Below are 57,671 nucleotides of genomic sequence, written 5' to 3'. Positions count from 1 at the left end.
ATCGTCACCATCACCCACAGCGGCTACATCAAGCGCACCAGCTCCGCCGAATACCGCGTGCAGGCGCGCGGCGGCAAGGGCGTGAAGGCCGCCACCACGAAGGGGGCGAAAAAGGATGCCGAAGCCGACTTCATCGAGCATCTCTTCGCCGCCCAGAACCACGACTACCTCATGTTCTTCACGAACACCGGGCGCGTGTATGTGGACCGCGTGTATGAAATCGACGAAGCGGCGCGCAGCGCACAGGGCCGCAGCATCAAGAACCTGCTCGACCTCCAGCCCGAAGAAGCCATCGCCGCCATTCTGCGCCTCGAACGCAAGGTGGACGACAACGGCAACGACATCACCTTCGCCGAAGGCAGCGGCAACGTCGTCTTCGCCACGAAGGACGGCACCGTCAAGAAGACCAGCCTCAACGACTTCGTCAATTACCGCAAGGCGGGCATCATCGCCATCAACCTCGAAGAAGGCAACAGCCTCGTCAACGCCGCGCTGACCACGGGCGGAAACGAAGTTGTCCTCGTCACGCACGACGGCATGAGCATCCGCTTCCCGGAAGACGATCTCCGCACGCAAGGCCGCAACACCATCGGCGTGCGCGGCATCCGTCCTCGCACGGGCGACTACGTCGTGGCTCTCGCCATTGTTGATCCGACGAAGACGCTCCTCGTGGCCTCCGAAAACGGCCTCGGCAAGCGTACTCCCTTCGACGAATACCGCGTCCAGAGCCGCGGGGGCACCGGCGTCAAGACCATGAATTGCACGGAGAAAACGGGCAAGGTCGTCTCGGCCACCGTCGTGTCGGATGAAGACGAACTCATGCTCATGACCACCGCCGGGCAATCCGTCCGCATCAAGGTGGCCACCATCCGCGAAACGGGCCGCGCTACGCAGGGTGTCAAACTCATGACTCTCGCCTCCAACGAACGCATTCAGGACATCTCCATCGTCATCCCCGACGATGAAGACGAACTGCCGGAAACCGATGCAGCAGGAGAACCTGCCGAAGGAGGCGAAAGCGCTCCGGCACAGGAACCCGCTGCGGAATAAACGGCTCGCTGTTCATCCGGATTTTCACAGGCCGCCTCCCGCATGGTGAGGCGGCCTTTTTTTGCCTTGTCGGGGCATGCTGAGTCGTGCATCATAGACCGCGTGCGGTGCATGCACGGCATGTTGCATGCGCCGCTTCCTCCTGATAGAAACACCTATGAAAATCAAGAATGCCCTGATAGTCACCGCCGGATTGCTATCGCTGGCCGGACTGGTGCAATGCACCCATTATGCGTGGAAAGAAGTTCGTTTGTCTCCCGAGGAGAAGCAGGATTACGAATTCTGGCTGTCCACGCATCAACGGTCGTACCATATCCGGTTGCAGGATGGAGTGCAGACGGTCGAGATGGAAACATGGGAGGATGGGAAAATGCATGATACGAATGAGGCTGCCGGGGTTAAAATGGTGAAAAAAACGCGCCGCCTTCCTGTGCCGGACAAGAGGCTGAATCAGCTGATCGAGAAGTTCGTCCAGACGGGGCAATTCTGTTACGATAGCGAAAACGATTTTCTCAGGATCGAGGGTGTGTGCCTCGGCGCCGGCTGGAAAAGCGGGAACAAGAGCCATTCATGGAACCTGCTGTGGGAAAAAGTGCAGGAAAAGCTGCGGGAGCCTTACAATGAACTGAATCTTTATCTGTACCTGAGCAACCCGCAATGGAATCAATACCCGGAAGCATTTCCGCTGCTGACGACGGAACCTCCGCCCCATGTATCCCCTCAGTCGCCCGGAAATATGCGGAGGTGAGGGCAGCAAAAACGGCAGACCTTGCATGGCCTGCCGTTTCGGATAAAGGGTATGTAGCCGCGTCAGGGTTTGACGGCGGGCTCGTTGTCCATGGTGCGTTCGAGCGTGTAGCCGAAGCGTTTTTCAAAGGGCTTTTTGTGGGCTTCCATCTTTTGCTGGAATCGCTCCCAGCTCCATGCGGATTTCGGGCTCCATCCCTTTTCCGCTACTGCCATGGCGCGCGGGTAGGCCCGGTACAGCGTGTGTTCCAGCGTGGGAAGCTGTTCTGCCCACAGCGTGCAGTGCACGCCGACGATGTGATCCACCTGGTCGGCGGGTTTGCCCTGCGTGGGGTCGAGCTGGTAGCATTTTTCAAGAGTGACCATGGGCATCCATCCGCGGTTGCTGTGGCCGGGAAGCTGCGGGTAGTCCAGATAGCAGTGTTCGCCCGGGGTCAGTACCAACTTGAGGCCGGCCTTTTTCGTGGCATTCACCGTGGCGGGCGTTTTGCCCAGGCGCCATGTGTAGACGGTCTGCCCTTTCTGGTAGAAATCGTCTTCCAGCTCGAACCAGAACTGGGCTTCCTTGCCGTATTTGGCGAGGAGGGAGGTCATATCCTTGAAGAACCCGCGCATTTCTTCGTTCGTATTTTTCTGTCCCTTGGCCTTGCGTGCTTCGGTGCAGGCTGCGCAGAGTTCCCAGCGTTCTGCCGGGGCTTCGTCGCCGCCGAGATGGATGATCTTGCCGGGGAAAATGTCGGCCAGCTGTTTGACTGCGGCTTCGTAGAACTTCCACATTTCCTTGCTTTGCGGGCACAGCAGATGGTAGCTGACGCCGCCGGAACGCCGGGTTTTGACATCCTGGGGAGCGGTCAGCAGTTCCTGTTTCTGGGCGTCGTTTTTGCTTGTGTAGGCTTGCGTCTGCTTGAATGCTTCCACCTTGTCCGCGGAGGGATTCTGGCAGAATAATTCGGGGTAGGCTTCGCAAAGAGCCTGGTTGTGGCCCGGTACGTCGATCTCGGGCACGACGTCGATGCCCCTTGCCTTGCAGTACGCGACGAGGTCTTTCAGCTCCTGTGCCGTGTACATGCCGCTGGAGGCGGGCATCCAGCCGGGGCCGCCGCCATCGCCGGGGCCGCGCGTGGATGCCACTGTCTTCAGGCGGTCGTATCCCGGCACAGGGAAGCGCCAGCCCTGATCGTCCGTGAGGTGGAGGTGAAGGACATTGAATTTGTAGAAGTGCATGACATCCACGAACTTTTTGAGATCCTCCAGAGGCATGAAGGAGCGGGCGACGTCGCACATCATGCCGCGCCATGCGTAGGCGGGCTTGTCCGTGATGGTGCCGCAGGGGATGCCGGCCGGCGATGCGCCGAGCTGGTCTTCGAGTTGCAGAATGGTGATTTTGGCGTTTTCAAGGCCGCGTTTGTCGGCGTAGCGGATGCTGATGCCTTGCGGCGTGATGTCGAGGGCATAGCCTTCTGCGCCGAGGGATGGATCGAGCTTGGCATTTTTGATGTCGAAGCGGAGATTCTGGGTCATCCCCTGTTTCTGCTCGATGCGGACGGGTTCGGGAATGATGTTGTATGAAGGTCCGCCGTTTTCGTTTGCATGGAGCGAGCCGGACAAACAGGCGAGAGATGCGAGAAGGAATGTGGATTTCTTGAACATGGCGGCAAGGATGGCTGTACTGCTGCATGCAGATACGGTATCAATTATACGCAGTCTGCAGGGAATTCTTTCAAACAGGATGCTTGATCGGTATTCCGGTGATGATGATGGGGCAAGTTTCCGGCATCTGTGCTATGGTTGGAGTTGTTCTCTGGCATCCAAATACCGTTGTTTCATTTTTTTCCGGCCGCTGGAGATATCGCCTCCGTATGCCTTGGCTTCTTTTTCGCTCATCAGGCGATTGTATGTGTGGAGTTCCTGCAAGGTGGAGATGCCCATTTCCCTGATGCGGCGGTCGAGGGTAGGGAGGGAGTCGCCGGGTGTGGTGTAGATTCTTTCTCCGGCTTCCGTCGGCATGACGAAGTGCGTGCCGGGGCATTGCTGCGCCAGCTTCTTCATGGAGTGGAGGAGAGGAAGGGCGGCTTCGTTGCAGTCGATGACAAGGGCGACGATTTCTTTCTCGGCAAGGAAGAGTTGGCGAAAGGCGGACATTTCCTTGGCGTCGGCAACCCGGAAGATATGAGGGATGAAGGAGATGTCTCTCAAGGCATAAGTGCCGCTGTTGCTCGGATATTCGATTTTGTGGAAGAGTATTTCGATGATTCCTTGTTTGAGGAAGATTTGGATATGGTGCCCCGAGTCTTGCAGGCTGCTGTCGCCGTCGCGGGGTTCTTCAAACCGCTGGTAGGTGAAGAAGGGTTGACCATCCAGCCGCAATTCGGTTGGCTTGAAAGGGTGCATCGGCAGGATGGTGAAGGCGGCGTAGAAGGCAGGGAAGAGGTCCAGCCCTGTTTTGTTCGCCATTTCTTTGCTGGAGATGTCGATGATGTTGATGTGGCTCTGCGGGAGTTCCCTGGCTTTGAATTCGATGCCGTCAAGACGCGCTAAAGAGAGTTCCGGTTGTTTGGCATGGGCGAAGCAGGCGAGTGCGAGAAGAAGAGGAAGGAATTTCATGGGTGTGCAGCAGGTGCGGTGGGATGCCCGTTTTTTTGTTTGAGGGCTTCGACGAAGGGTTCATCGACGGTTTCCATGCGTTCCGCAATTTGCCGGAGTCTGTTCGATCCGTAGAAGCCTTTTTTCCGGAGCTCGTCGATGACTGCTTTTTTCTGTTGCTGCATGGCCTCCCAACGTTTTTGCAGGTAGGGAAGAAAACCGTGTCCATCGTATTCATCCTCTTGAAGATCAGTTCGGAAAGATTTGATTTTATCCTGCATGTCTTCGTTTTCCAACCATATTTCCATACTGCGGGCGCAGCGGTCGGCCGATTCCTTGTCCGTTGCCAGTAGCAGAAGGTTGACCGGCGCGAGAAACAGGAAATTCTCCGTATCTTTCGTGTTGTAGCCGCCCATGTTGGATGTTTCTTTCTTCCATGTTTCTACGGGAAGCGGGTCGAGGAAAATGCCGGGCGGGCAGGGCAAAGGGCGACGGTATTCCGGCGGGAGAGGGATCGGTAGAGAGTTTTGAAGCGGCAGGATGATCTTGCCCGATGGGAGCGCGATGCGGTGAATCGTTTCCGTCAGAAAGGCGGCAGCCGGGTAGATTTCCCCCTGGTTCACAAAATCACCATACAGAGGCCACCATGCCGAGACCTGGCCTTGTCCGTTTGTTTTGGCTTCGGTCGTGATTTCGTGGACTTCATCATCGGAGTAATGGCCTTTCCTCAGTTTGCGGATGACGATCGTGTCGGTATGCGCTGGCAGCTTCATGGTGGGCAGATCTTCGTCGAGGGAATATCTGGTTCCATCTTTCCAAAAGGAGTCGTTGCCGAAGTCGGAAGAGAAAAGTACGTTGGGACCCACCCCTCCATTGGGGCGCGCCAAGGCTTCTTTCCATTCCTGTGCAGCGAGCCGCTCCAGATCTTCGCCTCCAAGTATGGTGAGGTCATAGCGGGAGTGGTTGGTGTATCTGCAAGTGAGGACGGGAGTGTCGCCATTCGGCTGGAAGGAGATGATTTCAGCCGATAACCAATGGCGGATGTCGGGAATTCCGGGTTTCCTGCCATAGAATAAATCCCAGTCTTTCGGCTCCATGTCAGAGGCGTTGGCTTCTACCGGAGTTCGGTTTTCCGGGGCGGGCGTGTTTTGGCTGGCGGCGGGCTGTGCCGTGGCGGAGAGCAGGCCGCAGAGGAGGAGCAGGCGTATGATGGTCGGTTGCATATCGGGTGATGGGTTGATTGATGATGAAACGAAGCGGCGCACCGGGTGTTTGGATATGGTCGGCGAGTGTTGTTTTTGTCTGGTGCCGCAGTTAAAGGACGATGCTGTAATGTGTTTTGCCTTTTTCCAGACGAATCGCCTTTTGGGTGCGGATCAGTTCGATCTGACGATTTCCGACGGGGATTCTTTCATAGATCGTCAGAATGTAGTCATTCGGCTGCAGGTATTCAGTCACGGCCGTGTAGGTGTTGTTCTTTTCCGGGTGCTTCATGGCGATGCACGGACTGGTTGACTGAGGGATGACCGTGGGGGTATTCAAATTTTCGTCGGATAAGAATATGTTGTCTGGCGGCGCTGGGATGCTTTCCAGTTTGCCGACAATGACATTGCTGTTTCCGGGAAAGAAATAGGGGAAAGCTTCATCCTGATTCCAGACGAGTTCGACGGTTGCCTGCATCAGGTAGGCTTCCACACGATTGGCTTCCGGTTTGATTTCGACCTTTTGATAATAGTTGGCACCCGCAATGGCGATCGGCAGGGAGGCCTCGCAAAGCTGGGAAATCGAGAGTATGTGCGTTCCTGTCGATTTCAGACGGAAGGAGCAGGTGTATGGTGATGCGAGTTCCTTGTTTTTAGCCTGTTTTTGTTGTCTGGCTGTTCCTGTTTTGTCGCATTGTACATAGAAGACCGGGCTTTCCGTAGATGGTTCCAATGTCAGCGCAACGGTTAGTGACGGCGGGTTGTTTGTGGCTTTTTGCCGGGCGTGGACGGGAGATAAAATACCCAGCATCAGGCAGCTGGCAGCGAGTTTTTTCATCTTGGCGTGTTTCGGCGGAGTGGGGGGAGATAGAGATAACGGGCAGTTTTATTTTTACTTTGTCCTGTGGAGGGTCGCAAGATTTTTATGAGTTCTCATGCATATGTGGTTGTTTCCGGATATGGTTTGGAGCGGTTGGTGTGAGGTATTCCATGAAATGGTCGTGATAGCGGGTGGCAAAATAATCCGGCAGGGGCGGCAGGGGGCCTTGCCGGAGGATTGTCCGGATCAGGGCGGGGATTTGATCCGGCGTTTCGGCGAGGTGGATGTGTTGGCGGAAGGGGGCAGGGAACCATTGGAGGCCCGAGGTCAGTTTGTGGTCGCGGGAGGGAAGGACGATGACGGGGGTGTTGGCGATCAGGGAGAAGATGATGCCGTGGTATCGATCGGTGACGACGGTTTGGTAATGCGAGAATCGGCTGATGGTTTCATGAAGGAGTTCCGTTCTGTGGGCGATGGTGTAGCTGCCCGTATGGTTGATGGTGGTGTCGGTGGCGGACGTGGTGGATATACGATCGATTTCCCTCCGTATGGAGAGGATGCGGTCGGCTGGATGCTTGGTTTCCTTGTCGTTTCTCATGCAGAAGAGTACGCCTTTTCTGGCGTGGGGAGGAAGTTCCGTTCTGCCGATCATGGCGGTGACGAGGTCGGGATAGAGGAGGAGCCTGCAGCGGTGGAAGAGGTGTTGTGCGGTGCGGAAGGAGTGTTCATCGCGGCAGAACAGGGTGCAGTCCGGGTGGTTGTTGAGGATGGCGGCAGTCTTATCCGCGACGCGTGGGTTTTTGTAGTAAATGGTCTGGGGGAGGATGCGGAGCGGATGATCCGGGAAGAGTTCGGCGAGTTTCAGGTAGATGCTTTGTTCGTTGTAGAGGTCGGTCATGTGGTAGCCGCTGTGGCAGAGTAAGAGGTCTTCCGGGCGGATTTTCCTTCGTATGGCGGCAAGGAGGCCGGGCGTGGAGTTGCGGAGGGTGGAGAGGATGACGCCGTGTGCCGGCAGGTTGTCGCGTAGCAGGTGCAGGATGCATTCCGTTTGTGCCTGGTCGCCGAGGTTGGAGTGGTACGGCGTACCGAAGAGATAGACGAGCGGAGGCCGGGATGGGGCGTTGATTCGTGCGATGCGGTTATCCGGTTCCTTCGGGTGAGCGGGGGTTGCCTGTTTTTGTTCGGGCTGCAGGCGGTAGGCTGTTCCGGATTTGACGAAGCGTTCCGTGCCCCAGCGGTTCCATTTTAGGCTGAAGGAGTCGTCCTTGATGTCGAATACATCGGCCGTATCGTGGGGAGGAGACAGGCGTTCGGCTTTGCCGTGGAGTATTTTGAGCGTGTCCCGCCATTGAGGGTGGATGCAGTCGACAAGGCGTTCTTCAGGGTGGGCAGGAGTGTGCGGTTTTTGTTCTGCGGGGAGGCGTTTCCACGGTTTGCCGTCGTCGAAGGAGGGCATGGCGGGGTAGCCGTGTGCAGAAGGCTGGCGGTTGTCGTGTTGCGGGTGCTGATGGCGTACGATTCCTTGATCCAGAGTCTGCCTGATGAAGGTTTCGAGTGCGTTGAGGTAGGCATCGAAGTCGTGTTGGCCGGGGAGGAAGAGTGGTTCGCGGAAGTAGGAGAGGTAGAGCCGGTCGTCCCGGTCGACTTCGGCGATGTAATCGGACAGTTCTTCGGGGCTGCCGAAGTCTCTTGCATGGATGAAGCGGCGTGGGTTGATATCCAAGGCAATGTCTGGATCTCCCCAGTAGATGGGGAGGCTTCCCGAGGAGAATGCACGCATGATTTTTTCGGTGACGTATCCTCGTGAAGCGACGTTTTCGAAAGCGATGGAAAATTTGTAGTGTTTGGTGAAGTCGAAGGCATTGCCGATGAGGGTTCCCGTGTTGTTGAGGACTTTGCCTGCGCTGTCGATGCGTTTGTAGCGGGAGAGATGCTTGAAGAAGCAGATGCGTTCCTGTGCATGAGGGTTGGAATAGATGAAGTTGCAGAATTTCGTGTGGCGTTGCAGGATGTCGTCGGGTTGGAGGGATTGCCGTTCGACGGTGCGGGCGTGAAAGATGTCGTAGTTGACGACCCAGTTGGGCAGGCGAAGATGTGGGCCGGGGAGCGGGGCATCGTCTCGGAGGAAGGTGATGGCTCCGTCGCATTCGTTCCACCGGGGCATGACGGATTCGGCGGTGTAGAAGAGGCGTGGGCCGGGGAAGTTTCTGTGTTTGTTGCCGAAGACGGAGTAGATGAGGAAGTCGGCCTGTGCCATGTCGTTGACGACGGCGATGTTGAACCGTTCGTGCAAGAGGTGTTGGAACAGGTTGTCATGGGGATCGAAGCCCTGCCAGAAGTCGGCGAAGGCGACGCGTTTGATGAGGTTTGTTTTCATAGGTATGATTGTTCGAGTGGATGGCCGGACCATGGGCTGAGACCGGGAGGCGGTGTTTTCCGGGTAGAGCGGATGAATGCCGGCGATTGCAGGAGAGGAAGTTCATGGGGCGCATTTTGGCGATGAATTCCATATGTCGTTCGATTGTAGAAAGGAAGGAGGCGAAAAGCAAGTTTTCACGTCTAGCATGGTAAAATTTGACTTTCATGCTGAAAAAGAGTGTGTTGAATGATTGTTGTTGTCTGTTTTCGTGTTCCGGCATGGCAAAGTCCGCGGTGCGGTTTATCCTGATGAACCCGGTTTTGTTGCGTATGCCCATTCTCTGGAGGGAATGGAATAGTCAGGTAAAGAAATACAGTCCCGCCACGAGCGAAGGGACTGTATGAAGGAGACGGTATGCGTGTGTCCGGCTATCGGGCGGCGCCGGGTGGCGTGGAGGCGGCTGCTTCCTGAGGTTCCTGCCGGGGGGATTTTTTGATGCGTGTGATGATGTAGAAGGCATACGGCAGGAAGAAGAGGCCGATGAAGACGGCGGCAAGCATGCCTCCGATGACGGCGATGCCGATGACTTCGCGGGCGTTGGCTCCTGCTCCCGAGGCCATGGCGAGGGGGACGCAACCGAGGATGAAGGCGAAGCTGGTCATGATGATGGGGCGGAAGCGTACCTGTGCGGCCATGAGGGCGGCTTTTTTCAGGTCCATGCCTTCTTCGAGCCGGTCGATGCCGAATTTGACGATGAGGATGGCGTTTTTGGCGGCAAGGGCGATGAGCATGATGAGGCCGATTTCCGCGTAGATGTTGAGGTCCAGCCCGTAGATGTACAAGGCTCCCAGCGCGCCGATGACGGCGACGGGTACGGAGAGGAGGATGGCGATGGGCATTCTCCAGCTTTCATACAGGGAGGCGAGGACGAGGTAGATGAAGAAGGCGGAGATGGCGAAGATTGTGCCGATGCCGATTCCCTGTGCGGCTTTCTGTTCCTGATAGCTCATGCCGGAGTAGGAGTAGCCCATGCCGGTGGGCATGGTGCGGTCGAAGATGCGTTCGACGGCGCTCATGACCTGCTGGGTGGAGTATCCGGGGCGGGCGACGATGTCGAGCATGGAGGCGTTGTACATGTTTTGCCGGATCATGAATTGCGGGCCTTCGATGCTTTTCGAGGTGACGAGGGATTCGAGTGGTACCTGTACGCCGTTTCTGCCGCTGAGGTAGAGTTTTTTGATGCCTTCGATGTTTTTGCGGGCGTCGGCGTCGGCCTGGATGTAGACCTGCCACTGGAAGCCGAAGTTGTTGTAGTAGTTGACGAAGAGGCTTCCCATGAATGCCTGTAGTGTCTGGTTGGCTTCGGCGATGTCCACCCCTTGAAGGAGGGCTTTTTCTTGATCCAGTTCAAGGTAGTACTGGGGAGTGGAAGGCGCCATGAAGTTTTCGACGGCGAGGATTTCCGGGGATTTTTTGAGTTCTTCGATGAATGCCTGCGTTTGTTTGGCAAGGTAGGCGTTGCCGCGGTTTTCCCGGTCTTCGAGGAGGAAGGTGATGTCGGACGATGCCCCGACGCCGGGGATGGGTGGCGGAGTCATGGAGAATCCGATGCCTCCGGGGATGCGCGTGCGCATTTCCATGCGGAGTTTGGCGCTGAGTTCTCCCGCTTTTTGGCCGGGGCCCTGCCGTTCGGCCCACGGTTTGAGGTTGACGAAGAAGAAGCAGTTGTTGGCGCTTTGGACGCCGGTCATCATGTTGAACCCTGCCACGGTGGTGATTCCGGCGACTTCGGGCATGGCGGAGACGAGTTGTTCGACCTGGCGGCAGGTGTCGAGGGTGACGCCGAGAGCCGTCTGGTACGGGAGTTGTACGGTGCCGTAGAAGTAGCCTTCGTCTTCGTCGGGGAGGAAGCCGCCCGGTACGGCCTTGCCGAGCGGGATGATGCCGACGGTGATGAGCAGCAGGGCGAGCCCGGTGATGGCGGCCTTGCGGATGAGGAAGCCGGAGCCTCGCACGTATCCTGCCCGCACTTTCGTGAATCCGGCTTCGAAGGCATTCCCTGCCTTGGTGAGGATGTTTTCGCGGCGCTCCTGTTTGGGGCGGAGCAGGAGGGCGCACAGGGCAGGGCTGAGGCTGAGCGCATTGAAGGCGGAGATGACGATGGATACGCCGATGGTGACGGCGAATTGCTTGAAGAGGAGGCCCGTGATGCCCGGCAGGAGCATGCTGGGCAGGAAGACGGCGGAGAGGACGAGGGCGGTGGCGACGACGGGGCCAGCGACTTCCTTCATGGCGGCGCGGGTGGCCTGTGCGGGCGGTTCGCCTTTGTCGATGTGGGTTTGCACGGCTTCGACGACGACGATGGCATCATCCACGACGAGGCCGATGGCCAGCACGAGGCCCATGAGGCAGATGGTGTTGATGTCGAGCCCGAAGACGGGGAGGAGGGCGAAGGTGCCGACGATGGAGACGGGGATGGCCGCCAGCGGGATGAGGGTGGCCCGCCAGCCTTTGAGGAAGACGAAGACGACGAGGATGACGAGGCCGAGAGCCGAGAGCAGGGTGGTGACGATTTCCTGAATGCCGAGTTTGACGGCGGTGGTGGTGTTCAGGGCTTCGGTGAGTTCAAGGCCCGGCGCAAGTTTGAATTCGGCGAGGGTTTTCTGGACGCCTTCGACGGTTTGCAAGGCGTTCGAGCCGGGAGACTGGTAGATGGCGAGGGCGGCGCAGGGTTTTCCGTTGTACTGGCCTTTGATGTTGTAGGTTTCGGCGCCGAGTTCCACGCGGCCCACATCCGAGAGGCGGACGATGGCATCGCCATCCGCCCGCACGATGATGCGGGAGAAGTCTTCCTGCGTTTTCAGGCGGCCGCGGGCAATGACGGTGTAGGTGAATTTCTGGCCTTCGACGGAGGGTTCTCCGCCGATCTGGCCGATGGGGTTCACGGTGTTCTGCGCCCGGATGGCGGAGAGAACCTGCGGGATGGTGATCCGGAGGGCTGCCAGTTTGTCGGGGTCGAGCCATACGCGCATGGCGTACTGCCCTGCGCCGAAGACCTGCACGTTTCCTACGCCCGGTACGCGCAGCAGGCGGTTCACGAGGTTGATGTAGGCGTAGTTCGCCATCCAGAGGTCATCGTATTTTCCGGTGGGCGAGGTGAGGCTGTACAGGAGCATGGGCGGTCCGCTGACTTTGCGGATGGTGATGCCCATGGCGTTCACTTCGGCGGGCAGCTGGGAGTTGGCTTCTGCATAGCGGAGGTAGCTCAGGAGCTGGTCGGTGGTGGGTTCCGTGCCTACGTCGAAGAGGACGCTGAGGTTCATGCCCCCGGTGTTGGTGCTGGTGGAGGTCATGTATTCCATGCCGTCCACGCCGGACATGACTTGCTCGATGGGTGTGGCGACGGAGTCCACCACGGTGTTGCAGTCGGCTCCGGGATAGCTGGTCGAGATCTGGATTTCCGGGGGGACGATGTCAGGATATTGCGCGATCGGCAGCCGGAGGATGGAGATGGTGCCGAGCATGACGATCATGATCGAGATGCAGATGGCGACGATGGGGCGGCGGATGAAGAATTCGATCATGGCGGAAAGGTGTCGTTGGCGTGTTGTCGGGCGCGAGGAGGTGCGGGATCAGGCGGTCGGTTGCTGAGGCACGGTTTTCAGTTTGCCTCGGCCCTCCATGGTCATGAGGGCTTGCTGGGTGCCCGTGACGACGATGACGGTGTCAGGGCCGATGTCTCCGGTGACGGATACCTTGTCTCCCTGTGGAAGACCCTTGACGATGGGGACGACATGTGGCCGGCCTTTGTCATCGACGGCGATGACCATGTTTTGCCCCTGAATGGTGACGATGGATTCTGCCGGGACGAGGAGCGCATCCTTGATTTCCTTTGTTTTGGCGCGGACGTTGACGTACATGCCGGGCCTCAGCAGCGCATCGGGATTGGCGGCGCGGGCTTCCAGCTTGAGGCTGCCGGTGGAGGTGGAGACGGTGTTGTTCACTCCGGTGACGGTGGCATGGCCGGGGTATCCGGAACCGTTGGAGAGGATGAGGCTCACCTGAGCCCCGGGGCCGAGCGGGCCTTTCGGACCGTTCTGGTTCAGCCAGTCCTGTTCGCTGATGTCGAAGTAGATGCGGATGGGGTCAAAGGAGCTGACGAGTACCATCGGTTGGCTGTTCGGTGCTACGTAGTCGCCGACTTCCGCCTGTGCGAAGCCGGCGATGCCGTCCACGGGAGCGGTGAGTACACAGTAATCGACGTTCGTTTTGGCGAGGGCGACGGAGGATTTGGCCGCAGCCAGCGATGCTTCGGCGGCCCGGTAGGCCTGCAGAGCATCCTGGTAGGATTGGCGGGAGACCGAGCCGTTTTTGACGAGCGGTTCGTAGAAGTCGAGATCCTTCTTTGCCTTGACCAGGTTCGCTTCGGCTTCGACGGCATTGTTTTCGGCTCGCTGCAGGGCTTCGCGGTACTGTACATCGTCAAGGCGGTACAGGACATCGCCTTTTTTGACGGATTGCCCGTTTTCAAAAAGGCGTTCCTTCACATAACCCGTCACCTGTGGGAGGATTTCAGCGTCCACCATGCCGTCGAGCCTGCCGACCCACTGCCGGAATTCGGCGACATCGCCGCGTACGGGAGTCGCCACTTCGACGGTGAATTCGGGCATTTCCATCGGCCTGGCCTTGTCTTTGCAGCCGGAAAGAGCAAGGATGGAGCATCCAAGGATAGAAAGTTGTCGTAACATCATGCAATGATGATGTTCGAAGTATTTCTAACGTTAGATAACTGTTATGGATAATTGGTGTTTCGAGTGCAGAGGCATGGCATTCGTGCGTGACAGTCTCGGCAGATCGGATCATGGAAGTGAGCTTCAGAACGCCTCCTTGATTCGTCATCCATTCGGGGAATATTTTTGTGGACAAATATTAGGAAGGGGAATGTTTTTTCTTGCATTATTCATCATAATTACATACTATTTATATAGTATGTTCTGCCAATTTCTGAGGTGTAACGCTGCCTGGCACTGGAAACGGTGCCGGGCTTTTTTGCAACCAGTTTTTCTGGCAGATGATGCTGCATATTTTTTATATTGAATATGTTTGTATTGCTATTGATTGATTTGCGGATTCACAATCCGTACGTCAATCAAAAAACAAATTTCATGCAAATTATTCATTAGTCTTAATCGGTAGGGAGAATTGGTTATCATAAAGGCGGCGATGCCAACTATTTGTTATATATTGCAAATCGTATTTGCTGTCTGAGGTATATATATTTTTTATGCACAACAGATTGTGAATCCGTATAAAGAGCGAGGTTTAATTTACATTTATATGAAAAGAATAATTTGTGCTTTTATTTCGTGCCTGTCCGCGTTTTCCATGTCCGCTACGGCGGCATCCTACGATCTGGTGACGGCAAATGCCGACAAAACAGGACAGGCGAACATGTCCTCTAACACTAATAATGCGTATGTGCGCGGATTTGTCTTCGGCATGGGGTCCGACTGGTTTTTCCCAACCATACAAGGCGGTGATGGCAGCCGGGCCTCTTTGCCGGCAAACGTGTTGCTAAATTCGCTTTCCATTACCCTCCGCAATACGACTCTATTCAATTTGATTGTTCTGAGCGGCGATCCTACCACGGCAGGCACATCAAATGTGGTCGGGTTTACATCTGTTAAAAACAATGATAATGGTACAGGAACATGGAGTTTTGCAGACGGTTTGCTTTTGGATACGACAGAGACCTACACATTCCTTTTCACCAGTATTTCCGATGCCAGCGGATGGACAAGTTCGTCGACGGTTGGGAATACCGGACAGCAGCAAGGCATTAAGGTAGCGACAATGGGTACAAGTGTACCGCCCAGCTCTGGCTATCCGGCAGGGGAGGGGCTATACACGAATACGGGCGGATTTTCCACAAGTTTCGCGTCGGTGATTCGGATGGATGTTTCGCAGGTTCCGGAGCCATCGACCGCGGTTTTGGGGCTTTTCGGACTTTCTACGCTGATGCTTCGCAGGCGGCGTTAAAATGGTCGTTCTTGCTTTTGTCATCCCTTCAAGACGCATACCGTTTTGAGGGGATGTTTTATTTCTGTTTTTGTTGGTTCGGGTAACGATGTGGGCCGTCGTCTGTAGCGATGATCGAATAGAATTGTGGATGAGTCGCTCACGTTTGGTAGAGTAAGTCTTTTTGTTGGTTCTACCCCTTGCGTGAACGATGCATGTTTGTGGTGAATACAACATGTTGTTGCTCATAGCCTATTGTGAAGCGGTATGTTGTACTGCATGGAATTATTTTTTGAACAAAACCGTATTTTGTGCTTGCGGGGCCGTGAAGGCGGTGCTACAGTCCGTTCCAGCGTCCGGGTAACGGAAGGGGGTGGGAATCCTCCACAGACGCGCTACCGTGATTGGCTCGCAGAAGCCATCAGTCGGGAGACGACCCGGAGCAAGAGTATCACTATCTCGCGACATGATAGACATACGGTTTTACCCGTTTGTACCCCCTCATGGCCGCAGCTTCCGTGAGGGGCTGTTCGTTTCCGGGGGGCGGAGGGTGTGAAGTCCCGTATCTTTGTGCCAGCGGGGTGCAGCATTCACACCACCATGCCTTCTATCATCAAACGCAACGGGAAACGCGAGAACTTCGAGTCCTACAAGATTCAGCAGGCCATCGAAAAGGCGTTCCATGCTTCGCACGAGCCATACAATCCGCTGGTTTACACTCGAGTACTCGAGCAATTGAAAGGCGAGGATTTCATCGCCGTGGAGAAGGTGCAGGATATGATCGAGATGGCCCTTTTTCAGGAAGGAGCTTTCGAGACGGCGCGCAATTTCATCAAATACCGCTTCCTGCACAAGCTGCAGCGCGAGCAGGTGGGGAGCGTGTACCACGGCAATACGTTCGTGGACTGCCGCCAGACGGTGGAAGAGTACGTGGGACAGACGGACTGGCGCATTGCCGCCAATTCCAATACGACGTATTCCAACGCCGGGCTGATCAATAATACGGCAGGCAAGGTGATCGCGAACTACTGGCTCGATCAGGTGTATTCCCCCGAAGAGGGAGCGGCGCACCGCAACGGGGATATTCATATCCATGATCTCGACTGCCTTACGGGCTACTGCGCCGGGTGGAGCCTCCGCAACCTGCTGAACGAGGGGTTCAACGGAGTCCGCAGCCGTGTCAACAGTCGCCCGCCGCGCCATTTCCGCGAAGCTCTGGGGCAGATGGCCAATTTCCTCGGCATCTTGCAGAGCGAGTGGGCTGGGGCGCAGGCTTTCAGCTCGTTCGATACGTATCTGGCCCCCTATGTGTTCCGCGACAGGTTGAGCTTCGAGCGCGTGAAGAAGGATCTCCGCAGTTTCGTGTACAATCTGAACGTGCCCTCTCGCTGGGGGCAGTCCCCCTTCACGAATGTGACGATCGACTGGACGGTGCCGCGCGATCTGCGCGAGCAGATTCCTTTCTCCGGCGGCGGCCATTTGCTGGCCGGGTTGGACGATGAGGTGCTGAACGCTCGTGCCGCCGAACGTGGGGCGGATTCGCCGGAAGCGATGACGTACAAGCATTTCCAGCCGGAGATGAATCTCATCAACAAGGCTTTTTATGAGGTGTTGACCGAAGGTGACAGTACGGGGCAGCCGTTCACTTTCCCGATTCCGACGGTGAACATCACAGAGGATTTCGATTGGGAAGGGGAGAATGTGCCGCTGCTTTTCGAGAATGCGGCCCGCATCGGTTCTTCCTATTTCCAGAACTTCATCGGCAGCCAGTACACGGTGAACGATAAGGGCGAGCGCGTGCCGGACGACGATGCCTACAAGCCGGATGCCGTGCGTTCCATGTGCTGCCGCCTGCAGCTCGATCTGCGCGAGCTGCTCAAGCGCGGCGGAGGCCTGTTCGGCTCGGCGGAGATGACGGGTTCCATCGGCGTGGTGACGATCAATCTGGCCCGGCTCGGCTACCTGTACAAGGGCAACCGGGAGCTTCTCTTCAAGCAGCTCGGCGAGCTGATGGATATGGCGCGCAGTACGCTGGAAAAGAAGCGCGTCTTCATTCAGGAGCTGTATGACCGGGGGTTGTATCCCTACACGAAGCGGTATCTGCCGCACCTGAGGAACCACTTTTCCACGATCGGCATCAACGGAATGAACGAAATGCTGCGCAACTTCTCGGGCGATTCGATGGACATCGCCTCGGAAGAGGGCGCCGCTCTGGCGGTGGAAGTGCTGGAATTCATGCGTATACGGATACGCGGCTATCAGGAGGAGACGGGCAATCTGTACAATCTCGAAGCGACTCCCGCCGAAGGGACGACACACCGTTTCGCCCGCGAAGATGCCAGGCGTTTCCCGGAAATCCTGCAGGCAGGCCCTCCCGGCCACCGCTACTACACGAACAGTTCGCAGCTGCCCGTCGACTACACGGCGGATCTGTACAAGGCTTTGCAGATGCAGGACAAGCTGCAATGCAGCTATACCGGAGGCACCGTGTTCCACATGTACATGAGCGAGGCCATCTCCTCCCCCGAGGCGTGCCGCGACATCGTGCGGAAGGTGCTGACGCGCTTCCGGCTGCCGTATCTGACGGTGACTCCCCTCTTCTCCGTCTGTGCCAAACACGGCTACCTGAAGGGCAACCACGAATTCTGCCCCCTTTGCGACGAGGAACTGGTCGCCCGCGTGCGGCGCGAAGAGCAGCCGCTGCTTCCCTTCGGCAATTGAAGGGAAAGATCTTCCAAACAATAGAATACTCCATCCAATGAGCGATAAAGACATACTCGAACGATACCGCGACGAGCGCACGAAGTGCACCGTCTACACCCGCGTGATGGGTTACCACCGTCCGGTGGAAACCTTCAATGCGGGCAAGCAGGGCGAATTCCACGACCGCGTGCATTTCGTCGAACCCGGCTGCCCCTGCGACCGCGGGGAGCAGTATCAGGCTTGACCATTCTCCCCGATGCCGGGAAATATCGGCTTTCCGGCATTCCGGGCGGATCGACACCTGCCACTGCGCTGCGGCGCGAGCGAAGCGCGCCTCCGGCATGATCCCCTTAGGTGGTTATAGTGTGTTGATCCCGGGGGAGCGGAAGGGTTGCGAAGTCCCTTCCGTTTCCCCGGTTCATTCGGAAACTCAAACCGTTTTCCCCCATGATGAAAGAACCGGCGGACATTACCCCGCTTACTCTGCTCGACTATCCCGGCAAGGCCGCCTGCATCTTCTGGTTCCGCGGATGCAATCTGCGGTGCCCCTATTGCTACAATACGCATCTGTTCGGTTCGGGAGGGAACACCCGGAAGGATTTCCGCGATTTCCTGCGGGAGAGAAAAGGATTTCTCGATGCCGTCGTTCTGTCCGGCGGCGAAGCGTCGCTGAGTCCGGGCATTGAAGATATGTGCCGTGAAATCAGGAGCATGGGCTACCTCGTCAAACTCGATACGAACGGCAGCAATCCCGAACGGCTCGAACTTCTGCTGCGCGAAAAACTGGTCGATTACGTTGCTCTCGATCACAAAACCCCGGCGTATGGCAGCCCGCGCCTTCCGGACGGCAGAAGCCTGTTCTCACAATTTGAAAAATGTCTCGGGTTAATCTTGCATTTTTGCCCTTCTCATGAGATACGCACGACCTGCCATCCGGACCTCCTCCGGGAGGAGGATATCCTGACGATGGCGCACGAGATACGGGATCGCGGATACATGGGCACCTATTACCTTCAGCATTATTTTCATACGGACCGGACGCCCGGCCGCATGGATGGCCCTTCCCGCCGTTACGACCGCGCCATGCTCGATTCCCTTTCCCCTCTTCCCCTCGGCTACCGCAACTTCCCCGAAGAACAATACCGCTAAGACAGACCGATACATTATGGATGATCTCCTGACCAATTCGACATTCGTTCTCTTTGGAATCCTGTTTGCAGGGCTCCTGCTGGGCAATATCAAAATCTGCGGCCTTTCGCTCGGCAGTTCGGGCGTGCTTTTCGTTGCGCTGGCGGCCGGGCATTTCGGCCTGCATGTGCCGGACGGCATCAGCGGCATGGCGACGGCTCTGTTCGTTTACTGCGTGGGCCTCAGCGTGGGCAACCGCTTCTTCGGTTCTCTCGTCCAGTCGGGCAACAAACTGGCGTTGCTGGCGATTATCGTCGTCACGCTGGCGGCGGCTGTGACCATCGGCCTGTGCTATGCCTGCGGCATCGATCCGGGCGTGGCTGCGGGGATGTTCGCCGGAGCCTGCACCAGTACGCCCGCATTGGCCGCAGCCGCGGAAGCGATGCACAATTCCGGCAGCGTGAATATCGGATACGGCATTGCCTATCCCTTCGGCGTCGTCGGCGTGGTGTTGTTCGTCCAGCTTCTGCCCCGCATTCTGAAGACGGACATTTCACAGGATGCGACGGCTATCGATCCCCACAAGGACCCGAAAAAGATCATTTCCCGCCTTGTCTCCGTCACGAACGAACAGCTCCTCGGGCATACCATCGATGCGCACGAAGTGACCGACCGCATGGACTGCCGCATGACCCGCATCGTGAAGAACGACCGCCTCGTGCCGCTTTCGCCCGGAGACAAGTTCGAGCCGGGAACGAAGATACTGCTCGTCGGCGCACGTGAGGACATCGAACGCGAAGCCCTGATGCTGGGCGTACTTCAGGACCACAACTACCCCCGCAATTCCGAACGCGAACGTACGGAAGTGATCGCCCTGAAGAAGAAATTCTGCGGCCACACGCTCCGCGAACTCCGCACGCTCCAGAAATACGGCGTGACGATTTCCCGCATCAGCCGACTCGGCTTCTCGTTCGTTCCGACGCCGGATACGACCATCATCCGCAACGATATTCTGACGGTCGTCGGCGAACCCGCCAACATCGAAGCTTTCAAGAAGGCCGTCGGCCACCGGAGCACGGCCATCAATGCGACGGATATTCTTTCCCTGGCCGGGGGTATTGCGCTCGGCATCCTGCTCGGTTCGCTGAAGTTCAGCTTCGGCACGGATTCCTCCTTTTCGCTCGGCATGGCGGGCGGCCCGCTGATCGTTGCGCTGATTCTCGGCCACTTCGGCCATGTGGGGCCGATCGTCGGCTATATTCCTCGCCCTACGCGCACGCTGCTGATGGAATTCGGCCTCATTCTGTTCCTGGCCTGGGCTGGGGTGAAGGGCGGTGCGGAACTCGTCAGCACATTGCAAACATCCGGCCTGAGCATTTTCCTCGTCGGTGTGGCCATCACCTTCATTCCGATGCTGATCGGGTATTTCGTGGCGACGAAGCTTCTCAAGCTGAATCTGCTGGAATCCCTCGGCGGCATTTGCGGCAGCATGACATCCACGCCCGCGCTCGGGGCCATCACCAGCAAGACGGATGCGCACAGCCCCGTCGTCAGCTATGCGACGGCCTATCCGGCGGCCTTGATTTTGATGACCGTTTTCGCGAAGATCATCATCAGCTGCCTGTCCTAGGAGCGGACAGCCCGGGGTGATTATTCCTCGGGCTGCACATGGGCTCCCTTACTGCCCAGATACGGCTTGACCAGTTCCAGAAAACGGCTGCGCGCCTCTTTGCCGAAGAAGGAGACGGTGCAGTTGAGCTCATACCGGTTGGGCGCATCGAGCGGCGTGAGCCAGATGCCGACGCTGTCCAGCACTTCGCCCTTGCTGCCCAGCAGAAGCAGGCGGTTCCAGCTTTCCCCGAAAAAGTCGGTGACTGAATCGGCTTTCCGGGAACGCGCCTTCGCGTTCTGCAGCACGGAGCGCATGGCCGCCGTATCTTCCGGAGAAAGGATGTGCATGCCGCCTCCGGCCCTGGCGATGCCGATGGCCGTGCAGTTTTGGGCGGCCTGCCGCAGAGCGGAGGTTCCCTGATAGGCGCCCGTGCCCGAATCCTGCGCCATGAAGGCTTCGTCGGGGCGGTCCTGTGTCCACTGGCAGGAGGAGCAAAGGGCTGCCGCCGCCAGTGCCGGTATCGTCAAAGAACGGGAAATCTTCATCAATGGATATTATACCGCCCGCGGCTCGGGCGAGTCAACGGAAAAGCCGTTTGTGACGCATTTGCCGTGTGCGTGCGTTGCGGGCAGGAGGGCGGCTTCCGCCATGCAAAACACCCTCCAAGACGCGGAGCATCCTGAAGGGCGGCATAGAGAGATGTTTTTCCGGAGAAATTATGCGTTGCGGCGGCGGCGGAATGCCATCGCTGCGAGGCCGAGGAGGCTGAGGCTGGCCGTAGCCGGTTCGGGAATGACGGACATGTAGGACAGCCCGTAGGAAGAGCCGCCGCCGGTAGCGGCTGCTCCGCCTGTACCTGTACGGGCATCGATTTGGATGGAGAGCTTATTGCCAGTCATGGTCAGGCCGGAAAGCATGGCGGCGAATCCCGTTTGTGCGGAAGATGTTCCGTTGCCCAATACCAGAGTGACGGAATTTCCGTTTGTGCTCCATGAAGAGGCCGTGGTGTTGCTGCAATAGAGCTCCGTATCGGAATTGATGTTTGCGATTGCTGCTCCTGTGATGGTAATGACGTAGCGGTTGCTGTAACCGGACATGTCGTTGACGAGGCCGCCGAAGGCCAGGTCGATCGTCTCGCCGACAGAGAATCCCGAAACGGAGTAGGTGGAAATGGTGCCATTATTGCCTCCGACAGCACCACTCGTGCGGTATGCAGCGGGAACATTGTAATGGGGGTTGACAGGAATAGTCTGGTTGTTGTACGACCAGATGCCGGCCGACCCCGTTTTGGTATAGCCGAAGGTGTAGCGCGAGGTAACTCCCTGAGTATCCATCAGAGAGAGTCCCTGGATGGTCGTATTGTTGGGACGCACAGTCGGAGTTCCGGTGGCAATGGCCGCTTTGTTCCACCAGTCCATGGTAACGGTAGCTGCGGGAGTGCTCGTGTTGGCAGCCGTTCCTCCGTCTGTGAAGTAGATGCGTGTTTCCTGCACGCGTGCCAGTGAGGCCGTGCTGCCGAACACGGAGAGAAGCGTTGCGAAAATCAGTGTTTTCTTCATATGTCAGAGGAGTGAATGATAATATGTTGTTTTATTGTAAACAAATTGCAGTAATAGCAATCTTGATTGTAGATTAAGGATAAGCTTTCATCTTGTCAATATTTTTTTTGATTTGTGAAGGAAAATATTGAAAGATGTATGTAAAATATGATCTATTCATTGCGTTTTAAATTGGAATTGAATAGATTGAGAATCTTTTTTCTTTTCTGCTCTTCGGCTTTTGAAAAATCCGGATTGCATGGACGAACTGCCCGGTACAACCATGCAGCAGAAGCCGTGCCGCGCAATCGGCTGGAACCACATCATAAAAACCCCCTCCAGAGTGACGGGCACCTTGGAGGGGGTGTATTGGAACGGATGTTTCCTGTAGAGATGTTTACTTGCGACGGCGACGGAGCGTCAGCACGGCAAGGCCGAGGAGGCTGAGGCTGGCCGTGGCCGGTTCGGGGATGATCGACATGTATGACAGGCCGTACGTCGCACCGCTGCCGCTGGCAACGCCGCCTGTGGTTTTATTTCTGGCATCGATCTGGATGTCGAGTGTGTTGCTCGTCATGGTCAGGCCGGAGAGCATGGCGGCGAATCCGGCTTGAGCATAGGTATTGCCGTCGCCGATTGTCAGCGTGATCGAGTTGCCGGATGTGCTCCAGGAGGAAGCGGTCGTTTTGCTGAAATAGATTTCCGAGTCGTTATTGATGTTGGCGATCGTCGCACCAGTAATGGTAATGACGTAACGGTTTTGTTGGGTCGTAATGGTGCCGTCGTTGACAAGGCCGCCGAAAGCCAGGTCGAGCGTATCGCCGACAGTAAATCCAGAGACGGAGTATTTGGAAATCGTGCCGTTGTTGCCGCCGGGCATGTAGCCGGAGCGGTATTGTTCGGGAACGTTATAATTGGGGTTGACGGGGGACGTGTGAACATTATAACCCCAGATACCGGCCGAACCCGTTTTGGTATAGCCGAAGGTATAGCGTGTTGTGACCCCCTGTGTATCCATGAGAGAGAGACCGTCGATTGCCGTGCCGGATGGGCGGACAGCCGGGCCTCCTGTGGTAATTGACACATCATTCCACCAATCCATGGTGACTGTGGCAGCCGGCGTGCTGGCATTGGCAGCGGCGCCTCCGGCCGTGAAATTGATGCGTGTTTCCTGCACACGAGCGAAAGCTTGTGTTCCTCCAAACAGAGAGAGCAGGGAGACGAAGAGAAGTGTTTTTTTCATATGATCAAGCAGATGCATTGGTAAGATGCTGCCGCGCCAATAATATTTTACAGTGCGCGACAGGATCAGAATCGCAGATTATTAATCCGCTGTCAAGCGGTAAAACTCATCTGCTTCACATTTCAATCATTCATGGAAATTGTCAGATTGGAAAAGGTAAGGTTTCATGTTGATTGAAATATCAAAAAATAATTCAATCCAATGAAAAAAAGTTTATTATAAATATCATAAAACATTACGGATTAATAATCCGTTTTTAGTGTTGAATATATGTTTTATTTTCAAGATTCGTATTATTTTGGATAATATATAAAATGATGGTGATGAGATGAATGCGGTGTGTTGACGATGCGAAAATCCCTCTGCCGGATAACCGTGCAGAGGGATAAGAAAGAACGGATTCGGTTGCCGTTTTCATGCGCGCCTTCGCCGCCATGCCAGAAGGCCCAGCCCGGCAAGGCACAGGCTGGCCTCTGCCGGTTCGGGTATTGCGCCGTATTTGGAAAGCACCATGTAGTTGAGAGCCGAGTTGTTATTGGCGACGCCTCCTCCCTCCGTGTTGGAACTGGAGTACATGGTCAGAGTCAGCGAACCGCCGTCTTCAATGTAAAAGCCCTGGAAGGAGGCGTACACGGCGGAACCGTTGTTGGCGCTGCTGTGGTTGCCGCCGATGAACCCGAAGGGATCGACCGTGGTGGCATTTGCCAGCGTGGAGGCCGCCGACCATGTGCCGGATGCCGCCCCTCCGGTGGAACCCATGGAATAGTAGGTAATGGAATCGCAGCTGGCGCTCAGGGACATGGCGCCTGCCAGATTGCCGTTGTTGCGTGCGCCCAGTACGTCCAGAGCATACCAGCCTGCGCTCAAACCGGTAATCGTGATGGTTGTGGGGTTGGCGTAGCTGTTTGCATTCCAGAAGCTTTGGATTGCTGCCGTTTCATAGCCCGCCGGGCCGCTGATGCCGGCCGGAAGCAGATTGCCGTCTGTGAGATTGGAGGCGCCCGGTTTCCAGTCGGGGCCTGCGCCAGTGGCAACGAGAGTGGTGGTCGTCAGCGTGCCGACGGATGTGCCGGATGAGTTGTGTATCGATTGGTTGAATGTAGAACCCGGCGTTGCCACGAGGCTCAGATTGTTCCATGAGTTGCCGGATGGAGTGCCTGTGGCGTCGCGTTGGAAGTTGATGAGGCATTCCCATTCCGTTTCGCTGGAGAATTGGGCCGCAGGCAGGAGGGTTCCGGAGCTCAGCAATGAGAGAATAGAGAGGTGAAGGATGTTCATGGCTATGGATGTTGATGTTTGGTCGGTATGCAGTGCGGTTGTTTCAGAGAAGGAAGCCGCCGGAAGAAGTATGCCGGATTACGTATCCGCTGTTGTGTGTGAAATTGCCAATCATTTGAGGTAAATATGTTGCGTTTTTCATGAATATGCAGGTTTCCACAGGTAGAGATGCGGGTCGTTTCTACAGTGAAAACAATGAGAATGTTGTATAATGTTAGTTTTTATTGTTGACTCGCGGATACGTAATCCGTTTTTTACATGTCTATTATGCGAGTGTGTGAAGGGGATGAGATGGGCGGCGTCGACGAAAAACGCCCCCTGCCGCTGGGGCGGGGGCGTGAAGCGGGTGGCGGCTAGTCCGATCAGACGTCTTTCTTGATCAGTTCCTTGCGGCGTGCCGAGATCCAGCGGCCGAACAGCTTGGCTGTGGCGGGGATGATGAGCAGGTTCAGGATGGTGGCGGAGACGAGGCCGCCGAATTGCACGATGGCGAGCGGGCCGAGCAGTTCGCCGCCGGGTTTGTCGATCGCCCAGATAAGGGGCAGGAGGCCCAGTACGGTGGTCAGCGAGGTCATGATGATGGGGACGACGCGTTCCTGCGAGCCTTCCCGGATGGCGTCTTCCAGCGAGCGGCCCTGATGCTCCAGATCCCTGTACCTGTTGAGCAGGATGAGGCCGCTGCGTATGGCGAAGCCGATGACGGTGACGAAGCCGACAATGGACGCGACGGAGAGGATGGGCGGAATGTAGGAGTCTCCGAAGAGGGAGGACAGGGTTTCCGGCGATGCGAGGAAGACGGCGACGATGCCGCCGACGAGGCACAGGGGGATGTTGACCAGCGTGAGCATGGCGCGCCGCACGCTGCCCAGTGCGGAGGAGAGCAGGAGGACGATGAGTACCATGACGATGGAGCCCAGAAGGTAGAGCCGCTGGGAGGCGGATTCGCGGGCCTTGATCGTGCCGTCGTAGTCCACGGTGCAACCCATGGCGTTCATGACGGGGTCCAGTTTCTCGCGGCATGCCTGCGCCAGGTCTCCGAGGTTGGAGTCCGGGGCGGGGTTGCAGGAGATCATGGCTTTGCGCATGGTGTTGTCGCGCAGGATGAGGTTGGATATTTCCTCCTTGTATACGTGAGCGACATCGTCCAGCTTGACGCTTCTCTTGTCCGGGCTGATGAGTTCCAGATTTTTGACGTCGTCCATGGAGGCGCGCAGGTTGGGTTCCTGCCGGAGTACGATGTTCCAGTGGTCCTGGTTTTTGATGACTTCACCGAGTTTCTGCCCGTTCATGGCGGTGGAGACCTGTTCCGCTGCGTTGGCCATGGTGAGGCCGTAGGCCGCGAGCGCTTCCGGGTTGTACTGGATGCGGACGGTGTCGACCATGATTTCACGGTTGGCGCGGGCATCGGCCACTTCCGGCATGCTGCTCAGGATTTCCCGTGCCTTTTGCGCGGCGAGGCGCAGCTGGGGGAGGTCCGTGCCGTAGATGTTGATGGCGATTTCCGAGTTGGAACCGGACAGGGCGGAGCTGATGCGGTGCGCCAGCGGGTAGCCGATCATGGAGCTTGTGCCGGGGATGTTGTCGATGCGTTTTTTGATTTCTTCCCGCAGTTTTTTCTGGTCCTGCTTCAGGTCCACGCGGACGAGGAGTTCGGAGGCGCTCACGGGTTCCGCATGCGCATCGTTTTCCGCGCGTCCGGTGCGCTGTGCGACGCTGAGTACGCCGGGGATATGCTGGATGTCTTTCATCGCCTGCCGGGAGATGCGCGTGGTTTCGTCCAGCGAGGTGCCGGGTACGGTGCTGACGAAGACGGTGTAGCAGTCTTCATTGAACGGGGGCAGGAAACTCGTGCCGAAGGAGGAGCCGAGCCAGAGCGCCAGCAGGGTGATGGCGGCCATGACGGCGCATACGGTTTTGGAGAATTTCATGCAGAGGTCGAGCAGAGGCGTGTACACGCGCTTGATGAGGCGTGCGCTGAAGGAGTCTCCGCTTTCCCGCGTGGCTTCATTCTTGCTTTTCTTGAACCAGATGTAGCATAAGACCGGGGTGATGGTGACGGCTACGATCAGGGATGCCAGCAGGGCCAGCATGTAGGAGATGCCCAGCGGGCGGAAGAACTGGCCTTCCAGCCCGGACAGGAAGAGTACCGGTGTGAAGACGAGCAGGATGATGACGGAGGAGAAGGAGATGGAGCCGATGATTTCTCCCTTGGCTTTCATCAGGACTTCGTATTTGCTCTTGCGCTGTTCCGGAGGCAGGGCGGCATTGCGGTTCAGGTGCCGCCATGCGATTTCCACGAAGATGATGGCGTTGTCCACCACATCGCCCACGGCGACGGCGAGGCCGCCCAGCGTCATGATGTTGATGGCCAGCCCGAAGAGGGGGAACATCGCCATGCCGAAGAGGACGGAGAGGGGCATGGAGATCAGCGTGATGAGGGCGGTGCGTACGTTCAGGAGCGTGAGGAAGAGGACGATCATGACGACGGCTCCGGCGATGAGCAGCGTTTCCATGCCGTTTTCCAGCGACATTTCAATGAAGTCCGACTGGCGGTACGCATTGGTATGCAGCTTCATGCCCTTGGGGAGCTGGCTTTGGCTGAATTCCTTCACGGCGTCGTCGACGGCCTGAGTCAGCGCGAGCGTGTTGGCTCCCGGCACTTTCTGGATGGAGAGGATGACGGCGTCTTCCTGCATGAAGCCTGCGTCGCCCCGGCGGGGTGCGCCGTCGATGCTGACGCTGGCGACGTCTTCAACTCGGATGGTGCCGGAGGGGTGCCCGGGGAGGATGGCGCGCCGTATCTGCTCCAGATTCATCATGCGGGAGTCCTGCTGGATGGGCAGTTCCTGCCCGGCGACGTCTTCCAGATAGCCCGCCGGGATGGTGGACTGGGATTCGGTGATGGCCGTTTTCAGTTCGTTCAGATCGACTTTGTTCTGCTTGAGCCTGTTGGGATCGTAGAGGATCTGGTATTCCGGCAGACGGCCGCCGAGGACGGTGATTTGCCCGACGCCGGGTATGCCGAGCAGCCTGTTCCGCAGTTTGTATTCGGCCAGTTGGCGCATGTCGAGCGGCGAGGTGTCCTTGTCTCCGGTCAGGGCGATGAGCATGATTTCACCGGTGACGGAGACGATGGGCGTCAGCTCCGGGGATACGCCTTCAGGCAGGGAGTCGCGTACGGCGGCGAGGCGTTCCGTGACGATCTGCCGGGCGCGGTAGATGTCCGTATCCCAGTCGAAGTCCACCCAGACGAAGGAGAGGCCGTTGCCGGAGGAGTTGCGGACGGCTTTGACTCCCGCCGTGCCGTTCATGGCGGAGGAGATGGGTATGGTGATGTACTGCTCTACTTCTTCGGCGGTCAGGCCGGAGGATTCCGTCTGGATGGTGACGCGCGGAACTTTCAGCTCCGGGAACACGTCCACCGGAGTGTTTTTGATTACAAAGATGCCGATGACGGCCAGTGCGATCGTCAGCAGGATGACGGTGATTCTGTTGTTCAGGCAGAATGAAATGAGGAAATTCATGTGCTTGTCCTGTGGAGGTTAGTCTTTTCCGTCGTGAAATTTGCCGTCGGCATGGAAGTGGCCTGCCGCTTTAGCGGGTGCGCCTCCGGCTGCCGGGAGGATGTATTTCAGCTCGTAGCCGCCTTTGGTGACGATGGTTTGGCCGGGCTCGATGCCCCTGACCGGGGTTTTGCCCAGGCGGGACGGCAGGGTTTCCACCTTCATCATGGTGAAGGTGTCGTCGCCCGTTTTCAGGAAGACGACATCGTCCACGCCTACTTTGACGACCGCGCTGTTGGGCACGGAGATGTAGTCGTGCGCATCGGCATCGCGGGAGTACAGGTCGAGCCGGGCGGGTTGTCCGGCGTAGGCCGTGGCCGGGAGCCGGGAGGGGGCGAAGTAGACGGCGCGGGATCCGGTCGCCGGATCAATCTGATCCGCTACCCGCAAGGTGCCGTCGAGCATTTCGGTATTTTTGCCGTTGCCCAGCGCGAGCCTTGCCTTTTGACGCTGCATGGGGACGGAGCCGTAGACGGTGGCGGCGAATTCGAGTTCACCGGCATTGGTCATCAGCAGCGCCGCTTTTCCCTGCTCGCCCCATGCGCCCTGGTTGAGGTCGATGGATTGTACGGAGCCGTCGCGCGCGGCTTGGATCTGGAGGATGCGGTCTTTCAGCTCTCCTCCCGCCGTGGCGATGCCGAGCTTGTCCGTGGCGGATGTGAGCGCGGTGGACAGGCTGTTGACTTCCGCTTGCTTGAAGCTGATGGAGGTGTTCAGCTCGCTGTTTTGCGTGCCGATCTGTTCCAGCCGCGTGCGGCGCTGCTGGAGGGCGTCCAGCTCGGCGGTTGCACGGTCCAGAGCGGCCCGGGCCATGGCGACATTGCCCTGCATCTCCACGATGTCGGGCGAGGCCAGCGTGTAGAGCAGGTCTCCCTTGTGTACGTTCTGGGCCGATTTGACATGGAAGGTGACGCGGCCCGGAGACGGCAGTGCGTAGGTTTCGACCGCGTGGGGCGGAATGACCATTTGCCCGTGGATGGTTTGGTTCGCTTCGTCCGAAGCGGCTCCGGCCTTTTCAAAGCGCATGTCGAGGGAGTGGATAGCCTTGGCATCCAGCTTGAGCTGTACCGGCTGGCCGGATTCGGCGTGCGTGTGCTGGTGTTCGTCTTCGGCCTCGTGGTCGTGGTCGGCGTGTTCTTCTTCGGCGTGGCCGGCTGCACCCTCTTCATGGGAGTGCTCGTCGGCTTTGGCTTCGGCGGCGTGGGTGCTGTTCAGGCTCAGCATGGCGGCGAACCCGTACAGGACGGAAAGGTATAAATTTTTCATCGTATCGAATGGTTATGGTTGAATGTCGGTGTTGGCAAGGTGGCGCAGTTGCGCCTGAATGGAATGGAGTTTGCCGAGGCTGTTCAAAAAGGCCAGTCGGCTTTCATAGAGCTGGTGGCGCGCTTCCGCTACTTCCGGAAGGGTGCTTTCACCGAGCGCATAGAGTTTCTCCATGGTCTGCACGGAGGCGGCGAATGTATTCATGCGCTGCTGTTCGGCTCGGCAGTGGGCGGTGACGAGCTTCTGGTTGGCTGCAAGTTCTTCCGCCTTGAAGAGCGATGCGCGCCACGCCTGGACGGTTTCGAGCCGGGCGGAGTCACGCGCACCGCCGGATTCCGCGATGGCCTTCCGGTTGCGGTTCCAGAGCGGGATGTCGAAGCCGAAGGTCGGTCCCAGTTCGTTCTCGCCGTCGTCGCGGGTGAAGGAGGGCCCCAGCCGGAGTTCGGGATACTGCTTGCGGATTTCCGTTTTCAGCAGGGTTTCCGTGGTGGCGTATGAAGCCAGTTGCGCTTTGATTCCGGGTGCTGCCGCCAGTGCGGCGGGCGATGGCGCGGAGACGGCTGCCGGGATGCTGAGGGTCTGATCGTTGATGAAGTTCAGGGTGTTCAGCGCGGTGGCATGGAGTCCCATCAGTTGAAGCAGGGCCAGCTTCTGTTCCTGTTCCGCTTCCGTGACGGTTTGAAGCTCGCGCGTCGCGTCGTTGAAACGCTGAGCCGCCAACTGGCGGGTGGCGAAGTCGGCTTCACCGGCATTCACCAGTTTCTCGATCTTGTCCGCTTCCGATTGCATGGTCTGCAATCTTTCCCGGATGAGCGATTGGCGCAGTTTCGACATGGAGAGTTCGCTCCATGCCTGATCCAGAGAGGTGAGGAATTCCTGCTCTTTCTGGCGCAAGGCCCAGAAGTCCGCTTCCTTGTACTGCTCCGCCACTTTGCGGGCGAGAGCCGGAAGGCCGGTGACGGGGATGGTGAAGCTGAGGTCGCCCGCCATGTTGGCATGGTTGGCGTTCAGCACCTGCTGGACATCCCATGAGAAGGACGGGTCGTTCCACCATCCTGCTTGGATGGCCGCGTTGCTGCTGTTGGCCAGTTTCAGACGGGCCTTGTTGAGCTCCGGATTCAGCGTGAGGCCGATCTGGCGGGCCTGATGCATGTTGACGGGCTGGTTCCCGATGGATCGGGATGTCTGCTCCCATTGGGAGGTTTCGGTCTCAAGGTCGATGGGCCGGCTGTTGTAAACGGCGCATGCGCCTAACAATCCGATGCCGCCCATGCCGAGATAGCGTGCAATATTATACATGATGTATTGGTTGATTTGAATGGGTTTCCGGCGGTGGCCGGGAGGAATCGCATGGATTTCCTGAATGGATGGAGGCGCACAGCGCGCCATCATGGAAGCGCCTTCCGGGCAATGGTGCCGGAGGGCTGCAGGCATTCAACCGTTAAATCAACAGGGGGGTAAGGTACCCCGTGTAAGGCTGTGAGACGACCCGTAGCGGAGGGTCGGGCAGGGAGACTTCGCTGTCCGCCTCCTGAGGCAGGGCGCAGAGATGGAGGTACGGTTCTGCGAAAGCAGGGGGAATGCACCAGAGTTGCCGGGGTACAGAAATTTCGGGCGAGGCGACCGGAGCATTCCAGTCTCCGGAGGTCAGATGCTGGTGGGAGCAATGGTGCTCCATGAGGGATCGGTGAGCAGGCTGGCCGTCAATCGCCACTGAAGGCGAGTCGCAGGTGGCATTGCTGCTGCTGCATGCGCAGGTGTCCTGAAAGATTTCATCATGGCACGGGCACACGGAGACCATTCCCATACTGCCGAGTATTCCGAACAGCATGGGCAAAAGTATCAGGATGAAGCGCCGCACTCCAGTCATTCAGGAATCAATCTAAAGAGTGGCGAGCGTCTTGTCAAGCAGGAAGGCGAATATGACAGGGGCGGCGGCTCGCCATTCAGTTGCCCCGTGTGGACAAGGATTGAACAGAGAGCCACAGATTGCACTGATTTTTGATTAGGGAGATGCGTGTTTTTATTGATGATTCAAACAGTTGTGTTCTTGTGCGGAGCGTTCCGCCAGTCCGATTTCATCCTTGGCTTGGTACGTTGTTTCTGCAACGCTGCTTCCATACAAAATATTCGAATCCGGGCAAATCGGTGGACTCTGTGGCAGGAGATGTGCCGCCTCTGGCGGATGCAAAACGCCCCCTGCCGTTGGGGCAGGGGGCGTGAAAGTGCGTTGTGCGGAGGCTTCGCGTCAGGCGAGGTGCTTGTTGAGCACGTCCATGATTTCTTCCGCTGCAGCCGGGATGTTGGTGCCCGGACCGAAGATGGCCTGTGCGCCGTGTTCGCGGAGGAAGCCGTAGTCCTGTGCGGGGATAACGCCGCCGCAGAAGACGAGGATGTCCGGGCGACCCTGCTTCTTGAGCTCTTCGATGAGCGTGGGAAGAAGCACTTTATGGCCTGCTGCGAGCGAGCTCATGCCGATGATGTGCACGTCGTTTTCGATGGCCATTTTGGCGGTTTCTTCCGGGGTCTGGAAGAGCGGGCCTACGTCCACGTCGAAGCCGAGGTCGGCATAGGCGGAGGAGACGACCTTGGCGCCGCGGTCGTGGCCGTCCTGACCCATCTTGGCGATGAGGATGCGAGGGCGGCGTCCTTCGCGTTCGGCGAATTCGTCGGTGAGGTTGCGTACTTTGTCCATGAGGGGATCCTTGCCGTAGGAAGCTCCGTAGACGCCGGTGATGAGCTTGATCGGAGCCTTGTGGCGGCCGAAGTGCTTTTCGAGGGCGAGGGAGATTTCTCCGAGGGAGGCGCGGGCGCGGGCGGCCTTGATGGCCATGTCGAGCAGGTTGCCTTCGCCGGTTTCGGCGCATTTGGAGAGTGCTTCGAGGGCTGCTTCGCAGGCGGCTCCGTCGCGTTCGGCGCGGAGTTTCTGGAGGCGGGCGATCTGGGCTCCGCGCACGGCGTCGTTGTCCACCTGAAGGATGTCGATTTCGGCTTCCTGTTCGAGGCGTTGTGTGTTTACGCCGACGATGGGTTCACTGCCGGAGTCGATGGCTGCCTGTCGGCGCGCGGCGGCTTCTTCGATGCGCATTTTGGGCAGGCCGGTTTCAATGGCCTTGGCCATGCCGCCGAGGGATTCGACTTCCTGAATGTGTTCCCAACCCTTGCGGATGAGTTCGTTGGTGAGGTATTCGACGTAGTAGGAACCGCCCCACGGGTCGATGACCTTGCAGATGCCGGTTTCGTCCTGCAGGTGCAGCTGGGTGTTGCGTGCAATGCGGGCGGAGAAGTCCGTCGGCAGGGCGATGGCTTCGTCGAGCGCGTTGGTGTGCAGGGATTGCGTGTGGCCGCAGGAGGCGGCGAGGGCTTCGATGCAGGTGCGTGCGACGTTGTTGAAGGGGTCCTGTTCGGTGAGGGACCAGCCGGAGGTCTGCGAGTGCGTGCGAAGGGCCATGGATTTGGCGTTCTTCGGGTTGAACTGCTTGATGATTTTGGCCCAGAGGACGCGGGCAGCGCGCATCTTGGCGACTTCCATGAAGTAGTTCTTGCCCTGCGCCCAGAAGAAGGAGAGGCGGGGGGCGAAGGCGTCGATGTCGATACCGGCCTTGATGCCTGCGCGGACGTACTGGAGGCCGTCGGCGAGGGTGTAGGCCATTTCGAGGTCGGCGGTGGCCCCTGCTTCCTGCATGTGGTAGCCGGAGATGGAGATGGAGTTGAACTTCGGCATGTTCTTCGAGGTGTATTCGAAGATGTCCGCGATGATGCGCATGGAGGGGTCCGGCGGGTAGATGTAGGTGTTGCGCACCATGTATTCCTTGAGGATGTCGTTCTGGATGGTGCCGGTGAGCAGCTCCTGGGCGACGCCCTGTTCTTCTGCGGCCACGATGTAGAAGGCGAGGATCGGGAGGACCGCGCCGTTCATGGTCATGGAGACGGACATTTTGTCCAAGGGGATGCCGCTGAAGAGGATTTCCATGTCGAGGATGGAGTCGACGGCCACACCGGCCTTGCCGACATCGCCGACGACGCGCGGGTGGTCGGAGTCGTAGCCGCGGTGGGTGGCAAGGTCGAAGGCGATGGAGAGGCCTTTCTGGCCCGCCGCGAGGTTGCGGCGGTAGAAGGCGTTGGATTCTTCAGCGGTGGAGAAACCGGCGTACTGGCGCACCGTCCAGGGGCGGGCGACGTACATGGTGGCGTACGGTCCGCGGAGGAAGGGGGCGATGCCGGCGGTGTAGCCGAGGTGCTTGCAGTCGCCGTAGACGGCCTGGTCGTACACGGGGTCGATGGCGATCTGTTCGTTGCTCATCCACGCATCGGATGCATGGGAGGGGGCTGCCGCTCCGGTTTTCGTTTCGGGGTAGGCAACGTTGGCAAAATCGGGGATATTGCTCATTTTAATATGGAAATGTTTTTGTTGTTAATGGTTCCGGGGTGGGTGCCGATCAGATGCCGAGCTTGTTCTGCAGGGTGTCGAGCACATCGTGGCAGTTGGCGCGCACATGGATGAACATGTCCACTCCGGCTGCTTCGAAGGCAGGCACTTGTTCTTTCGGATACCCGGCGAGCATGATGGTCATGTCCGGCTTGGCTGCCTTCACGGCTGCGCAGAATTCGGGTGCGATGTCGCCGTAGGTGTCGTCCGTGGAGCAGATGACGCATGCGCCGAGGCCGCTCTTCACGGCTGCGTCCGCAGCTTCCTGCACGGTTTTGAATCCGGCGGGGTACATGGTGTCGAAGCCGCCGGCGCGCAGGAAGTCCTGCGAGAAGTCGGCGCGTGCCTTGTACTGGCGCAGCGGGCCCATGGTGGCGAGGAAGACTTTCGGGCGGCTGCCCGTCTTCGCCTGGTAGGCGACGGCTTTGTCGAGGAGGCGTTCGAAGCGTTCCGTGGCATGGCGCACGGGGAGGGGTTCGACGGTGATGCCGACGGGGCATGCATAGATGCCTGCGAGGGCTTTCTGGATGCCGCAGGTGGTGGCGGAGCCGAGTACGGCGGTTACGTCTTCCACGCTGTCTCCCTGAAGGGCGACTTCGGCCGCATCGGCATGGCAGCACTTCGGTGCGCCTGCATCGGCACCCTTGGCGGGGCATGCTCCGGTTTCAAGCGGTTTTTCTTCGAGGTTGACGTAGCGGTTGACGCCGACGTAGGTCTGGCGGCGCTGGTCGGCGAATTCGAAGCGCTTGGCTGCGGTGGCGTTGATGTCTTTCTGGACGGAACCCGTTTTGAGGGCGGAGACCATGCCGCCTTCGGATTCGATTTTCTGGAAGCGTTTCCAGGATTCCCTGGCGACTTCGTCGGTGAGGGTTTCGATGTAGTAGGAGCCGCCTGCGGGGTCCACGACTTTGTCGAGGTTGCATTCGCCCTGCAGGATGAGCTGGACGTTGCGGGCAATGCGGCGGGCGAATTCGTCCGGACGGCGCACTCCGGCGTCGAAGGGGGTGACGTCGAGGCTGTCCACGCCGCCGATGACGGCGGAGAAGGCCTGTGCCGTGCCGCGAAGCATGTTCACCCACGGGTCGACCTTGGAGATGGTCCAGGAGGAGGTGGCGGCGTGCAGTTTGATCTTGGCGGATTCTTCCGAGCCGCCGCAGGCGACGACGATCTGCGCCCAGAGCATGCGGAGTGCGCGGATTTTGGCGATTTCAAGGAAGAGGTTGGAACCGACGCCTACGGTGAAGCGGATGCGGGGTGCGACCTGGTCTACGCTGAAGCCGGCGGCTTCCATGGCGCGGAGGTAGGTGACGGCGGTGGCGATCATTGCGGCCACTTCGTCGAAGGCGGATGCTCCCGCATTATGGTAGGGCAGGCCGGATACGCCGATGGTTGCGAAGTCGTCGGTCGTGTTGGCGAGAGCCCATTTCATCATGGAGGCCATTTGTTTCTTGGCGCCGCAGAAGCCCATGCCGCCGCAGATGCTGCCTTTCATGACGAGCTTGCCCAGCGGGTCGAAGAGGACGCCGCCCTTGAGGGTCCTGGAGCCGTAGCCGTTGTTCCTGGCAGCTTCCGCCAGCATGGAGAGCGTGGCGAGGCCGCAGGAGCCGAGGGAGACGTAGACGGGGGTAGCGGCGAGGTCGATGCCTTTCAGGGCCGTGTTCCAGTCTGCGAGGTTGGAGAGTTTGACGCCTTTCTTGCAGTTGAGCGTGATGTTGACGGCAGTGCCTCCCTTGGAGAGTTCTTCGAGGGCTTTCTTGTTGAAGCCTTCGGGGGAGCATGCCTGGATGCCCTGGGCGATGTCCCACGGCTTGGAGCGGTAGCCGAGCGGGCGCGTGCCGCGACGGTACGGGAATTGCCCGGGCTCGTCGATGGCGGTTTTCACGTCCTCGGCGTTATAGATGGGATTGAGAGTAATCCCGTCCACAAGCTTGGTGAAAAGTGTTTTGTCGAAATCGGCGCCTTTCAGCGCCTCTACCGCAGCGTCACGCCATTCGGCGTATGTAGCGGGTGCGAACTCTTCGAAGCTGACCTCCGAAGCCTGTTTTTCATTTCCCTGTTGCATGGCGAAGTCAATTGGGTCTCGGTTGAATGTATATCGGCCACGATGGCAGACCGAGCTTGCCGTCGTGTGTCTACATGATGCTACAAGCTTTTCTGATTGTCCAGCCCGAAAAAACGGGCCGGAGGGAAAAGCGGGTTCCGTTGTCGCATGAAGTATAATGCGCGGGGCGGGGAGTGCATTTTCTGAATGTTGGAGGAGAGTTCGTTATGCGCCTTTTTCTGCTGTTTTCGTGCCGGGCGGCCGCTTGCGGTGCGGGATCGCGCAAAAAAGGAGACCGGAAGCGGTCCGGTCTCCTGAAAAGTGTTTGATGGATGCAACGGGCGGGTTACGGTTCGCGGACGATGCCCATGAAGAGGGCGGGGGAGTCCGTCGAGTCCCGGTCGGGAACGATCATCCAGACGAAGGGGCGGTCGAGCGCGAAGCTGATGCGTTCTTTGGGAACCATCGCGCTCCTCATCATCATGACGGCGGCCGTGGCTGCCGCCGCTTCCGTGCCGTCTTCATCGACGGCGACGAAGCATTTCTGGTACACGGCCGAGACGTACAGGGGCATCTTGGTGGTCGTCATTTTCGAAAAGTCGGCATTTTCGCCGAAGGCATCGTCCATGCCCATGTTTTTCAGGGGTTCGGAGAGGTCGCTGTCCGCCTCGAACTTGAATTTCGGCATGAAGAGTTCGACGGTAGGTTTCTCGCCTTCCGTGTTGCGCGCATTGTTGAGCGATTTGCGGATGTTGGAGAGCGAGTCGGGCGTGAGCGAGCGGACGAAGTCATCCACGGAGACGCCTTCGGGCGGCAGGATGGCGATCATCGCGCCGATGGTTTTGCCCTCGATGTTTTTGCCTTCACCGGGGCGGTAATCCAGTGAGATGGCACTGTATTCCTTGGTGACGACGCAGGGGAGGATGGAGGACTGGAACATGGTGGGTACCTGTTTCACGGCGCCGTTTTCCCGCTTGAAATCGCGGTTCGTCGTCTGAGCCGCCTTGAAGGGTGACATCCACTTGTCTTTCATGTAGATGGCATTGACGGCGACGAGGCGGGTCATCGGGTTGATGCTGTTGGGAGGCAGCAGGTCCTTGATACGGTCATGCGTGACTCCTTCCACCCATTTGTTGATGGTGAGACGGGAGGGATCGGGCTGCCCGGAGAAGTCGATATTCACCACGCTGTCTTTCGGCAGGGCTGCGGCATAGGCCGGGGCGATGGGGAAATCGGTGTTGATGTAGACGCGGTTGGCCGTTTCGAGCGAGAGTCCTGTGGTATCAGAGATGGCGGCAAGGCCGGATGTGTCTCCAAGTACGGCCTGCATCTGCTTGAGCGTGTTGCCCCCGGCTCCCGGAGTGAGCAGGGAGAGGCAGGATGCCGCCGAATAGGGGGATATGCAAACGTTGCCCTTGGCGGTTTTGGAAACCTGCTGAAGGAGGTCGATGTCGAATTTTTGTCCATCGGATGCGAAGGCTGTGCCGAGACCCACCATGGAGCAAATGAGCAGTTGGTTGATGTTTGCCATAAAGTAGAGTGTACGTGAAAAGGTAAATTGTTCAATAAAAATGTTTTTCTTCGATTTTTTTTGATGGGGGGCGAGGCGGGGTGCGCCTGATTGCTTGCCTGCGCCGTTTCGTTTTTACCTGCGCCCCTTGAGAATTTCATTGATGACGGGCAGGAGCGCCTTCGGGTGCCGATAGTCGGTTTGTCCTTTCCGGGCATCCGTGCGCACGTCGCCGCCCATGTCCCAGTACATGATGCCGCGCAGTTTCTGCGCTTTGGCGTATTCGCATTTTTTGCGGATGGTGGCGGGGCCGTTGAAGGTCATTTTGCGTTTGGTGCCGTCCGGATAGGTGAATTCCGCGGTGTCTGCTGTGGGCGGAAGGTTGGGGTGCTGTGCGACGATGTCGCTGTAGAGGCGTACGGAATCGGCCTTGGCGTCGCCCGTGCCCTGGAAGGGGACGCTGAGCATGATTTTGCTGTCCGGGAAGCCTTGCTTGCGGAAGGCGGCCAGCGAGCGGGTGAAGTCGTCGAAGGGGTAGCGGGCGGAGCTGGGGCCGTAGTTCTGGAAGGTGAAGTAGTCCACGGCGTCGATGCCCTTTTTCGGCATGCGGTAGCAGACGACGTGTAGGGAGATGGTGAAGCACATGTCCGGCTGAGCCTTGCGGATGCGCTGGGCGAGATCCGCGTAATTGTCCCATTGCCGGGCGGGAGGGTCTCCCTTGTAGGGGCCTTCGATCCATTCGAAGTCGAGGTCGACGCCGTCCAGCTTGTAGCGGTTGACAATGGAGGCGATTTCGCCGGCGAATTTCTGGCGGGCTTTCGGGTCGCGGAGCATGTCCTTCCATGCACCGCCCGCGATGCCGAGCCGTACCATGTGGTCGGCGGGGTTGCGAAGGCGGGAGCGAATCCATGCGATCTGGGATGCCCATGAGGCTTTGTCTTCGCCCATGCTGCGCTTGGTATCCGCAGGGAGGTGGAAGTACAGCAGCCTGTCCGCCCATGTGGGGGAGATGTCGCGTCCCAGCCGCGTGGCGGGGCGTGCTTCCTTCCATACGCGCAGTTCATCCATCATGCCCGTGTAGCCGGAGCCGATGAGGGTGGCATTGCCGATGCTTGTGAGCGGCTGGCTCTGGCCGGGTAGAAGTGCGACGGCTTTGCCGTTCACGAAGAGAGACGGGATTCCTTCCTTGACGACGCAGCCAAGCTGCACCCATTGCCCGGCGGGTACAGCGGGGATGCTGCCCTGATAGGTGTTTGCACCGTTCTGGATGGAGAGGGTGTCTCCCTTCCATGCGATGCGGAAATCGCCCGAGCGGATGAGTTCGGCATTCTGTGCGCCTTGCGGAGCATAGGAGGCTTCGAAGGTGAATGTCTTGAGATCCTGCGGGAGGACGATTCCCGGGATGGACATGAAGGCCTTGGGCCCCTTGAAGGCGAAGACTCCTTCCCTCCCGGCATGGGTTTTCAGCCAGGTGACGCCGTTGAATTTCGTGGCGCGGAAATCGGAAACGCCCGTGAGGGTGCCGTCGGCAGCCACGGAGGCGTTCATGTAGATGATGTCGGTTGTCTTGTTGAGGTGTTCGTCGCCGATCCAGTTCCAGCGGATGTGGCCGCCGCGAGAAGGAAGAGGCTGCAGGTGCGCAGGAAGGATGTTGCTGTCATGGGAAATGGCAAGGAGGATTGACGTTTTCCAGAGTAAAGGCATGAATCCGAAAAGACGAGGCTAATGTGGAGGCAGGGGCGGCAGGGGTGTTCCGAGTTCAAGTCCTGGACCCCATGGTATATCGCAGTCTTTCGTGTTCATGGGGACGTTGATCATTTTTATTCGTTTGGGATGAGGAGGTTCTGAAAGTTTTTGTGACTTATGAGCCGTGGATGTTGTGCGGCCGGGTTTGTTTTTTGGGGAGGTCGTGACGGGAAAATGAGGCTCTTTCACCATGCCGATGAAGACGGGATGGTTATGTTGTTCTGGCAGATGATCGGAGTAGAGGGGGGCAAGGTCAATGGAAGGGACAATGAGCCAGACGAATGGCCGGTTGATCGTGAAGGGGACCGGATCGTCCGAGCCTCCATCGCGGATGCCCATGGTGGCGACCATGGCCGTGGATGCCGCGCCTTCCGTGCCTTGTTCATCAATGCGGATGGAGCATTTCTGGATGAAGGAGTCGAGTGGAAGGGGGGGGTGGGCCGTCGTGATGCGAGGGAAGCCGTGGTCTGGTGAGAAGGCGGCTTTCAGTCCCATGTTTTTGAGGATGGGGATGAGGTTCGTTTCAGAAGCCATCTGGAATTTGGGTAGAGACAGGAGCATGGTTCTGATGGAGGACGTTTCCGGGGTGCTGCTCAAGCTTCTGCGGATGGCGGTCAGTTTGCCGGCGGTCAGGGATTGGACGAAGGTGTCGATTGTCATGCCTTCCGGAGGCAGGATGAAGATCATGCCTGCTCCGGGTCTCAAGCTGTGTGTTCCCTTGATCGGTTTCGGGACGAAGGGGAGGGCGACGGCGCTGTATTCGGGGGTGATGGTGCAGGGAAGCGCGGTTTGCAGGTGCATGGCCGGTACCTGTTTGGTGGTGCCGTCGGTGAGTGTGAAGGGGGCGTCGGTGGTGTATTGTTCATCGAATTCATTGTCCCATCGGTCTTTGATGTAAAAGGCATTGATGGCTGCAAGAGTTGTTTCGGGAGAGATTTGCCCGGGTGCAAGGAGTTCGCCGATCAGTCCGTGCGTGGCGGTTTCGACCCACTGGTTGATCGAGGTTCGTGCCTGTTCCGGGTTGTTGCGGAAGTCGATTCCGGTCACGCTGCTGCCGGGCAGTTGTGTTGTATAGGTTGGGCTGATGGGGAGCCTTGAATCCAGATAGAGGCGATTGGCGGATTCGATGTACAGGGAATCCGCTTTTCCTGCCTTGATGAGTGGCGAGAGGTCGCCCAGCGCGGTTTCCAGTTCGAGGTGCGTTTGGGGGGATGCTCCGGGAGCAAGCAACGTGATGGTTTCCGCTGCCGAGTAGGGGCATAGGCAGATGTTGCCGCTATTTGCTTTGGCGGCATTCTGGAGTAGTGATACGATGAAGTGGCTTCCTGTGTTTGCTTGTTTGGGTGGCGATGCAGGTTGAGCCGTTTGTGCCGCGTGGGCAATGGCGGCAAGCAGGAGGAGGGGAAGGATGCGGATGGCGAGTTTCATGGCAGGGAGCGTGCGACTTGAGGTGTGGCCGATAGGCCGTGATTGAACGTTGTCCGAGTGCCGCCGGGGAACGATGCTGGTGCATGCGGGTGTCGGACAGCGTTCAATGCATGTTGTAGCACGCTGTTTCTGCCGGAGGCAAGAAAAGATTGTGTAACAAGAGTGTTACAGCTTCACGCAATCGGCTGTCCGGTTACGGTTCGCGGACGATGCCCATGAAGAGGGGGGTGCAGGTGGGCTCGTCGCGGTCGGCAACGACGATCCATACGAATGGTCTGTCGAACCGGAGGACGAGGGGATGATCCGTTCTCATTTCGACCGGGCCGTCTCCCCAAAATGCTACCGCCGCCGTGGCTGCCGCCGCTTCCGTGCCTTCCTCATCCACCGAAATGAGGCATTTTTGATAGGCGGCGGAGAGCTGCAACGGAGTTTTGTCCGAAGAAATGCCGGAGAAGTCCGCATTGGGCGTGAAGGCGTTTTTCATACCGAGCGCAATCAGTGTCTGTCGCATGTCGATATCCATGGTGTATTTGAATTTCGGCAAAGCCAGAGCAACGACGGGTCGTTTACTTTCGATTCTTGTTTTGTTGAGATGACGGCGGATTTCGGTGAGTTTGGATGCATCCAGCTTGCTGACGAATTCATCGACGGAGACCCCTTCGGGCGGCAGGATGGCGATCATGCTTCCTTTTGTCCATGGCTTTTTGACTTTCTCCCGGTTCTCGATGGCTTTATCGTCTGGCATGTAGGGAAGTTCGATGGCGCTGTATGCCTCGGTCTTGCTGCAGGTGAACCTGAAACTGTGGTGCATCATGGGGACTTGCTTCACGGTGCCGTCGGTCAGGGTGAATGCTTCCGGCTTCGTGTTGTCCGGAAGGAATTCCATTTCCCATTTGTTTTTGAAACAAACGGCATTGACTGCGACGAGGCGGGTGTTTTGTACGATGCTGCCGCTGGGCAGGATGTTGTCGATGCGCCGATGGGTGGCCTTCGAGACCCATTGGTTGATGGTGTCGCGTGCTGCGCCGGGATTGTTCCGGAAGTCGATGGATGTGACCGCTCCTTTCGGTACTGCGGCCTTGTAGGCTGCATTCAGGGGTAGCTGTGAGTCTACATAGATGCGGTTCGCCGTTTCAAGGGCGAGAGTTGTTTTTTCTGCCAGTGTCTGGAGTCCGGAGGTGCTGGAGAGGAGGGTTTTTATCTGGGCCAGCGTTTCGTGCGCAGCTCCGGGTTCGAGGAGCCGGAGGGTTCCGGCTGCGGAATAGGGGGAGATGCAGATGTTTCCCTGTTGGGCCTTGGCTGTTTGTTGCAGTAGTTCAAGGCCGAAATTGCGGGTTTCGTCGGCAACTGCGGTGGTGAGGCCGATGGTGGCTGCGAGCAGGAGTGGGGCGGTTTTGTTCATGTTGTCAGGAGTTTGGAATAATGCACAGAGTTTCTGTGTCTGTATGATAATAGATGTTCCTTGGCGGCAATCAAGGAGGAAATGGAGGGTCTCGCCGTTTGGATCGGGTATCACGGCTCCCGGACGATGCCGAGGATGAGGATGGGGGTGGCGGGGTCGGGTGAGTTCGGGACGATGAGCCAGAGGAAGGGGCGGTTGAGTTTGAAGTCGAGCCGTGGCGGTGCGCCGAAGGGGGCGTCGGCACTGGATGCTGCTGTGACGACGGTGCCTTTTTCATCGATGGCGATGTTGCATTGGTGGTGGAATCCGTTGATTTTGAGCCCGGGTGTAGGCGAGATGCCGGAGAAGTCGGCGGTGTCCTGAAAGGCATTCGGCATGCCCATGGCGGGCAGGGCTTTGGAGAGGTCGAAGGTGGATGAGATGGTGAATTTCGGGATGGCGAGGACGATGTCGCGCAGGTTGCGCCCGTTTTGCGATGCGGCGAGTTTTTTCCGCATGTCGGCGATGGTTTCCGGTGTGAGGGTGGAGATGAAGTTTTCGATGGCTGTGCCTTCGGGCGGGAGGATGGCGATCATGCTGCCGGGAGCCTGTGCGGAGCTTTCGGGCGGGGTGCGGTACGGCAGTTCGACGGCACTGTATTGAGGGTCGATTACGTAGTTGAAGGAGGCTACCTTGTGCATGGTCGGCACGGTTTTCGTGGTGCCGCTGGGCAGGGTGAAGGGGCGGGGGACGGTGTAGTGTTTGGCGAAGGGGGTGAGCCAATGGCTCCGGTACCGGAGTGCGGAGACGGCGATGAATGCAGTATTGCCGCTGACGGAGTCGGGAGGGAGGAGTTCGCGGATGGCGTCGGATGTGGAGGTGCGGATGTAGTTGTTGATGGCTGTGCGGGCTTTGTCCGGCGCATTGCGGATGTCGAGGCTGATGAGGGTCTGTTTCGGCCATGCGTTGCGGAATCCCTGTTTCAGGGGGAAGCTGGCGTCCACATAGATTTGTGCGGTCTGGAGGGAGTTTCCTTTTTGCTGGCGCAGGGAGGGTAGCCAGGGTTTGGTGCCGCCGAGGGTGTCGGCAATTTGCTGCCGGGTGGCGCCTGCAGCTCCTTTTTCCAGGATGAGGAGGGGTGCGGCTGCTGAGCAGGGTGCGATGCAGATGTTGCCCTGGTGCTGTTTGTCCGCCTGTTTCAGCAGTTCGAGGCTGAAGCGGTTCGGTTCGTCTGCGGCGGCGGGGTGCAGGGCGGTCAGCAGGGCGAGGGCGGCGGTTGTACGGATGTGTTTCATGTGTGGATGCGGTGTGGGGTTTAATGTTTCGGGGTGGGAGTTTTGATGTTCATGGGCGATGCCGATGAATCGAGCTCAAGTCATGTTCGGGACTTTACTTGCATAAGGAAAGCATATATACAGGCTTCGTTTTTTGGATTCCAAGAACATGGCTTTTCCAAAACGGAAATGGCATTGGGGTTTTTTTAACTGAAAATACTTATTATGGCAACAACAAAAGCAGCTTTCATTTATATCGCTCCGGAGAATGACTATAAGGAGCATCATGCGTTTATCGATTCTCCGGTTGTCAGCTTGGCTGTTGTCGGAGTGAAGGATTATGAGGAGGCGGAACGGGTGGCTCAGGATTTGGTGAACCAGGGCGTGACTGCAATCGAGCTGTGTGCCGGGTTCGGCTTCAATGGTGTGGCGCGTATCAGCAAGGCAGTTGAAGGCAAGGCGCTTGTCGGGGTGGTGAGGTTCGATCTTCACCCGGCTTTCGGTCATCAGAGCGGTGACGGGGTGTTTTAAGCTGCCATTGCCTTGCGAGCAAGGTTCTTTTTGAAACGAGGCGAGGGTCGTCGCTTCGTGGGGTAGCGGTCAGGAAGCTTCCATGATGCCGATGTGCTGCCGGATGGCTTCGGAGTAGTGTTCCGGGGCGTTTTTGGAGGTGTCGTAGGGGACGAAGGAGCGTTTTTTAAGTTGGTCGAAGGTTTCTCCGGGGCGGTGCTGGAGTGCGCCGCGGTCGAAGGCTTTCTGGTCGATGAAGCCGTTGAGGAGGATGATGGGGTTGGTGCGGATGCCGGGGGTGGCTTTTTTGAGGGAGGGGAGGAGTTCCGTGGTGCAGTTGTGGAGGAGGGTGTTGTAGAATTCGGGGTGTTTATGGAGGGCGTTGGCGCGTTCGACGAAGTCGGTGAGGACGGTGCGGATTTGAGCCGGGGTCATGTTGAAGCGGTAGAGGTAGAGGTCTTCGGGGCGGTAGTTGGAGCGGAGGGCGAAGATGTCCGGTTCGGTGGCGAAGATGTAGATGAAGCCGAAGCGTTTGTAGAGTCCGGCGATGGTGCCTTGGGGCGTTTCGGAGTCGAGGCGGGTTTCGCAGGAGAGGGCGAGCTGGCGGCCGTCCGAGAAGCCGAAGGTGAGCATGGTGTGGGCAACGGCTTCCATGCCGTCCCAGTGGCAGACGGCGAAGTCGAGGGTGCGGAGCCGGGCGAGGTCGTAGGTTTGGGTGATGTAGCGGACGTCGTAGTCGTCGACGCTGCGGTAGTTGAAGTCGCGGATGTCGTGCAGGGTGAGGGTGTTTCCTTGGATGGTGCCGTAGGGGAGGCGGCTCCATGAGGGGAGCCAGGGACGGTCGTTGGTGGGGGTGATGCAGAGGTATCCGATGTTGAGGATGGCAGCGAGCGCCCAGAGGCCGGGGATGCTCCATTTCCACCGGCGGTAGTAGACGGCTGCGGCGATGCCGCCGAGGTAGAGGGTGAGGAAGAGCCAGACGAGAGGGAGGCAGTACCAGACGATGCCCGCGCTCCACAGGAGGACGATGCCGAGCAGGATGAGGTGAAGGATGCGGAGCGTTTGGCGGAGGGCGGGCATGCGGGGGTGTCAGCAGGAGGTGAAGGCGTCCCGGATGCCTGCATCAAGCGCGTTGAAGGCGAGGCGGAGTTCGTCTTCGGTGATGCAGAGGGGGGGCATGAGGACGACGGTGTCGTGGACGACGGGGCGGGTGAGGAGGCCGTGCGGGCGCATGGCGACGCAGGCTTTTTCTCCGGCGCGTTCTTCGGGGGTGAAGGGGGAGCCGTTTTCGCGGCAGAGGTCGATGCCGAGGATCATGCCGGTGGCGCGGACGGCGGAGATGAAGGGGTTGGTGTGGAGGAGCTGCTGCGAGAGTTCGTCGATGAGGCGGATTTTGGGCGGCAGTTGTTCGAGGGTGCGTTCCTGTTCGAAGATGTCGAGGGAGGCCATGGCGGCGGCGCAGCCGATGGGATGGGCCGTGAAGCTGTGGCCGTAGTAGAAGGTTTTGCCTTCGGTGGGTGCGCCGAGGAAGGCATTGTAGACTGTTTCGGTGGTGAGGACGGCGGCCATGGGGGTGTAGCCTCCGGTGAGGCCTTTGGCGCAGCAGAGGAAGTCGGGGATGATGCCTTCTTTCATGCAGGCGAAGAGGTGGCCGGTGCGGCCGAAGCCGGTCATGACTTCGTCGAAGATGAGGAGGATGCCCCGGGAGTCGCACCAGTCGCGGAGTTCGCGGAGCATGCCTTCGGGCCACGGGGTCATGCGGTTGACTCCCTGGATGATGGGTTCGATGACGATGCCGCAGGTTTGGGCGCAGGTTTCTTCGTCGAGGGCGCGGAGGTCGTCCATGCTGCGGACGTGGGAGACTTCCATGCCGAAGCCCCGGAATTTTTCAAAGAAGGTGCCGACTCCTCCGAGGCTGGCGGCTCCCATGGTGTCGCCGTGGTAGCAGTTCGAGAAGGCGATGAAGCGGCGGCGGCGTTCTTTGCCGGGGGTTTGGATGGAGGATTGGAAGGCGAGTTTGAGGGCGGATTCGAGGGCGGTGGAGCCGTCGTCCGAGAAGAAGACGCGGGTGAGGGTGTTTTCCGGGAAGTACGAGACGAGGCGGGCGGCGAGTTCGGAGGCGAGGCCGTGCCCGAAGCCGAGGAAGGAGCTGTGCGCGATTTTGTCGAGCTGCGCCTTCATGGCGTCGATGAGGCGGGGGTGGCTGTGGCCGTGGATGTTGACCCAGATGGAGCTGTTGCCGTCGATGTATTTGCGGCCGAGGCTGTCTGTGAGCCAGACTCCCTCTCCTTGTTCGATCATGAGGATTTCGCTTTCCTGCCCCCAGATGCTTTGGGGGTTGAAGGGGTGCCAGCAATGCGCGAGGTCCTGCGCGATCCAGTGGGAGGTTTGTTCCTGCGGTGTCATGATGAAAAGGGGCGTTATTCGCCGGAGCCTTCTTCATCCTGACGGGTGGAGAAGCGCATGAGTTCGGCTTCGAAGTAGAGGGGGACGTCGCCGGTGGGGCCGTTGCGGTTTTTGGCGAGGAGGAGGTTGGCGTGTCCGGCGCGCTGCTGGCGTTCTTCGTCGTTTTCCGCATAGTAGGCGGAGCGGTAGAGGAGGCCGATCATGTCGGCATCCTGTTCGATGGCTCCGGATTCGCGGAGGTCGGACATGCGGGGTACGCCGAGGCTGCCGCCGGTGCGGTTTTCCGGGCCGCGGTTGAGCTGGGCGAGTACGATGATGGGTACCTTGAGTTCCTTGGCGAGGGATTTGAGGCCGCTGGAGATTTCGGCGATTTCGCGTTCGCGGCTGTTCTGGGCCTGTTTGGTGTGCGAGCGCATGAGCTGGAGGTAGTCGATGCCGATGGCGGCGAGTTCCCCCTGGTCGCGCAGGACGCGGCGTGCCTTGGCCCGGAGTTCGTTGATGGAGATGGCTGCGGTGTCGTCCAGTACGAGGCGGGATTTGCGCAGGACGCTGACGACGCGCGCGAAGTGTTTTTGTTCCTGCTGGGTCATGGAGCCGCGGGCCATCATTTCTGCGCGGCGGATGCCGCTGCGGGCGAAGATGAGGCGTTCGACGAGCTGGACGGAGGGCATTTCGCAGGAGAAGATGAGGGAGGGCTTGTTCAGGTCGAGCGCGATGTGCTCCATCATGTTGAGCAGGAAGGATGTTTTACCCATGGAGGGGCGGGCTGCGACGACGAAGAGTTCACCGGCCTTGAGGCCGTTGCTCATGCGATCAAGCTTTTCGAAGCCGGTGGTGATGCCGAGGATGCCGCCTTTTTGCGCGAGGAAGCGTTCCATGTTCGTGACGGCTTCGGCGATGACCGTGGAGAGGGATTGTTCCTCCCCGTGTTTCATTTTCTCGCGGATGCCGAGGACGTCCTGTTCCACGGAGTCGAGCAGTTCGGCGATTTCCTCTTCGGCGGCGAAGGCCTTTTCCATCGAGCGCGAGGTGGTGGCGATGATGGAGCGGAGGACGTATTTTTCCTGCAGGGTTTCGAAGTGCGGGTCGAACAGCGCGGTGTTCGTGGTGTAGGAGTAGATTTCGGTGAGTCCCGCGAGCCCGCCGACGGCTTCGAGCTGGTGCTTGTCCGTCAATTCCTGTGCGACGGAGGTGATGTCGAGCGGCTGGTTTTTGTTGTAGCGGTCGAGGAAGATGTTCCAGAGCAGTTTGTGGGCCGGTACGTAGAAGTATTCTTCCCCCATGCCTTTCGTGATGCAGCGGCCCAGGATGTACGAGGGGTCGATGGTCATCATGGAGAGGACGCTTTTTTCGACGCGCGGCGCCTGAGGCACGGTGCGGGATTCCGGTGAGGACGCCGGAGCTTTCGTCAGCTCAAGGGGAGAGAAGGAGGTGGCATCGTTACTCATGGAATCGGAAGGGAAAAGGAAGCGATGAAGCGGAGGACAGGCTACCATAAAGCCGCGTATGGTGTCAAGCCGGCGACCCGGAAACCGGAGGGCGGAAGGATGACGGTTAAATTTTTGAATGATTATAAAAAGTCGCGATTTGCTCTTGACGGATGAAGAAGATGTATGCGATATTACATCCGGCAAAAGAAAAGCCATATTCAATAATATGTTAGTAGGAAAAAAAGCACCCGCAATTAAGGCAAGCGCAGTTGTGAACGGCGCAATCGTCGAGAATTTCTCTCTGGAACAGTATCTTGGCAAGAAGTACGTGCTTCTGTTCTTCTACCCGAAGGACTTCACGTTCGTATGCCCCACGGAGCTGATCGGTTTTCAGGATGCTCTGCCCGAGTTCGAAAAGCGTGATGTGGCCGTGATCGGCTGTTCCACGGACTCCGAATTCTGCCACTGGGCATGGGTCAACACCCCGCGCGTGCAGGGCGGCATTCAGGGCGTGACGTACCCGATCGTCTCCGATATCAACAAGACGATCTCCGAGAGCTACGATGTGCTTGCCGGTGAGCAGTATGTGGATGAAGACGGCGAAGTGCAGACCGTGGGCGATCTCGTTGCCTACCGCGGCCTTTTCCTGATCGACAAGCAGGGCATCGTGCGCCACCAGCTCATCAACGATATGCCCCTCGGCCGCTCGACGGACGAAGCGCTCCGCGTGGTGGACGCTCTCCAGCACTTCGAGCAGTTCGGCGAAGTTTGCCCGCTCGGCTGGCACAAGGGCGCAGAAGCCATGAAACCCAGCCACGAAGGCGTGGCGGAATACCTGAGCAAGTAAGCACGGGCTTTACATTCTCTATGTTCAAGGCGGGGCTCCGGCTCCGCCTTTTTCGTGTGGCAAACGAGGGTTAGCTGCAGATGACACGGATTGGCAGAGATGAAGCAAGTGAAAATCCGGCCGATTGCCGGATTGAGGTATGCTAATGGATATTTATTTTCAATATTTTATTGTTATTTTTGCAAAATATTGAAAATCATGATTTTATTCCTTATCCGGCGGTCAGCCGGATGCGCATAGTCAAAGTCTGTGCCAATCTGCGCACTCTGTGGCTCAAACCGCCGTGGAGACGGATCGTCAGCGGCGGTTGAACCGGGAGACTTCGCGCTGCACTTCGCGCAGTTCGACGCGAGCCTTGAGATCGTAGCGCTGGTCGCGGAACGTTTTGCCCTTGCCGACGCCGATCTCGGCTTTCACCTTGCCGTTCTTCCAGTACAGGCGGAGGAGGGGCAGGGAATAGCCCTTCTGGGCGAGCTTCATTTCAATCTTGAAGATCTCCCGTTTGTGCATGAGCATGCGCCGGGGGCGTTTCGGTGCATGCTGGAAGAACTCGCCTGCCGTTTCCCACGGCTGGATGTCGCAGCCGTACAGGAGGAGCTGCCCTTTCTCGACGCGGGCGAAGGCATCGGAGATGTTCACTTTGCCGGCGCGGATGGATTTCACCTCCGTGCCTTTCAACTCGAGGCCGCACTCATGCTGCTCGAGGATTTCGTAATCGCGGCGGGCTTTTTTATTGGTGGAGATGTCGGAGGCCATTGGTCGGGAGGAAGGTGGGGTGATGAATCGACAAGCGGCCTGAATCGCAAAGACTCAGGCCGCCGTCATGGAAAAACCTGAGGCAATCAGTTGTCGCTGCCGAAGGGGAAATCGTCGTCGCCGGAAGCTTCGTCTGTGGTAGATACGGAGACGGATTCTTCCTTCTTTTGCCAGACGAGCTTGCCTTCGATAATCTCGGTCAGGGCGATATCCCCGGCACCCATGTGCGGAGTCGTCGGAATCAGCGGGGATCGGCCGGAGTTGAGCTGGGCAACGCGCTGGGAGACGATGTTGACCAACAACTGGGGATCTTGAACCACTTGGGCGGCTTTATCAATAAGTTCAGTCTTCATGAGAAAAGGGACACGAGCGGGATTCTGAGCCCGCGAGCGGAAAAACTTAACCGAACGGAGTGGCGGAAGCAAGCCTCGAGTGTGTCAGATGGTAAAATAATTGGTTATGGAAGCCAGCGCTCCTTGACAACCCGTGCCGAAAACGCCATCATCCCCTCATGAAGACGATGCTTCTCGTTCTGCTTTCCGCCGCTGCCGTATCTTGCACCAGCCCCGTGCCGGCTTCCGCTCCTGCGGCGCGAGGGAAAACCGGCGCCGTGCCGCAGGCAGCGCAAGGCAATGCCCTGGTGGATGTGATGGCGCTGGGAGGCCGCATCTGGCAGAATGAATGCGCCGGGAAGCAGGAAGGCCTCGTCTCGTGGAATGCCGGGGAAGAATTTCCTTCGCTCGGCATCGGCCACTTCATCTGGTACCCGAAGGGATACAGGGGGCCGTTCGAAGAAAGCTGGCCGTCGTTCGTCCGGTTCGCTCAGGCGAAGGGCGCTCGCGTACCCTCCGAGCTGCAAGGCACGCCGCCGTGGAGCAGCCGCTCCGCCTTCATGGCTGATGCCCGGAATCCCCGCGTGAATGCAATGCGTGCATGGCTCGCCCAGCCCGGCATCGTGCGGCTCCAGACGGAATTCATCATGGCGCGCTCCCGGCAGGCTCTCCCCGCCATGCTGGCGGCATCGTCGCAGCCCCGGGAGGTAGAAGCCCGGTATCATGCCCTCTCGCGGACGACGGGCGGCATGTATGCGCTGGTGGACTATGTGAACTTCAAGGGCGAGGGAACCAACCCCGATGAACGCTACAACGGGCAGGGATGGGGCTTGCTGCAGGTCCTCGAAAACATGCGCGGGCAGCCGCAGGGCAGCGAAGCCTGCCGCGAATTCTCCCGTGCGGCTGCCGGGGTATTGGCCCGCCGTGTCGCCAACAGCCCGAAAGCCCGTGGAGAACAACGTTGGTTGCAGGGATGGACCAACCGCTGCAAGACCTATGCCGGGGAATGATGGCAGGAAAAAAGTCGTATCAGGCGGTTTTTCTTGCCTTTACGCTTGACAAACGGTGGCGAAGCGAGTATTTCTCACCGCTTCCAAGAAAGAAAATATACTATGCCATACCCCAAAGAAGAAACAACATTGATTCTGTTCAAGCCGGACTGCGTGCGCAAGAATCTCTCCGGCGCCGTGCTGAAGCGTTTCTTGGACGAAGGTTTTCGCATTCGCGGTATCAAGATGATGCAACTGACTGAAGAAGTGCTTCGCGAACATTACGCGCACATCATCGACCTCGTGATCGACGGCAAACCTCTCTTCCCGAAACTGAGTACTTTCATGACCAGCTCCCCCGTGGTCGCCCTGGCTCTCAGCGGCCCCGGCGTCATCGTCCGCGTGCGTGAACTCCTCGGGCCGACCAACTCGCAGAAAGCCGACAAGGGAACCATCCGCGGCGACTTCGGCACAGACAGCATGATGAACATCTGCCACGCCTCCGATTCTCCCGAATCCGCCGATGCCGAACTGCACCGCTTCTTCAAGGAAGGTGAGCTCTTCACCTGCTGCATGGATTGATCTCCGGCAACCTCGAACATTCATTCAACACGCAAACAACCGCTCCATTGCATGGGGCGGTTGTTTGTTTTATCGGGAAGGTAACCTCGGTAATCCGGGCGGAGGATTGGGAATACCCCCACCCGGCAGATGACTGGATGGAATAACGATCCGCTTCTTCCATAACGATGCCGGGAGAAGGGGGAAATCCTTGGAATCAGCAAGGCCGTTTACCTGATGAAAAGCAGGAAGGCGACATGGTAACGATACTTCCAGATGGTATGTATTAAAGATTATTTCAGAAATATAAAATGAATGCGTGTAACTATTTTCTATCTATCGCAATTAATATTAAAATATTATTTTTTTGTTTGTTCTAAAACGTATTCCCGTATTTCGGGTTCTAGGTCTATCCACCTAGGCTGTGTTTTTTCTTGTTGGCAACGGGTGACATATTTCAACGCATATTCCTTCGCTTTCTCAATATTTACTTCTGTACCTGTACCGTCATAATATATGGCATATAAAAATTTATATGCAGTGGAATCTGTGCGTTTTTCAAAACTGGTTATTGACTTTTTAAACCACGATTTGGCCAGTTGCTCGTTATTTCTATAATTCCTGTATAAATGACCGAGTTGCCATTGGGCTTCCGCTAATCCTTGTAATGCTGCCATTTTCAGCCACGATTCGCTTATTTGTACACATTGTTCCTCGTATACAATATACTCATAAAACCAACCCCCTAATTGGTATTGACCCTCCATTTCCCCTTTGATTGCTCGTTGCAACATATCGTCGGGCGGAGCAGGGATTGCGGATCGAAATATGCCTTTTTTATATAGGCGTTTTTGCATTTTCAGCACTTCGTCCACATTAGTCTGCTGTTGTTGCGGTTCATTTGTGCCGTGCATAGACTCGGCCAATAAATACGGTTGTATGATCAATATACCGCCTAGGAATCCTATGATTTTTTTAGTTTGCATTTGTGTTGATTACTTGCCATGCACTTTACCATATTTTGGTAAAGTGCATGAAAATGATGTGTTTTTATTCTCCGAAATAATACGATTTATTTGATATAGTAACTACATGCCCACCATCTTTTGCATCTGTTGCTTCAATATGAAAGCGAATACCAATCAGTCCCGTACGAAAAAGACCAATAGCTAAGCCTCCACCTTGATAACCACTACCGTAGCCAACACGATCTGCCTGAGAGAGTTCATTTATATCCCGGAATCCCAATAGTGTTGGTTTTTCGTGGCCGAGGGAAAAATAGTAGGTTTCTTCAAATGTTTTTTTGTTTTGACATATAATGCGAAAAACACGCACAGTGATTGCTGGAATATCTTGGCGGCGTTTAGCGTAGGCATCCATCACTTTGGTACATGGGTAGGTTTTCCCATTTTTAAGAGTTGTACTGTTGGATGGCTTCCACTTTGCAACAACATAAGCACGTTTGTGTCTACCCAGTGGTTCAGTGAAACATTGTCCATATTTCCATTCGACTATTGTAGACCAAAACCAGCACGTGCGTTCATCAATGTAGGCTTTACCATACATACAGTCACGAACCATTTCTGGTGTTATTTCTTCTCCATCATATTCAGGGCTCGAGTCGTCTATTTTTTTATTATTCGTTTGGCGACTATCTGATTGTCTATTAATGTAAGGCGAAGGGCCCGTATGATAGGGACTACTTGGATCGGAGCTAGCTAATCCTAATTTATCTGTATAGTACAAAGGCCTATTCCCAACGAAGCCGTACAAATTCCATCCCCCTTGTTCAGCGATTGGGTCGCGTGAGGTCCAGCGGCCATCGGTGGGGTTGTAGTGGCGGTAGTTGTAGTAGACGAGGCCGAGGTCTTCGTCGTGGTGTTCGGAGGAGAAGCGGAATGGGTTTTCCTTGGCCATGTCGCCTTCCATGGAGGTGATGTTGCCGTAGGGGTCGTACTGGTAGGATGCACGGCGCAGGCCTTTGCCATCGAAGAGTGAGACGACGTTTTTGCGGAGGTCGTGGGCGTAGTAGAGGGTTTCGCGTGCCGTGCCTTCACGCGTCCACAGGGTGAGGGCGAGGGGGCGTGTGGCGACGGGTTCGGAGGGGTCCCACCGGTAGGTTTTCGCGACGTACAGGGCAGTTTCGTCCGTCGCGTCGATTTCGGCAATTTGCACGTATCCATGATAGATGTAGCGGAGGCGTTTCGTCAAGCCGGAATCATCACTTGTCGCTTTTTCTATGCGGCGGCCCATGAAGTCATAGACGCTGTCGATGCGCCGGTCTCCCTGTTGGAAGGAGGTGGGGCGGTTGTCGGCGTTGTGTTGGGCGTTCCATTCTCCGGTGGCGGTGCGGATGAGCGTTTGGTTGCCTGCGGCATCGTAGGCGGGGGAGAAGGTTGCCTGTCCCTGTGCGGCGATGGAGCTGTACTGGTTGACGAGGTTGGTTTGGTAGGAGGTTGCCGTGGCGTTGTTTTGCGCGGTGATGCGGTTGCCGATGTTGTCGTAGGCGTACGCATGCCGGGTTCCGTCGGTGGATGTTTCACCGGTGAGTTCGCTGCGGCCGTTGTAGGCGTAGGTGCGGGTGACAGTGGGTTTGGTTGATGCGTTGCGGTAGTCGCTTTGGCTGACGGGACGCAGGAGGCTGTCGTAGTCGTAGCGGTAGCGGTCGGGGTGGAGCGCTGTTTGGACGTTGAGGCCGTTGTAGCGGATGTCGGTGATGATGTTGAGGTCGGGGTGCCAGGTGTGTTCGCGGCGGAGGCCGGAGGGGTAGAGGATGTGGTTGAGGAGTCCGCTTTGGGTGTCGTAGGCGTAGGCGAAGCCGGAGGATGCGGCGAGGCGTCCGGCGGTGTCGTAGGCGTAGTCGACGGTGTCGATGGGCACGTTCCTGTGCTTGAGACTGTAGCCGTTCGTGCGGCCCCAGGTGTCGCGGGTATGGGTGAGGATGCTTTCAACGGGGCCTTCCGTTTGTTCGCTTTCCACTTCGCCGTATTGGTTGTAGCGGAAGGTGCGGGCGCCGGAGGCGTCGGTGATCTGGGTGGGCTGGCCGAGGTGGTTGTAGGCGTAGGTGACGGCGGGGGTGTCGTCGTTGTAGGTGGTGCCTGCAAGTTCCCCGGTGAGGGAATGGTAGGTGTAGGTTGCCGTGATATCACGAGCATCTTTTTTGCTTGCAAGGCGGTTGAGGCTGTCGTAGGTGTAGGTGTCTTCTTTGTCGTCCGCGTACCGTTTAGTGATGAGGAGGCCTGTGGCCGCGTCATAGGACCAGAGCGTATGTTCGGCTTCCGGCTGGTTGATAAGGCTGGAAGGATCCGTTTCGATTATCTGGGCCGGATTTTTCCACGTCCACATGTCAGAGATTCGGTTATCGTCGGTGTAGTCCCAGACGATGGGTTGTACGGCTGTGCCGTACTGGGCCGTTTTACGGCTGCGGATGTCGTAGCGGTAGCAGGCGGTTTTGCCCTGCGCATCGGTGATGCAGGAGGGCTGGCCGGTAACGTGGTCGTATGCCGTGGTGGTGGCGTTACCGGCTCCGTCGATGGTTTTGACGGGACGGCCGGCTGTGTCGTATTCGGCGGTGGTAGCGTTGCCACGTCCGTCGGTTTGCGTCATGACCATGCCGGCGGCGGTGTAGCTGCGGCGGTAGTTGGTGACGATGCCGGCGTAGTCCGTGGCATGGATGACGAAGCCGTCCATGCCGGTCTGGCTGGCGACGGCGTCGATGCCCGGCTGGGTGGTATAGCTGATGCGCTGGGTGGGGGTGCCGTAGTGGGTCCACTGGACGCTGCGGTTGCCGCGGACGTCGATGGTGACGGTTTTGGAGGCGAGTTCGAGATCAAGGTCGGAGGTCAGGGTCAATGACGTTTGCGTGAGCGGCTGGCCCTCGGCGTTGTAAGTAGTGGTAGTTTGTTGGCTGTAGACGCCGTCTTCTTCGCAGATGTAGGTTTGAGCGTGTTCCGTGATGCGGGATGGTTTCGGCGAGAGGTCGACGGTTTGTTTGACCATGTTGCCCATGGCATCGTATGCGTAGAGGACGGGGGCAAGGATGGTTGTGTCGGAGCTGCCGCCGTCGGCTTTCGTCTGCTGGCTGACCAGTTGACCTTTGGCGTTGTATTGCGATGTTGTGCTGATCAATGTATCGTCTGCGACTGCAGGGCGGATGTCGTAGACGGTTTGTCCGAAATAGTCGGAGATTGTGTTGCCGATGCGGATCCAGTTGCCGTTTTCGTCTTGTTTCTGCATTTCCGTATACAGGCCTGCCGAGCTCAGGTATTGGATGTGTTTTTCGGCCTGTTGCGCCGTTCCGGTGATGGTGTCGATATTGCCGTCGTTGTGCCTGGCGGTGACAATTGTGGCGCCTGTGGGAGAGGTGACGGTTTCGGTCAGTCCGTCATCACTGTATTCATATCTCGTGGTGCGCCCCAATTCGTCCGTCGTGGAGGCGGTGCGGCCGAGGGCGTCGTACACGGTGGAGGTGGTCGTGGTCATCGGGCCGATGTCCGTGCGCGTGGCGATGGCCCTGCCTGCCGCATCCCTCGTGTAGGAGACGATGGTTTCCGGCGTGGTGGCCGTGGCCGAGCGGATGGTTTCGATGAGCTGGTGCGCAGCGTTGTAGGAGTAGGTGGTGATGACGCCGTCTTCATCGGTCTGGCGGAGGGGGCCGCAGCACATCCATTCGGTGGAGGAGGTGCGTCCGTTGGCCTTGACTGTTTTCGTGCGGTTGCGGTAGGTGTCGTATTCGTATGTTTCACGGGTCAGCAGGGACCATTCGTTGCCGGTGTGTGCGTAGGTTTCCGTGCAGGTGGCGGTGCCGTCTGCTGCCATGTAGGAGACTGTGCGCGTGCTTTGGCCTGCGACGGGCTGGTTGCCGACCTGCTGTTCCGTGGTGATGCAGTAGGCGGCGCCGTGTGCCGTGGTGGCTGCATAGGAGGAGACGGTTTGGATTCCGTTGATGCCTTGGGACATTTTCATGCGCCCGGCGGCAAAGGGAGGCAGTGCATCCGGCCCGTAGTAGACGGAGGATGAGGTTTGTTCCAGCTCGCTGCCCAGAGCCGTTTTTTTGACGGTGACGCTACGTTCCAGTACCGTATTCCAATATTCATATGTTTCTTTGGAGAGTTCGGTTTCTTTGCCGGATGCCGTGCGAATGATTTGCCGGATGGAGGACGGGCGGTAGTCGTTGAAACGAAGATCGGAATAATCAGTGATCTTGACTTGCTCGCAAGTCTCATTCGGCAACGCCTCATCCCGGCCGGACCAGGGAGTAGCTTCCATGATGACACGTCTCTTGCTGTCGTATTGGTAAGAGCAATAGTTTCCATTTTGAAAATCAATCCGGCTGAGGCGCAGGTCTGCGTAGGTGTAGGTGGTCGTCTGTGCGAGGGAGGTGCCGTAGCCTTCCGTACGGCTTGTTTCCTGCCAGATGCCGTCGATCAGTTCGTAGATCTGCCGTGTGCTGGAGGTAGGCGTTGTGTCCCCGCTCGTCATGCGGCGGGTCGTCAGGTGTTCCCATGTGCCGTCGGACTGGATGGTGCGGACGTTGGAGTAGCGGATGCGCCGGTCGCCTTCGCCCGTCGGCATGTCGATGACGGTTTCGTCGGCTGCGAGATAGCGGTCGACGCGGGTGACGGGTGAGCCGGGGCGAACGGCGGTCATCGCGAGATGGCGGTAGGTTTTGCCTTCCTGTGTGGCGTTGTTTTCCTCCAGAGTCCATGTTTTGCCCGGCATGCCGGTGGTGGCGTACCAGTCGCCGGAAGGCGTGACCTGGTTTTTCGGGTACCATTCGAGGACGATGCGCGAGGATGCGGCTGTGCCGTTCCCGGCAGGGATTTCCGTTTCACGGATGTTCAGCAGGCCGTCGAGGTGGTGCCAGATGCCGCTGATGAGGCCGAAGTCTTTTTTGAGGCGCATTTTGCTGCCGTAGGCGGCCAGGTCGACGACGACGCGGTCGGCCGTGACCAGTTGAACAGGTTTGCCGATCTCAGTCGCTGTGGGGACGTTGAAGCGGATGGAGGCTCCGTCTGCCGTGGTGAAGTCCGCATAGACGGGTGTGCCTGTTTTGCAGGGGGTCTTGTCTGCATTGAGGATTTGGACGAGGGAGGAGTACTGGCGGGTGTCTCCGACGCGTTCCGCCGTGTCCTTGCCGCCGGCATATTGGTAATGCAGCGTTTTGCCTGAAGGTTTGACGACGGTGATGATTTTCGAGTAGGGGTCGTGCTGGATGCTCCATTCGGTGACGTGCTGGAAGACGAAGCCGAGCCGGTAGATCAGTGGCATATCCGGGTCGTGCCAGCTGGTGGAATGGGGGTTGAGATCCAGAATCTGGAAGGTGGCCGGGCACCAGCCGGCGATGTCCGGTTCGATGCCGAAGACGATGTTCATGGCGACGTCCTGCGTGCTGCCGAGGTGGTTTTCGGTGAAGAAGGATTCGCTGGCGACGTTGTCTTTGCCGCAGGCGCAGGTGCAGGTGCAGGTGTTGCAGAACTGGTCGTTTTCCGTGTCGGGCTTGTCGTTGTCGTCGCTGGAGGAGTCGTCCCAGTCGCTGGACGAGGAGTCGTCATCGCTGGAGGAAGAATCGTCCCAGTCGCTGGATGAAGAGTCATCGCTGCTGGAGGAGGAGTCGCTGTCCGAGGACGAGCTGTCGGCAGCATGTTCGGTCAAGGCGAATGCCGCGGTATTCGCGTCGCCGGGAATAAAGGGAGCCCAGCCTTCGGGCAGGTAGCCGTTCATGGCGAGGTCGGCTTCGGATTCGACGAAGTCAGGGGAAGGATGGAGGGGGGATTGTTGTGAAGACATGTTGTGTATGTGTGTTGAGGTTTTGTTGCCGGGGCGCCTGCCGGGAGAAGCGATGTCTTCTACCCTGTAAAGCAGGCGCCGTAGGCTTTTTTGTCTATTTTTCTTGTTTTTTAATCGAAAAATGTGTGTTTT

41 protein-coding genes and 1 riboswitch (1 of these 42 running past the window's edge) are annotated in these 57,671 nt (G+C 57.9%); of the genes, 12 read left to right on the top strand and 29 right to left on the bottom strand.

Annotated features, from left to right (window positions below):
• Together gyrA and AC781_RS00195 are read left to right on the top strand one after the other, a co-directional pair.
• A protein-coding gene (gene gyrA / locus AC781_RS00200; RefSeq protein ID WP_067771627.1) for a DNA gyrase subunit A crosses the window boundary here: on the top strand, positions 1–1,050 show its final stretch. It extends 1,575 nt beyond the left edge of the window; only the last 1,050 of its 2,625 coding nucleotides appear in the window; its start codon lies beyond the left edge, outside the window; it ends in the stop codon at positions 1,048–1,050.
• Positions 1,051–1,207: 157 nt separating this feature from the next.
• Entirely contained in the window at positions 1,208–1,798 is a 591-nt protein-coding gene (locus AC781_RS00195) for a hypothetical protein (protein WP_067771624.1), read from the top strand.
• 62 nt (positions 1,799–1,860) lie between these two features.
• Here AC781_RS00195 and AC781_RS00190 read toward each other — a convergent pair whose 3' ends face one another.
• The 7 genes from AC781_RS00190 to AC781_RS00160 form a co-directional block, all read right to left on the bottom strand.
• Positions 1,861–3,447 carry a beta-N-acetylhexosaminidase gene (locus AC781_RS00190; RefSeq protein ID WP_067771621.1) on the bottom strand — a complete coding sequence of 529 codons (1,587 nt, stop codon included), beginning with the start codon at positions 3,445–3,447 and terminating at the stop codon, positions 1,861–1,863.
• A gap of 132 nt (positions 3,448–3,579) precedes the next feature.
• Positions 3,580–4,401, bottom strand: a complete 822-nt coding sequence (locus AC781_RS00185) for a hypothetical protein (protein ID WP_067771617.1) — start codon at positions 4,399–4,401, stop codon at positions 3,580–3,582.
• Positions 4,398–5,603: a hypothetical protein gene (locus AC781_RS00180; RefSeq protein WP_067771614.1), complete on the bottom strand. Its 1,206-nt coding sequence runs from the start codon at positions 5,601–5,603 to the stop codon at positions 4,398–4,400. The genes AC781_RS00185 and AC781_RS00180 overlap by 4 nt, the downstream gene beginning before the upstream one ends.
• A gap of 91 nt (positions 5,604–5,694) precedes the next feature.
• Positions 5,695–6,420 (bottom strand): hypothetical protein, encoded by a 726-nt coding sequence (locus tag AC781_RS00175; RefSeq protein ID WP_067771612.1) that lies wholly within the window; start codon positions 6,418–6,420, stop codon positions 5,695–5,697.
• A gap of 85 nt (positions 6,421–6,505) precedes the next feature.
• The gene (locus AC781_RS00170; RefSeq protein WP_067771608.1) at positions 6,506–8,779 is read right to left on the bottom strand and encodes a glycosyltransferase family 10 domain-containing protein; all 2,274 of its coding nucleotides are present in this window, start codon (positions 8,777–8,779) and stop codon (positions 6,506–6,508) included.
• 410 nt (positions 8,780–9,189) lie between these two features.
• Positions 9,190–12,345 carry an efflux RND transporter permease subunit gene (locus tag AC781_RS00165; RefSeq protein WP_067771604.1) on the bottom strand — a complete coding sequence of 1,052 codons (3,156 nt, stop codon included), beginning with the start codon at positions 12,343–12,345 and terminating at the stop codon, positions 9,190–9,192.
• A 48-nt stretch (positions 12,346–12,393) separates the two neighbouring features.
• Positions 12,394–13,512 carry an efflux RND transporter periplasmic adaptor subunit gene (locus AC781_RS00160; RefSeq protein ID WP_071133360.1) on the bottom strand — a complete coding sequence of 373 codons (1,119 nt, stop codon included), beginning with the start codon at positions 13,510–13,512 and terminating at the stop codon, positions 12,394–12,396.
• Positions 13,513–14,098: 586 nt separating this feature from the next.
• On the opposite strand from AC781_RS00160, the gene AC781_RS00155 reads away from it, so the two are divergent.
• The 5 genes from AC781_RS00155 (at position 14,099) to AC781_RS00135 (ending at position 20,240) form a co-directional block, all read left to right on the top strand.
• On the top strand, positions 14,099–14,800 hold the full coding sequence (locus AC781_RS00155; protein ID WP_071133361.1) for a PEP-CTERM sorting domain-containing protein: 702 nt from the start codon (positions 14,099–14,101) through the stop codon (positions 14,798–14,800).
• A gap of 280 nt (positions 14,801–15,080) precedes the next feature.
• A riboswitch (cobalamin riboswitch) is annotated at positions 15,081–15,235 on the top strand.
• A gap of 144 nt (positions 15,236–15,379) precedes the next feature.
• Positions 15,380–17,500, top strand: coding sequence for a ribonucleoside triphosphate reductase (locus AC781_RS00150; RefSeq protein ID WP_067771596.1), 2,121 nt, complete (start codon positions 15,380–15,382; stop codon positions 17,498–17,500).
• Between the two features lie 37 nt (positions 17,501–17,537).
• A complete protein-coding gene (nrdD, locus tag AC781_RS00145) occupies positions 17,538–17,726 on the top strand; it encodes an anaerobic ribonucleoside-triphosphate reductase (protein ID WP_067771593.1) in 189 nt (62 codons plus the stop codon).
• Positions 17,727–17,929: 203 nt separating this feature from the next.
• A complete protein-coding gene (locus tag AC781_RS00140) occupies positions 17,930–18,631 on the top strand; it encodes an anaerobic ribonucleoside-triphosphate reductase activating protein (protein ID WP_083076292.1) in 702 nt (233 codons plus the stop codon).
• Between the two features lie 16 nt (positions 18,632–18,647).
• Entirely contained in the window at positions 18,648–20,240 is a 1,593-nt protein-coding gene (locus AC781_RS00135; protein ID WP_067771590.1) for an aspartate:alanine exchanger family transporter, read from the top strand.
• 20 nt (positions 20,241–20,260) lie between these two features.
• Here AC781_RS00135 and AC781_RS00130 read toward each other — a convergent pair whose 3' ends face one another.
• Together AC781_RS00130 and AC781_RS00125 are read right to left on the bottom strand one after the other, a co-directional pair.
• On the bottom strand, positions 20,261–20,767 hold the full coding sequence (locus AC781_RS00130) for a hypothetical protein (protein WP_067771586.1): 507 nt from the start codon (positions 20,765–20,767) through the stop codon (positions 20,261–20,263).
• 171 nt (positions 20,768–20,938) lie between these two features.
• A complete protein-coding gene (locus AC781_RS00125; protein ID WP_067771583.1) occupies positions 20,939–21,781 on the bottom strand; it encodes a PEP-CTERM sorting domain-containing protein in 843 nt (280 codons plus the stop codon).
• A gap of 238 nt (positions 21,782–22,019) precedes the next feature.
• Here AC781_RS00125 and AC781_RS14315 point away from each other — a divergent pair, with 238 nt between their 5' ends.
• On the top strand, positions 22,020–22,151 hold the full coding sequence (locus tag AC781_RS14315; protein ID WP_281491758.1) for a hypothetical protein: 132 nt from the start codon (positions 22,020–22,022) through the stop codon (positions 22,149–22,151).
• Between the two features lie 6 nt (positions 22,152–22,157).
• Here AC781_RS14315 and AC781_RS00120 read toward each other — a convergent pair whose 3' ends face one another.
• The 13 genes from AC781_RS00120 to AC781_RS00060 form a co-directional block, all read right to left on the bottom strand.
• A complete protein-coding gene (locus AC781_RS00120) occupies positions 22,158–23,003 on the bottom strand; it encodes a PEP-CTERM sorting domain-containing protein (RefSeq protein WP_067771580.1) in 846 nt (281 codons plus the stop codon).
• 414 nt (positions 23,004–23,417) lie between these two features.
• Positions 23,418–24,281: a PEP-CTERM sorting domain-containing protein gene (locus tag AC781_RS00115; RefSeq protein WP_067771577.1), complete on the bottom strand. Its 864-nt coding sequence runs from the start codon at positions 24,279–24,281 to the stop codon at positions 23,418–23,420.
• Between the two features lie 362 nt (positions 24,282–24,643).
• On the bottom strand, positions 24,644–27,805 hold the full coding sequence (locus tag AC781_RS00110) for an efflux RND transporter permease subunit (protein WP_067771574.1): 3,162 nt from the start codon (positions 27,803–27,805) through the stop codon (positions 24,644–24,646).
• Between the two features lie 18 nt (positions 27,806–27,823).
• On the bottom strand, positions 27,824–29,110 hold the full coding sequence (locus AC781_RS00105; protein WP_067771571.1) for an efflux RND transporter periplasmic adaptor subunit: 1,287 nt from the start codon (positions 29,108–29,110) through the stop codon (positions 27,824–27,826).
• Positions 29,111–29,122: 12 nt separating this feature from the next.
• Entirely contained in the window at positions 29,123–30,544 is a 1,422-nt protein-coding gene (locus AC781_RS00100) for a TolC family protein (protein WP_067771568.1), read from the bottom strand.
• Between the two features lie 7 nt (positions 30,545–30,551).
• Entirely contained in the window at positions 30,552–30,980 is a 429-nt protein-coding gene (locus tag AC781_RS00095) for a hypothetical protein (RefSeq protein WP_067771565.1), read from the bottom strand.
• Positions 30,981–31,358: 378 nt separating this feature from the next.
• Positions 31,359–33,500, bottom strand: coding sequence for a methylmalonyl-CoA mutase (gene scpA, locus AC781_RS00090; protein ID WP_067771562.1), 2,142 nt, complete (start codon positions 33,498–33,500; stop codon positions 31,359–31,361).
• Between the two features lie 49 nt (positions 33,501–33,549).
• Positions 33,550–35,601: a methylmalonyl-CoA mutase family protein gene (locus tag AC781_RS00085; protein WP_067771559.1), complete on the bottom strand. Its 2,052-nt coding sequence runs from the start codon at positions 35,599–35,601 to the stop codon at positions 33,550–33,552.
• A gap of 325 nt (positions 35,602–35,926) precedes the next feature.
• Positions 35,927–37,111 carry a serpin family protein gene (locus AC781_RS00080; protein WP_067771556.1) on the bottom strand — a complete coding sequence of 395 codons (1,185 nt, stop codon included), beginning with the start codon at positions 37,109–37,111 and terminating at the stop codon, positions 35,927–35,929.
• Positions 37,112–37,225: 114 nt separating this feature from the next.
• Positions 37,226–38,794: a glycosyl hydrolase family 18 protein gene (locus tag AC781_RS00075; protein ID WP_067771553.1), complete on the bottom strand. Its 1,569-nt coding sequence runs from the start codon at positions 38,792–38,794 to the stop codon at positions 37,226–37,228.
• Positions 38,795–38,812: 18 nt separating this feature from the next.
• Positions 38,813–40,264: a serpin family protein gene (locus AC781_RS00070; protein WP_067771549.1), complete on the bottom strand. Its 1,452-nt coding sequence runs from the start codon at positions 40,262–40,264 to the stop codon at positions 38,813–38,815.
• Between the two features lie 193 nt (positions 40,265–40,457).
• On the bottom strand, positions 40,458–41,666 hold the full coding sequence (locus AC781_RS00065) for a serpin family protein (protein ID WP_067771546.1): 1,209 nt from the start codon (positions 41,664–41,666) through the stop codon (positions 40,458–40,460).
• 110 nt (positions 41,667–41,776) lie between these two features.
• Positions 41,777–42,940, bottom strand: coding sequence for a serpin family protein (locus AC781_RS00060; RefSeq protein WP_067771540.1), 1,164 nt, complete (start codon positions 42,938–42,940; stop codon positions 41,777–41,779).
• 204 nt (positions 42,941–43,144) lie between these two features.
• On the opposite strand from AC781_RS00060, the gene AC781_RS00055 reads away from it, so the two are divergent.
• On the top strand, positions 43,145–43,450 hold the full coding sequence (locus AC781_RS00055; protein ID WP_067771538.1) for a DUF6506 family protein: 306 nt from the start codon (positions 43,145–43,147) through the stop codon (positions 43,448–43,450).
• A gap of 69 nt (positions 43,451–43,519) precedes the next feature.
• Here AC781_RS00055 and AC781_RS00050 read toward each other — a convergent pair whose 3' ends face one another.
• Genes AC781_RS00050 through dnaB form a run of 3 tightly spaced genes read right to left on the bottom strand, consistent with a single transcriptional unit; the run spans position 43,520 to position 47,283 of the window.
• Positions 43,520–44,509 carry an Lnb N-terminal periplasmic domain-containing protein gene (locus tag AC781_RS00050; RefSeq protein ID WP_067771536.1) on the bottom strand — a complete coding sequence of 330 codons (990 nt, stop codon included), beginning with the start codon at positions 44,507–44,509 and terminating at the stop codon, positions 43,520–43,522.
• A 9-nt stretch (positions 44,510–44,518) separates the two neighbouring features.
• On the bottom strand, positions 44,519–45,835 hold the full coding sequence (gene bioA, locus AC781_RS00045) for an adenosylmethionine--8-amino-7-oxononanoate transaminase (protein WP_067771533.1): 1,317 nt from the start codon (positions 45,833–45,835) through the stop codon (positions 44,519–44,521).
• A 14-nt stretch (positions 45,836–45,849) separates the two neighbouring features.
• Positions 45,850–47,283 (bottom strand): replicative DNA helicase, encoded by a 1,434-nt coding sequence (gene dnaB, locus AC781_RS00040; protein WP_067771978.1) that lies wholly within the window; start codon positions 47,281–47,283, stop codon positions 45,850–45,852.
• Positions 47,284–47,491: 208 nt separating this feature from the next.
• Between dnaB and AC781_RS00035 the strand changes: the two genes are divergently transcribed.
• The gene (locus tag AC781_RS00035) at positions 47,492–48,112 is read left to right on the top strand and encodes a peroxiredoxin (RefSeq protein WP_067771975.1); all 621 of its coding nucleotides are present in this window, start codon (positions 47,492–47,494) and stop codon (positions 48,110–48,112) included.
• Positions 48,113–48,409: 297 nt separating this feature from the next.
• Here the strand turns inward: AC781_RS00035 and smpB are convergent, their stop codons facing one another.
• Together smpB and AC781_RS00025 are read right to left on the bottom strand one after the other, a co-directional pair.
• A complete protein-coding gene (gene smpB, locus AC781_RS00030; protein ID WP_067771530.1) occupies positions 48,410–48,868 on the bottom strand; it encodes an SsrA-binding protein SmpB in 459 nt (152 codons plus the stop codon).
• An 86-nt stretch (positions 48,869–48,954) separates the two neighbouring features.
• Entirely contained in the window at positions 48,955–49,221 is a 267-nt protein-coding gene (locus AC781_RS00025; RefSeq protein WP_067771527.1) for a DNA-directed RNA polymerase subunit omega, read from the bottom strand.
• Positions 49,222–49,379: 158 nt separating this feature from the next.
• On the opposite strand from AC781_RS00025, the gene AC781_RS00020 reads away from it, so the two are divergent.
• A complete protein-coding gene (locus AC781_RS00020) occupies positions 49,380–50,210 on the top strand; it encodes a hypothetical protein (protein ID WP_067771525.1) in 831 nt (276 codons plus the stop codon).
• Between the two features lie 102 nt (positions 50,211–50,312).
• Positions 50,313–50,771, top strand: a complete 459-nt coding sequence (locus AC781_RS00015; RefSeq protein ID WP_067771522.1) for a nucleoside-diphosphate kinase — start codon at positions 50,313–50,315, stop codon at positions 50,769–50,771.
• A 338-nt stretch (positions 50,772–51,109) separates the two neighbouring features.
• Here the strand turns inward: AC781_RS00015 and AC781_RS00010 are convergent, their stop codons facing one another.
• On the bottom strand, positions 51,110–51,736 hold the full coding sequence (locus tag AC781_RS00010; protein WP_067771519.1) for a tetratricopeptide repeat protein: 627 nt from the start codon (positions 51,734–51,736) through the stop codon (positions 51,110–51,112).
• Between the two features lie 64 nt (positions 51,737–51,800).
• The gene (locus tag AC781_RS00005) at positions 51,801–57,539 is read right to left on the bottom strand and encodes an RHS repeat-associated core domain-containing protein (protein WP_067771516.1); all 5,739 of its coding nucleotides are present in this window, start codon (positions 57,537–57,539) and stop codon (positions 51,801–51,803) included.
• Positions 57,540–57,671: the final 132 nt, after the last annotated feature.

Origin of the sequence: Neoakkermansia glycaniphila, from assembly GCF_001683795.1 — a bacterium.
Classification (GTDB): Bacteria; Verrucomicrobiota; Verrucomicrobiia; order Verrucomicrobiales; family Akkermansiaceae; genus Akkermansia; species Akkermansia glycaniphila.
The sequence above is the reverse complement of the archived record's forward strand: the minus strand, read 5'-3'. Positions and strand labels throughout refer to the sequence as shown.

Bases quoted from the DNA above. Each gene is read 5' to 3' on its own strand.
- AC781_RS00065 (WP_067771546.1), bottom strand. From the start codon at position 41,666: ATGAACAAAACCGCCCCACTCCTGCTCGCAGCCACCATCGGCCTCACC.
- AC781_RS00015 (WP_067771522.1), top strand. From the start codon at position 50,313: ATGCCATACCCCAAAGAAGAAACAACATTGATTCTGTTCAAGCCGGAC.
- AC781_RS00035 (WP_067771975.1), top strand. From the start codon at position 47,492: ATGTTAGTAGGAAAAAAAGCACCCGCAATTAAGGCAAGCGCAGTTGTG.
- AC781_RS00020 (WP_067771525.1), top strand. From the start codon at position 49,380: ATGAAGACGATGCTTCTCGTTCTGCTTTCCGCCGCTGCCGTATCTTGC.
- AC781_RS00110 (WP_067771574.1), bottom strand. From the start codon at position 27,805: ATGAATTTCCTCATTTCATTCTGCCTGAACAACAGAATCACCGTCATC.
- AC781_RS00190 (WP_067771621.1), bottom strand. From the start codon at position 3,447: ATGTTCAAGAAATCCACATTCCTTCTCGCATCTCTCGCCTGTTTGTCC.
- AC781_RS00005 (WP_067771516.1), bottom strand. From the start codon at position 57,539: ATGTCTTCACAACAATCCCCCCTCCATCCTTCCCCTGACTTCGTCGAA.
- scpA (WP_067771562.1), bottom strand. From the start codon at position 33,500: ATGAGCAATATCCCCGATTTTGCCAACGTTGCCTACCCCGAAACGAAA.
- bioA (WP_067771533.1), bottom strand. From the start codon at position 45,835: ATGACACCGCAGGAACAAACCTCCCACTGGATCGCGCAGGACCTCGCG.
- AC781_RS00135 (WP_067771590.1), top strand. From the start codon at position 18,648: ATGGATGATCTCCTGACCAATTCGACATTCGTTCTCTTTGGAATCCTG.
- AC781_RS00025 (WP_067771527.1), bottom strand. From the start codon at position 49,221: ATGAAGACTGAACTTATTGATAAAGCCGCCCAAGTGGTTCAAGATCCC.
- AC781_RS00125 (WP_067771583.1), bottom strand. From the start codon at position 21,781: ATGAAGAAAACACTGATTTTCGCAACGCTTCTCTCCGTGTTCGGCAGC.
- AC781_RS00055 (WP_067771538.1), top strand. From the start codon at position 43,145: ATGGCAACAACAAAAGCAGCTTTCATTTATATCGCTCCGGAGAATGAC.
- AC781_RS00195 (WP_067771624.1), top strand. From the start codon at position 1,208: ATGAAAATCAAGAATGCCCTGATAGTCACCGCCGGATTGCTATCGCTG.
- AC781_RS00180 (WP_067771614.1), bottom strand. From the start codon at position 5,603: ATGCAACCGACCATCATACGCCTGCTCCTCCTCTGCGGCCTGCTCTCC.
- AC781_RS00115 (WP_067771577.1), bottom strand. From the start codon at position 24,281: ATGAACATCCTTCACCTCTCTATTCTCTCATTGCTGAGCTCCGGAACC.
- AC781_RS00130 (WP_067771586.1), bottom strand. From the start codon at position 20,767: ATGAAGATTTCCCGTTCTTTGACGATACCGGCACTGGCGGCGGCAGCC.
- AC781_RS00060 (WP_067771540.1), bottom strand. From the start codon at position 42,940: ATGAAACACATCCGTACAACCGCCGCCCTCGCCCTGCTGACCGCCCTG.
- nrdD (WP_067771593.1), top strand. From the start codon at position 17,538: ATGAGCGATAAAGACATACTCGAACGATACCGCGACGAGCGCACGAAG.
- AC781_RS00170 (WP_067771608.1), bottom strand. From the start codon at position 8,779: ATGAAAACAAACCTCATCAAACGCGTCGCCTTCGCCGACTTCTGGCAG.
- AC781_RS00175 (WP_067771612.1), bottom strand. From the start codon at position 6,420: ATGAAAAAACTCGCTGCCAGCTGCCTGATGCTGGGTATTTTATCTCCC.
- AC781_RS00185 (WP_067771617.1), bottom strand. From the start codon at position 4,401: ATGAAATTCCTTCCTCTTCTTCTCGCACTCGCCTGCTTCGCCCATGCC.
- AC781_RS00050 (WP_067771536.1), bottom strand. From the start codon at position 44,509: ATGCCCGCCCTCCGCCAAACGCTCCGCATCCTTCACCTCATCCTGCTC.
- AC781_RS00080 (WP_067771556.1), bottom strand. From the start codon at position 37,111: ATGGCAAACATCAACCAACTGCTCATTTGCTCCATGGTGGGTCTCGGC.
- AC781_RS00140 (WP_083076292.1), top strand. From the start codon at position 17,930: ATGATGAAAGAACCGGCGGACATTACCCCGCTTACTCTGCTCGACTAT.
- smpB (WP_067771530.1), bottom strand. From the start codon at position 48,868: ATGGCCTCCGACATCTCCACCAATAAAAAAGCCCGCCGCGATTACGAA.
- AC781_RS00095 (WP_067771565.1), bottom strand. From the start codon at position 30,980: ATGACTGGAGTGCGGCGCTTCATCCTGATACTTTTGCCCATGCTGTTC.
- AC781_RS00010 (WP_067771519.1), bottom strand. From the start codon at position 51,736: ATGCAAACTAAAAAAATCATAGGATTCCTAGGCGGTATATTGATCATA.
- AC781_RS00075 (WP_067771553.1), bottom strand. From the start codon at position 38,794: ATGCCTTTACTCTGGAAAACGTCAATCCTCCTTGCCATTTCCCATGAC.
- AC781_RS00070 (WP_067771549.1), bottom strand. From the start codon at position 40,264: ATGAAACTCGCCATCCGCATCCTTCCCCTCCTCCTGCTTGCCGCCATT.
- AC781_RS00085 (WP_067771559.1), bottom strand. From the start codon at position 35,601: ATGCAACAGGGAAATGAAAAACAGGCTTCGGAGGTCAGCTTCGAAGAG.
- AC781_RS00160 (WP_071133360.1), bottom strand. From the start codon at position 13,512: ATGATGTTACGACAACTTTCTATCCTTGGATGCTCCATCCTTGCTCTT.
- AC781_RS00120 (WP_067771580.1), bottom strand. From the start codon at position 23,003: ATGAAAAAAACACTTCTCTTCGTCTCCCTGCTCTCTCTGTTTGGAGGA.
- AC781_RS00165 (WP_067771604.1), bottom strand. From the start codon at position 12,345: ATGATCGAATTCTTCATCCGCCGCCCCATCGTCGCCATCTGCATCTCG.
- AC781_RS00100 (WP_067771568.1), bottom strand. From the start codon at position 30,544: ATGCCTGCAGCCCTCCGGCACCATTGCCCGGAAGGCGCTTCCATGATG.
- AC781_RS14315 (WP_281491758.1), top strand. From the start codon at position 22,020: ATGGACGAACTGCCCGGTACAACCATGCAGCAGAAGCCGTGCCGCGCA.
- AC781_RS00155 (WP_071133361.1), top strand. From the start codon at position 14,099: ATGAAAAGAATAATTTGTGCTTTTATTTCGTGCCTGTCCGCGTTTTCC.
- dnaB (WP_067771978.1), bottom strand. From the start codon at position 47,283: ATGAGTAACGATGCCACCTCCTTCTCTCCCCTTGAGCTGACGAAAGCT.
- AC781_RS00105 (WP_067771571.1), bottom strand. From the start codon at position 29,110: ATGAAAAATTTATACCTTTCCGTCCTGTACGGGTTCGCCGCCATGCTG.
- AC781_RS00150 (WP_067771596.1), top strand. From the start codon at position 15,380: ATGCCTTCTATCATCAAACGCAACGGGAAACGCGAGAACTTCGAGTCC.